The organism is Verticiella sediminum, assembly GCF_007558815.1.
GTDB lineage: Bacteria > Pseudomonadota > Gammaproteobacteria > Burkholderiales > Burkholderiaceae_B > Verticiella > Verticiella sediminum.
On the sequence record NZ_VLTJ01000029.1, the window covers coordinates 281,513 to 337,989 of the forward strand.

The 56,477-nt window shown below is 67.8% G+C and carries 51 protein-coding genes and 1 pseudogene (2 of these 52 running past the window's edge); 29 read left to right on the top strand and 23 right to left on the bottom strand.

Annotation, left to right across the window (positions count from 1 at the left end; genetic code table 11):
• The 3 genes from maiA to gtdA form a co-directional block, all read right to left on the bottom strand.
• Positions 1–335 carry the 5' portion of a maleylacetoacetate isomerase gene (maiA, locus tag FOZ76_RS15810; RefSeq protein ID WP_143949225.1) on the bottom strand. The gene continues 307 nt to the left of window position 1, outside the view, so 335 of the gene's 642 nt are visible here — the first part of the coding sequence; the start codon lies at positions 333–335; its stop codon lies off the left edge, out of view.
• Between the two features lie 5 nt (positions 336–340).
• Positions 341–1,039 carry a fumarylacetoacetate hydrolase family protein gene (locus FOZ76_RS15815; RefSeq protein WP_143949226.1) on the bottom strand — a complete coding sequence of 233 codons (699 nt, stop codon included), beginning with the start codon at positions 1,037–1,039 and terminating at the stop codon, positions 341–343.
• A gap of 127 nt (positions 1,040–1,166) precedes the next feature.
• Positions 1,167–2,213 carry a gentisate 1,2-dioxygenase gene (gene gtdA, locus FOZ76_RS15820; RefSeq protein WP_143949227.1) on the bottom strand — a complete coding sequence of 349 codons (1,047 nt, stop codon included), beginning with the start codon at positions 2,211–2,213 and terminating at the stop codon, positions 1,167–1,169.
• 179 nt (positions 2,214–2,392) lie between these two features.
• Between gtdA and FOZ76_RS15825 the strand changes: the two genes are divergently transcribed.
• The 3 genes from FOZ76_RS15825 to FOZ76_RS15835 all read left to right on the top strand — a co-directional run bounded on the left by FOZ76_RS15825 (position 2,393) and on the right by FOZ76_RS15835 (position 6,208).
• The gene (locus tag FOZ76_RS15825) at positions 2,393–3,328 is read left to right on the top strand and encodes a LysR family transcriptional regulator (RefSeq protein ID WP_143949228.1); all 936 of its coding nucleotides are present in this window, start codon (positions 2,393–2,395) and stop codon (positions 3,326–3,328) included.
• A gap of 124 nt (positions 3,329–3,452) precedes the next feature.
• Positions 3,453–5,012, top strand: a complete 1,560-nt coding sequence (locus FOZ76_RS15830) for an acetolactate synthase large subunit (RefSeq protein WP_143949229.1) — start codon at positions 3,453–3,455, stop codon at positions 5,010–5,012.
• A gap of 17 nt (positions 5,013–5,029) precedes the next feature.
• Positions 5,030–6,208, top strand: a complete 1,179-nt coding sequence (locus FOZ76_RS15835) for a hypothetical protein (RefSeq protein ID WP_143949230.1) — start codon at positions 5,030–5,032, stop codon at positions 6,206–6,208.
• Positions 6,209–6,307: 99 nt separating this feature from the next.
• Here the strand turns inward: FOZ76_RS15835 and FOZ76_RS15840 are convergent, their stop codons facing one another.
• Positions 6,308–7,300, bottom strand: a complete 993-nt coding sequence (locus FOZ76_RS15840) for a Bug family tripartite tricarboxylate transporter substrate binding protein (RefSeq protein ID WP_143949231.1) — start codon at positions 7,298–7,300, stop codon at positions 6,308–6,310.
• Between the two features lie 182 nt (positions 7,301–7,482).
• Here FOZ76_RS15840 and arsC point away from each other — a divergent pair.
• Positions 7,483–7,836: pseudogene (gene arsC / locus FOZ76_RS15845) on the top strand (arsenate reductase (glutaredoxin)); the annotation flags it as partial.
• Positions 7,837–7,859: 23 nt separating this feature from the next.
• Here the strand turns inward: arsC and FOZ76_RS15850 are convergent.
• From FOZ76_RS15850 to FOZ76_RS15860, 3 genes are read right to left on the bottom strand one after another with little or no spacing between them, the layout of a single operon-like run.
• A complete protein-coding gene (locus FOZ76_RS15850; RefSeq protein ID WP_170235484.1) occupies positions 7,860–9,803 on the bottom strand; it encodes a hybrid sensor histidine kinase/response regulator in 1,944 nt (647 codons plus the stop codon).
• A gap of 60 nt (positions 9,804–9,863) precedes the next feature.
• Positions 9,864–11,201, bottom strand: a complete 1,338-nt coding sequence (locus FOZ76_RS15855) for a sensor histidine kinase (RefSeq protein ID WP_143949233.1) — start codon at positions 11,199–11,201, stop codon at positions 9,864–9,866.
• A gap of 15 nt (positions 11,202–11,216) precedes the next feature.
• Positions 11,217–12,074, bottom strand: a complete 858-nt coding sequence (locus tag FOZ76_RS15860; protein WP_143949234.1) for a sulfurtransferase — start codon at positions 12,072–12,074, stop codon at positions 11,217–11,219.
• A 103-nt stretch (positions 12,075–12,177) separates the two neighbouring features.
• On the opposite strand from FOZ76_RS15860, the gene FOZ76_RS15865 reads away from it, so the two are divergent.
• The 4 genes from FOZ76_RS15865 (at position 12,178) to FOZ76_RS15880 (ending at position 16,483) form a co-directional block, all read left to right on the top strand.
• On the top strand, positions 12,178–12,972 hold the full coding sequence (locus FOZ76_RS15865; protein WP_143949235.1) for a thymidylate synthase: 795 nt from the start codon (positions 12,178–12,180) through the stop codon (positions 12,970–12,972).
• 72 nt (positions 12,973–13,044) lie between these two features.
• On the top strand, positions 13,045–13,530 hold the full coding sequence (locus tag FOZ76_RS15870; RefSeq protein ID WP_143949236.1) for a MarR family winged helix-turn-helix transcriptional regulator: 486 nt from the start codon (positions 13,045–13,047) through the stop codon (positions 13,528–13,530).
• A 92-nt stretch (positions 13,531–13,622) separates the two neighbouring features.
• A complete protein-coding gene (locus FOZ76_RS15875) occupies positions 13,623–14,900 on the top strand; it encodes an HlyD/EmrA/EmrK family protein (RefSeq protein ID WP_143949237.1) in 1,278 nt (425 codons plus the stop codon).
• Positions 14,901–14,923: 23 nt separating this feature from the next.
• Positions 14,924–16,483 carry a DHA2 family efflux MFS transporter permease subunit gene (locus tag FOZ76_RS15880; protein ID WP_143949238.1) on the top strand — a complete coding sequence of 520 codons (1,560 nt, stop codon included), beginning with the start codon at positions 14,924–14,926 and terminating at the stop codon, positions 16,481–16,483.
• Between the two features lie 5 nt (positions 16,484–16,488).
• Here the strand turns inward: FOZ76_RS15880 and FOZ76_RS15885 are convergent, their stop codons facing one another.
• Positions 16,489–17,628, bottom strand: a complete 1,140-nt coding sequence (locus tag FOZ76_RS15885) for a calcium:cation antiporter (protein WP_143949239.1) — start codon at positions 17,626–17,628, stop codon at positions 16,489–16,491.
• A 103-nt stretch (positions 17,629–17,731) separates the two neighbouring features.
• On the opposite strand from FOZ76_RS15885, the gene FOZ76_RS15890 reads away from it, so the two are divergent.
• Positions 17,732–18,208 carry a dihydrofolate reductase gene (locus tag FOZ76_RS15890; protein WP_143949240.1) on the top strand — a complete coding sequence of 159 codons (477 nt, stop codon included), beginning with the start codon at positions 17,732–17,734 and terminating at the stop codon, positions 18,206–18,208.
• Between the two features lie 58 nt (positions 18,209–18,266).
• Here the strand turns inward: FOZ76_RS15890 and FOZ76_RS15895 are convergent, their stop codons facing one another.
• Both FOZ76_RS15895 and FOZ76_RS15900 read right to left on the bottom strand, forming a co-directional pair.
• On the bottom strand, positions 18,267–19,892 hold the full coding sequence (locus FOZ76_RS15895; RefSeq protein ID WP_143949241.1) for a GMC family oxidoreductase: 1,626 nt from the start codon (positions 19,890–19,892) through the stop codon (positions 18,267–18,269).
• 6 nt (positions 19,893–19,898) lie between these two features.
• Positions 19,899–20,207, bottom strand: coding sequence for a YciI family protein (locus FOZ76_RS15900; protein WP_143949242.1), 309 nt, complete (start codon positions 20,205–20,207; stop codon positions 19,899–19,901).
• A gap of 365 nt (positions 20,208–20,572) precedes the next feature.
• Here FOZ76_RS15900 and FOZ76_RS15905 point away from each other — a divergent pair, with 365 nt between their 5' ends.
• The 3 genes from FOZ76_RS15905 (at position 20,573) to FOZ76_RS15915 (ending at position 23,484) form a co-directional block, all read left to right on the top strand.
• Complete coding sequence (locus tag FOZ76_RS15905; protein ID WP_143949243.1) at positions 20,573–21,571, top strand: Bug family tripartite tricarboxylate transporter substrate binding protein; 999 nt, start codon at positions 20,573–20,575, stop codon at positions 21,569–21,571.
• Between the two features lie 55 nt (positions 21,572–21,626).
• On the top strand, positions 21,627–23,120 hold the full coding sequence (locus tag FOZ76_RS15910) for an aldehyde dehydrogenase family protein (protein WP_143949244.1): 1,494 nt from the start codon (positions 21,627–21,629) through the stop codon (positions 23,118–23,120).
• Between the two features lie 67 nt (positions 23,121–23,187).
• A complete protein-coding gene (locus FOZ76_RS15915) occupies positions 23,188–23,484 on the top strand; it encodes a carboxymuconolactone decarboxylase family protein (protein WP_246129553.1) in 297 nt (98 codons plus the stop codon).
• A gap of 36 nt (positions 23,485–23,520) precedes the next feature.
• Here the strand turns inward: FOZ76_RS15915 and rraA are convergent, their stop codons facing one another.
• The 3 genes from rraA to FOZ76_RS15930 form a co-directional block, all read right to left on the bottom strand.
• Entirely contained in the window at positions 23,521–24,006 is a 486-nt protein-coding gene (gene rraA / locus FOZ76_RS15920; protein WP_143949246.1) for a ribonuclease E activity regulator RraA, read from the bottom strand.
• 74 nt (positions 24,007–24,080) lie between these two features.
• Positions 24,081–25,238, bottom strand: a complete 1,158-nt coding sequence (locus tag FOZ76_RS15925; protein ID WP_143949247.1) for a YncE family protein — start codon at positions 25,236–25,238, stop codon at positions 24,081–24,083.
• Positions 25,239–25,566: 328 nt separating this feature from the next.
• Positions 25,567–27,642, bottom strand: coding sequence for a PhoX family protein (locus tag FOZ76_RS15930; protein WP_143949248.1), 2,076 nt, complete (start codon positions 27,640–27,642; stop codon positions 25,567–25,569).
• A 173-nt stretch (positions 27,643–27,815) separates the two neighbouring features.
• Between FOZ76_RS15930 and FOZ76_RS15935 the strand changes: the two genes are divergently transcribed.
• From FOZ76_RS15935 to FOZ76_RS15975, 9 genes are all read left to right on the top strand, one after another.
• Entirely contained in the window at positions 27,816–29,012 is a 1,197-nt protein-coding gene (locus tag FOZ76_RS15935) for an FAD-dependent monooxygenase (RefSeq protein ID WP_143949249.1), read from the top strand.
• Positions 29,013–29,047: 35 nt separating this feature from the next.
• Positions 29,048–29,776 carry a DsbC family protein gene (locus tag FOZ76_RS15940; protein WP_143949250.1) on the top strand — a complete coding sequence of 243 codons (729 nt, stop codon included), beginning with the start codon at positions 29,048–29,050 and terminating at the stop codon, positions 29,774–29,776.
• A gap of 100 nt (positions 29,777–29,876) precedes the next feature.
• Positions 29,877–30,494 (top strand): glutathione S-transferase, encoded by a 618-nt coding sequence (locus FOZ76_RS15945; protein ID WP_143949490.1) that lies wholly within the window; start codon positions 29,877–29,879, stop codon positions 30,492–30,494.
• A 143-nt stretch (positions 30,495–30,637) separates the two neighbouring features.
• Positions 30,638–32,062 (top strand): sensor histidine kinase efflux regulator BaeS, encoded by a 1,425-nt coding sequence (gene baeS / locus FOZ76_RS15950; RefSeq protein ID WP_143949491.1) that lies wholly within the window; start codon positions 30,638–30,640, stop codon positions 32,060–32,062.
• A gap of 49 nt (positions 32,063–32,111) precedes the next feature.
• Positions 32,112–32,783 carry a response regulator gene (locus FOZ76_RS15955; RefSeq protein WP_143949251.1) on the top strand — a complete coding sequence of 224 codons (672 nt, stop codon included), beginning with the start codon at positions 32,112–32,114 and terminating at the stop codon, positions 32,781–32,783.
• 130 nt (positions 32,784–32,913) lie between these two features.
• A complete protein-coding gene (locus FOZ76_RS15960; protein ID WP_143949252.1) occupies positions 32,914–33,534 on the top strand; it encodes a Spy/CpxP family protein refolding chaperone in 621 nt (206 codons plus the stop codon).
• A 136-nt stretch (positions 33,535–33,670) separates the two neighbouring features.
• Complete coding sequence (locus FOZ76_RS15965; protein ID WP_143949253.1) at positions 33,671–34,891, top strand: efflux RND transporter periplasmic adaptor subunit; 1,221 nt, start codon at positions 33,671–33,673, stop codon at positions 34,889–34,891.
• A 2-nt stretch (positions 34,892–34,893) separates the two neighbouring features.
• Positions 34,894–36,852 (top strand): MacB family efflux pump subunit, encoded by a 1,959-nt coding sequence (locus FOZ76_RS15970; protein ID WP_143949254.1) that lies wholly within the window; start codon positions 34,894–34,896, stop codon positions 36,850–36,852.
• Between the two features lie 133 nt (positions 36,853–36,985).
• A complete protein-coding gene (locus FOZ76_RS15975) occupies positions 36,986–38,431 on the top strand; it encodes an efflux transporter outer membrane subunit (protein WP_143949255.1) in 1,446 nt (481 codons plus the stop codon).
• A 29-nt stretch (positions 38,432–38,460) separates the two neighbouring features.
• Here FOZ76_RS15975 and FOZ76_RS15980 read toward each other — a convergent pair whose 3' ends face one another.
• Positions 38,461–38,853: a hypothetical protein gene (locus FOZ76_RS15980; RefSeq protein ID WP_143949256.1), complete on the bottom strand. Its 393-nt coding sequence runs from the start codon at positions 38,851–38,853 to the stop codon at positions 38,461–38,463.
• Between the two features lie 404 nt (positions 38,854–39,257).
• On the opposite strand from FOZ76_RS15980, the gene FOZ76_RS15985 reads away from it, so the two are divergent.
• From FOZ76_RS15985 to FOZ76_RS16015, 7 genes are all read left to right on the top strand, one after another.
• On the top strand, positions 39,258–39,941 hold the full coding sequence (locus tag FOZ76_RS15985) for a GntR family transcriptional regulator (RefSeq protein WP_170235485.1): 684 nt from the start codon (positions 39,258–39,260) through the stop codon (positions 39,939–39,941).
• Between the two features lie 90 nt (positions 39,942–40,031).
• The gene (locus tag FOZ76_RS15990; protein WP_170235486.1) at positions 40,032–41,027 is read left to right on the top strand and encodes a tripartite tricarboxylate transporter substrate binding protein; all 996 of its coding nucleotides are present in this window, start codon (positions 40,032–40,034) and stop codon (positions 41,025–41,027) included.
• A gap of 36 nt (positions 41,028–41,063) precedes the next feature.
• The gene (locus FOZ76_RS15995) at positions 41,064–42,029 is read left to right on the top strand and encodes a Bug family tripartite tricarboxylate transporter substrate binding protein (protein WP_143949259.1); all 966 of its coding nucleotides are present in this window, start codon (positions 41,064–41,066) and stop codon (positions 42,027–42,029) included.
• Positions 42,026–44,020, top strand: a complete 1,995-nt coding sequence (locus tag FOZ76_RS16000; protein WP_143949260.1) for an oxidoreductase — start codon at positions 42,026–42,028, stop codon at positions 44,018–44,020. The genes FOZ76_RS15995 and FOZ76_RS16000 overlap by 4 nt, the downstream gene beginning before the upstream one ends.
• A gap of 50 nt (positions 44,021–44,070) precedes the next feature.
• Complete coding sequence (locus FOZ76_RS16005; protein ID WP_246129554.1) at positions 44,071–44,655, top strand: cysteine hydrolase family protein; 585 nt, start codon at positions 44,071–44,073, stop codon at positions 44,653–44,655.
• Between the two features lie 402 nt (positions 44,656–45,057).
• Positions 45,058–45,837: an SDR family oxidoreductase gene (locus FOZ76_RS16010; protein ID WP_143949262.1), complete on the top strand. Its 780-nt coding sequence runs from the start codon at positions 45,058–45,060 to the stop codon at positions 45,835–45,837.
• A 110-nt stretch (positions 45,838–45,947) separates the two neighbouring features.
• The gene (locus tag FOZ76_RS16015) at positions 45,948–46,829 is read left to right on the top strand and encodes a Bug family tripartite tricarboxylate transporter substrate binding protein (protein ID WP_143949263.1); all 882 of its coding nucleotides are present in this window, start codon (positions 45,948–45,950) and stop codon (positions 46,827–46,829) included.
• A gap of 96 nt (positions 46,830–46,925) precedes the next feature.
• Here the strand turns inward: FOZ76_RS16015 and FOZ76_RS16020 are convergent, their stop codons facing one another.
• Both FOZ76_RS16020 and FOZ76_RS16025 read right to left on the bottom strand, forming a co-directional pair.
• Positions 46,926–47,864, bottom strand: coding sequence for a 3-hydroxyacyl-CoA dehydrogenase (locus tag FOZ76_RS16020; RefSeq protein WP_143949264.1), 939 nt, complete (start codon positions 47,862–47,864; stop codon positions 46,926–46,928).
• Between the two features lie 37 nt (positions 47,865–47,901).
• On the bottom strand, positions 47,902–48,681 hold the full coding sequence (locus tag FOZ76_RS16025; RefSeq protein ID WP_143949265.1) for an enoyl-CoA hydratase-related protein: 780 nt from the start codon (positions 48,679–48,681) through the stop codon (positions 47,902–47,904).
• Positions 48,682–49,077: 396 nt separating this feature from the next.
• Here FOZ76_RS16025 and FOZ76_RS16030 point away from each other — a divergent pair, with 396 nt between their 5' ends.
• Positions 49,078–50,220, top strand: coding sequence for an acyl-CoA dehydrogenase family protein (locus tag FOZ76_RS16030; protein ID WP_143949266.1), 1,143 nt, complete (start codon positions 49,078–49,080; stop codon positions 50,218–50,220).
• 92 nt (positions 50,221–50,312) lie between these two features.
• Here the strand turns inward: FOZ76_RS16030 and FOZ76_RS16035 are convergent, their stop codons facing one another.
• The 7 genes from FOZ76_RS16035 to FOZ76_RS16065 form a co-directional block, all read right to left on the bottom strand.
• Positions 50,313–51,269: a Bug family tripartite tricarboxylate transporter substrate binding protein gene (locus FOZ76_RS16035; protein WP_143949267.1), complete on the bottom strand. Its 957-nt coding sequence runs from the start codon at positions 51,267–51,269 to the stop codon at positions 50,313–50,315.
• Positions 51,266–52,522 (bottom strand): CaiB/BaiF CoA transferase family protein, encoded by a 1,257-nt coding sequence (locus FOZ76_RS16040; RefSeq protein ID WP_143949268.1) that lies wholly within the window; start codon positions 52,520–52,522, stop codon positions 51,266–51,268. Before FOZ76_RS16040 ends, FOZ76_RS16035 begins: the two co-directional genes overlap by 4 nt.
• 172 nt (positions 52,523–52,694) lie before the next feature.
• Positions 52,695–53,675, bottom strand: a complete 981-nt coding sequence (locus FOZ76_RS16045; RefSeq protein ID WP_143949269.1) for a Bug family tripartite tricarboxylate transporter substrate binding protein — start codon at positions 53,673–53,675, stop codon at positions 52,695–52,697.
• Positions 53,676–53,785: 110 nt separating this feature from the next.
• Positions 53,786–54,745 carry a Bug family tripartite tricarboxylate transporter substrate binding protein gene (locus tag FOZ76_RS16050; protein WP_143949270.1) on the bottom strand — a complete coding sequence of 320 codons (960 nt, stop codon included), beginning with the start codon at positions 54,743–54,745 and terminating at the stop codon, positions 53,786–53,788.
• Positions 54,746–54,757: 12 nt separating this feature from the next.
• Positions 54,758–55,228, bottom strand: a complete 471-nt coding sequence (locus FOZ76_RS16055) for a MaoC/PaaZ C-terminal domain-containing protein (protein ID WP_143949271.1) — start codon at positions 55,226–55,228, stop codon at positions 54,758–54,760.
• 51 nt (positions 55,229–55,279) lie between these two features.
• Positions 55,280–56,464, bottom strand: coding sequence for a thiolase C-terminal domain-containing protein (locus FOZ76_RS16060; RefSeq protein ID WP_246129555.1), 1,185 nt, complete (start codon positions 56,462–56,464; stop codon positions 55,280–55,282).
• A 5-nt stretch (positions 56,465–56,469) separates the two neighbouring features.
• On the bottom strand, positions 56,470–56,477 hold the final stretch of the coding sequence (locus FOZ76_RS16065; RefSeq protein WP_143949272.1) for a Zn-ribbon domain-containing OB-fold protein. 403 nt of this gene lie beyond the right edge of the window; only the last 8 of its 411 coding nucleotides appear in the window; the start codon falls outside the window, past its right edge — the gene reads right to left on this strand; the stop codon is at positions 56,470–56,472.

Here is a 56,477-nt window from a genome sequence, read left to right on the forward strand (position 1 = left end):
ACGCGCAGGTTGTTGACCGGATGGATGTCGCAGGCGATGGCGGCCGACAGCTCCAGCACCCGTGCCCGCGCCAGCGCGTCGGCAGGCACCAGGCGCGGCCCCTGCGGATACGTGGCATCGAGGTAGTCGATGATGGCGAGCGACTGGCCCAGGCGCACCTCGCCATCCTCGAGCAGCGGCACGTTGGCCGACGGGTTCAGATCGACATACGCCGGCGCCTGGTGCTCCAGACGGCGGATGTTGACCGGCACGTACTCGTAGTCCAGGCCCTTGAGCGCCAGCGCGATGCGCACGCGGTACGAGGTCGAGCTGTTGAAGAAGCTGTGCAGCCGCATCGCCGTCACACCATCTTGACCGAGAGCGTGCCCGCGCCGGCCACCGCGCCTTCCATCAGGTCGCCCTTGACGACCGCGCCCACACCTTCGGGGGTGCCGGTGTAGATCAGATCGCCCGGCTCCAGGCGGAAGAACTGCGACAGGTAGGCGATGGTCTCGGGCACCGACCAGATCAGCGTGTTGATGTTGCTGCGCTGGCGGTCCTGGCCGTTCACCTTGAGGTAGATCTCGGCCTGGTCGATGTCGCCCGCCTGCGCGGCCGGATAGATCGGGCCGATCGGCGCGCTCTTGTCGAAGGCCTTGCCCAGTTCCCAGGGCCGGCCGGCTTCGCGCATCTTGATCTGCAGGTCGCGGCGGGTCATGTCCAGGCCGACGGCGTAGCCGTACACGTGCTCGAGCGCCTGTTCCTTGGCGATCTCGAAGCCGCCCTTGCCGATCGCGACGACCAGTTCGATCTCGTAGTGCAGGTTGGCGGTCTGCGGCGGATACGGCAGCTCCAGCGTCTGGCCTTCGGCGACCGGCACCACGGCGTCACCCGGCTTGCAGAAAAAGAACGGCGGCTCGCGATCGGGATCGAAGCCCATCTCGCGCGCGTGGGCGGCATAGTTGCGGCCGACGCAGTAGACGCGGCGCACCGGAAAGCTCGCGTCCTGACCGACGACGGGTACGCCGACGGGGGCAGCGGGTTCGAATACGTAGCTCATGAATGATCCTGGAGAAAAGTTGAAGCACGTCCGGCCGGCGGCGAAATCGCCGCGCGACGGGGATGAGGCGACAGCAGCGCCAGCCTGCGAGCTTGCCTGGCTCGGCCCCGTCCGGCAAGGGCGCCGCTCATAGGCGTTCTTCGCGCAGCAGGTTCAGCGCAGCTTGCACGGGGCGGTCGGAATAGCTGAAGAGCACGGCCTCGTCCTGCGCCGCCAGTTCGACCGGCTGCCACGGCGGCGCGACGAAGATGTCGCGTGGACCATAGGCGAACGACTGCTCGCCGATGCGCACGGTGCCGCGTCCTTCGACCACGCAGAACACGGTGGCGTCCGTCGTGCGGTAGGCGCGGCCCTGGAAGCCCGCCGGCAGCAACTGCATGAAAGTGGCCATCGTCGGCATGGGCCAGCCGCCGGTGCTCGGGTCCACGTAGCGCAGCTTGACGCCGTCCCAGGCGTCGAGCTCGCCGTGGCGGGCCAGCTTGTCGAGCGCCTCGCGGCTGCGCTCGTAGGGATAGTTGAAGATCGGGCTGCTGCCGCGGCGCGGCTGATAGCGCACCGGCACCATGTTGTGGCCGAAGCGCGCATAGCTGTCGCCCTCGGGACGCACCACGGGCTGCTCGGCCTGCGGATAGTTTTCGGCAAAACCGGCATCCAGCGCGCGGATCAGCGGAATGTCCAGGCCGTCCAGCCAGACCACGGGCTCGCCGCCGTCTTCGAGGCGGGTATTGCCGTGGTCGTGCCAGGTCCAGGACGGCGTGATGATGAAGTCGCCCGGGTGCATGGTGGTGCGCTCGCCGTCCACCGCCGTGTACGCGCCCTTGCCCTCGACGATGAAGCGCAGGGCGGACTGCGTGTGGCGGTGGCTGGGCGCGACTTCGCCCGGCAGGATGAGCTGCAGGCCGGCGTACAGCGTCTGGGTGATGCTGGCCTGGCCGGGCAGGCCGGGGTTCTCGAGGATCAGCACGCGCCGCACGGCCTCCTCGGCGGTGATCAGCGAGCCCGAGCGCATCACGTCCTCGCGCAGCGCGTCGTAGCGCCAGAGGGCCGGCACGCAGCGCGGCGCCGGCTGCGGCGGCACCAGCGCGTGCAGCGACTCCCAGAGCGGGGCGAGGTTCTTGGCGGCGATGCCGGCGTAGTACGCGGCCCGCTCGTCGGACTTGGGCTTGGCGCTCATGGCGACCCTCCTTGGTTCGGCACACTGCGCCCGGCGCGGCGCCGGGGCGGGGCCCGCGCGCCTGTCTCCGAAGGCGCGCGGCTGTCTGCTGTCTATGCTCGCATTCTGCGCGTGGGACATACCAAATAAAAATGATCTAATCGTATTATCCATACAAGAATACATATACCAGGAGCGAGATGGACTGGACCCACCGATTGCGCCTGCGCAACCTGCGCATGCTGCTGAGCCTGGCGCAGACCCAGAACATCAGCCACTCGGCGGCCGCGCTCAACACGACCCAGCCCGGGCTGTCGAAATGGCTCAAGGAGCTCGAGGACGACATCGGCCTGCCGCTGTTCGAGCGCCACGCCCGAGGCCTGCGCCCGACGGCCTATGGCGAGACGCTGATCGCGCACGCCCGGCGCCTGGAGGCCCAGCTCGACCGGGCGGCCGCCGACATGGCGGCGCTGCGCGCCGGCGGCACCGGCCGGGTCATCATCGGCGCCTCGGGAGCCTCGGCCTCCGACACCGTGCCCCTGGCGGTGCTGCGCCTGCTGCAGCAGAGCCCCGAGGTGCGCGTCAAGTTGGTCGAAGGCACGATGGACACGCTGATGGTGCAGCTCTCGCGCGGCGACCTGGACATCGTCGTGGGCCGCTCGGCCGACGACCAGATCGACGCCGACGTCCGCCACGAAACCTTGTACATGGAACCGCTGCACATGGTGGCCCGGCCGCGCCACCCGCTCGCCGCCCGCGCTTCGGTGCAGTGGCAGGACCTGCTGGGCTACCGCTGGCTGCTCTGGCCGCGCGGCACGCCGATCCGGCAATCGCTGGAGAAGGCCCTGGCCGGCGCCGGCCTGTCGGTGCCGGCCGACCACATCGAATCCAACTCGGTCACCATCAACCTGACCCTGCTCAACGCCACCGACATGATCAGCGTGGCCTCGCACCGCTCGGCGCTGCGGCTCTCGCAGATGAACACCATGCGCATCCTGCCGATCCGCCTGCCCGGCTTCGGGTCGGTGGCCATGTACTGGCGCGCCGACCCGTTCCGCGACGCGGCCGTCGACGAGGCCCTCGACTGCCTGCGCGCGGTCGCCGCCGCCGGAACGCGCGGCGAGCGCGACACCTGAGCAAGACGCCCCGCATGCCGCGGCGCAAGGGCTTGCGGCTTTCGGCACGAGCCACGCACCAGGCGGTACACGCTTTATCATCGTCCCGAGAGCCATCCAACCAGCACCCTAGAACGGAGTCCCCATGAACGGAGCAGACAGTCTTTGCGAAACCCTGTTGGCCAACGACGTCGACGTATGTTTTGCCAACCCCGGCACCTCGGAGATGCACTTCGTGGCCGCCCTGGACCGCCAGCCGCGCATGCGCTGCATCCTCGGGGTCTTCGAGGGGGTGGTGACCGGCGCGGCCGACGGCTACGCGCGGATGGCGGGCAAGCCCGCCGTCACCCTGCTGCACACCGGGCCCGGCCTGGCGAACGGCCTGGCCAACCTGCACAACGCACGCCGGGCCTTCAGCCCCATGGTCAACGTCGTCGGCGATCACGCCAGCCATCACCTGGCCCACGATGCGCCGCTCACCAGCGACATCGACAGCCTGGCGCGTCCGATGTCGCAGTGGCTGCGCCGCGCCGCGTCGCCGGACACGGTCGGCCGCGACACGGCCGCCGCGATCCAGGCCGCTCGCACCAACAAGGTCGCGACCCTGATCCTGCCCGCCGATTCGGCCTGGGGCGAGCTGGGCTCGGGCACGGTGCCCGCTGTGCCCGCGCGCGCCTCGGCGGCCCAGGTGCCGGACGCCCGCGCCATGGCGCGCGCCGTGCAGGCGCTGCGCGCCCCGCGCCGCACCGCCCTGCTGCTGGGCACGGGAGCCCTCACCGAGGGGGGGCTCGCCGCCGCCGGCCGGATCGCCCAGGCCACCGGCGTGCGCCTGCTCGCACAGACATCCAACCCGCGCATGGCGCGCGGCGTCGGGCGCATACCGGTGTCGCGCATCCCCTATCCGGTGGACATGGCGCTGGCCGCCCTGCGCGAATTCGAGCAACTCATCCTGGTCGGCGCCAAGGCCCCCGTCAGCTTCTTCGGCTATCCGGGCAAGCCGAGCGAGATGACGCCCCCGGGTTGCGAGATCGTCGAACTCGCCGAGTCCGGCGGCAACGCCCTGGAGCAGACGCTGCTCGAACTCGCCGACGCCCTGGGTGTGGGCCGGGATGCGAAGGACGGCGCAATCGTCACGCGGGCCGAGCGTGCCCAGCCCGCGGCCGGCAAGCTCACCGTCGAGGCGGTGAACGCGATCACCGCGCGCCTGCTGCCCGAGAACGCCATCGTGTGCGACGAATCCGTGACCTCGGGCGCGAGCTTCTACGCCATGACGCACGATGCGCCCGCGCACGACTACCTGCAGCTCACCGGCGGCGCGATCGGTGTCGGCCTGCCCATGGCCACCGGCGCGGCGGTCGCCTGCCCGGATCGCAAGGTCGTCTCGCTGCAGGCCGACGGCAGCGGCCTCTACACCGTGCAAGCGCTCTGGACCCAGGCCCGCGAAGCGCTCGACATCGTCACCATCGTGTATTCCAACCGCTCCTACGCCATCCTGCGCGGCGAAATGGCCCAGGTCGGCGCGGCCGAACCCGGCGAGAACGCCCAGCGCCTGCTCTCGCTGGACGATCCCGCGGTGGATTGGGTGAGCGTGGCGCGCGGCTTCGGCGTGCAGGCCGAGCGCGTCGACACCACCGAGCGTTTTGCCGACGTGCTCAAGTCCGCGCTCGCCGGCAAGGGGCCGTTCCTGATCGAAGCGCTGGTGTGAACCGGGCCTGCGAACCGATGACGACTTGCCGACGCCCGCCCCTGCGCCACCGCACCCTGCTGGCCTTCGCCACCGGGCTCGCCGTGGCGCTGGCCACAGCCGCCCACGCCGATCCGCGCAGTCTCGGCCACGGGGTCTCGACCGCCCGGGCCGACGACGGCGCGCGACTGGTGTTCTTCAGCGCGGGCGAACCGCCGGGCAGCGACGGCGGCTGGAGCCACGACGTCTTCGTCGCGCGCTGGGACCCGGCCACGGGCGAGCAGGCCGCGCCGCAGCGCTTCATCAGCCGCGACGAGGCGCAGGAGCCGGTGGCGGTCGCGCAGGCCCGCGACGGCAACATCCTCGTCACCTTCGAGGACGGCCACGACGCGCGCGGCAGCGTCACCCAGCGCTATGGCGTGTACGACGCCGGGTTGAAGCCGGTGCTGGCCTACCCCAACGAGGTGCATCCGGGCGGCCATTCCGGGCACGCGGCCGCGGTGGGCGAGCGCTTCGTCGTGTTCTACTCGGACGAATGGGTGCATGGCGGCGGCGTGGACGACCTGGGCAGCGGCTACGGCGTGTACGCCAAGGTCTATGACACCCGGGGACGGGAGCAGCACGCGGTCGCCGTGGCCCACGAGCGCCGCGAGTGGTGGCCGACGATCGCCGGGGGCGACACGCGGGCCATGCTGCTCTGGCAGCAGTATGTGGAGGGCAGCCAGAGGGCGCGCCTGAACGTCGCCCCGCTCGACCCGGTCTCGGGCGAACTCGGCACTGTGCGCCATGTCATGAGCGACGTCGTCTACTACGTCTACAACATCGCCTGGATGCCGCAGATCCGGCGCTTCCTGATGGTGGCGACCAGCGGCGAACACGGCGCCGCGCGCCTGCTCGACGAGAACGGCGAGGTCACGGCAAGTCTGGACGGGCTGCCGGCGACCGTGCGCGAAGCCGGCATCGCCGTCGCCCCCACCGGCGACGTGGCCTACACGCCGGCGGCCGACGGCCGCCTGATACAGATCCGCGCCACCCCCGACAGCCTGCAGTTCGCCGGCACGGTGCGAACTGCCGACGGCCGCGACGTGGCCTGGAGGCCCAACGGCAGCACGGGGCTGTTCACGGACGACGGCCTGCTCGACTGGTTCACGCTCGAGGACGGCGAACTGGTCAAGTACCGCTTCGATCCCGCGGCGAACGAAACGACGGGCCGGTAGGAGCACGGCGGGGAGGCGTACGTGGCATCGGCTCCTTGACCCGGGCAGCCCCAGGGCCAGGCCGGGCTCGATCCGTGCCCCACCCCGGCAACCGGCGCCTCAGTTCGCCTTGATGTCGCGATCGCGGATCAGCTTGCCGTAGCGGTCCGAATCTTCCTTCGCCTTCTGCGCGAACTCCTGCGGCGACATGGGCGCGGCCTCGCCGCCGATGTCGACGATGCGCTGCTGCACGGCCGGCTGGGCGAGGACGCGGTTCACCTCGGCGTTCAGGCGCTCGATGATACCGGGATCGGTGCCGGCAGGCGCGTAGAAGCCGAACCAGGTGTCGGCGTTGAAACCCTCGATGCCGGCCTCCGCGAGCGTGGGCGTGTCGGGGAACAGCGGCGAGCGCGTGGGACTGCCCACGGCCAGCAGGCGCAGCTTGCCCTCCTTGGCGTGCTCCAGGCCCACGCCCGGATCGAACATGTAGTCCACCTGGCCGGCCAGCAGATCGACCATGGCCGGCGCCGCGCCGCGATACGGTACGTGCACCGACTCGATGCCGGTGGCGGCGTTCAGCATTTCGCTCGCCAGGTGGGGCGAACTGCCGTTGCCCGGCGACGCGTAGGTGAGCTTGCCCGGGTTCGCCCTGGCATGGGCGATGAAGGCGGTGACGTCCTTGGCGGGAATATCCGGCCGCGTCATCAGGTAGACCAGCACGCGGGCGGCGGCGGCCACCGGCGTCAGGTCCTTGGCCGGGTCGAACGGCATGTTCGGGTAGATGTGCGGATTGACCGAGGCCACGCCGCCCGAACTGAAGAGAAAGGTATAGCCGTCGGCGTCGGCCTTGGCGACGGCGTCGCCGCCGATGTTGCCGTTGGCTCCCGCGCGGTTCTCGATCACGAAGGGTTGGCCCAGGGTCTGCGCGATCGACTGGCTGATCAGGCGCGCGAGCACGTCGGCCACGCCGCCGGGCGGGAAGTTCACCACCACGCGCACGGGCTTGGCCGGCCAATCCTGGGCCAGCGCCGGGCCCGCGGCCAGCGCGCCCAGCGCGAGGGCGGTAGCGGCAACGAGCGCGCGCACGCCGGCAAAGGGTCGGAAAATCGCCATGTCTGTCTCCTGTGGCGCCGCGCCCTCGCGCTGGGACGCGGGCCTCCGGCATTAATAGTTTGATATCCAACAGTATGGCCGAGGATGTTTTCTTCGCCGAGTCGGTAGAAACCCCGATGCCCGAGCAGTGCTATCGTCTGGGGTTCTTCACCTCAGCTCCCGCGCGGGCGCGCCACCATCGCATGTCAGAGATCACGCTCTATCACAACCCCAAGTGCAGCACCTCGCGCAAGGTGCTGGAGATGCTGCGCGAGCGCGGCCACGAACCCCGCATCATCGAGTACCTGAAGACGCCGCCCGACCGGGCCACGCTCCAGGCGATCGTGGCGGCCACCGGCGAGCCGGTACGCGCGCTGGTGCGCGAGAAGGCCGAGCCGTACCAGACGCTAGGCCTGGCCGATCGGAAGTGGACGGATGACGAACTCATCGACTTCATGCTGCAGGAGCCGGTGCTCATCAACCGGCCGATCCTGGTGACCGACCGCGGCGCGCGCCTGTGCCGGCCGGTCGAGCGCATGGATGAAGTCCTGCCGCGCTGAGCAAACCGCGGGCGCCCGGCCTAGGCCCGGGTGAACGGGTCGCCCGGCGCAGGCTGGCGCGGCGCCTGCGCGCCCGGCCGGGGCGCGGGCAGCGTGGCGATGAGCTTGCGCAGCAGGTCGAAATCGGCGGGCTTGACCACATGGTGGTCGAAACCCGCCTGGGCCGCGCGTTCGCGATCGTAGGCCGAACCATAGCCCGTCAGCGCGACCAGCACGGTGGCATCGCCCCCCGGCTGTGCCCGCAGCGCGCGGGCCACGTCGTAGCCGTCGCGCCCGGGCAGGCCGATGTCGAGCAGGACGAGGTCCGGCCGGTGTGCGGCCGCCAGGCTCAGCGCCTCTTCGCCGCTGGCCGCCATGTGCACCGTGTGTCCGTTGGCCTGCAGCACCAGCGTCAGCGCCTCCAGCGCATCCGGATTGTCGTCCACCACCAGCAGCGTACGGCCCGTCGGTGCGTGCAGCGGCGCGCCCTGCTGCGCCATCGGCGGCGCCGGTGCCTCGAGCGCCGGCAGCTCGACCACGAAACGGCTGCCGCGCCCCTGGACGCCCGGCTCGAGCCGGACGCTGCCGCCGTGCATCTCGGCCAGCCGCCGCACCAGCGCCAGACCGATGCCCAGGCCGCCCTGGGAGCGGTCCAGGCCGGCCTCCTCCTGGATGAAGATGTCGAAGATGCGCGGCGCGAGCTCGGGGCGCACGCCTTCGCCATCGTCCAGCACCCAGGCACGCACCGCGCCGTCCGCGCAGCGATAGCCAACCTCGATATGGCCGCCCGGCCGGGTGAACTTGATCGCGTTGCTGAGCAAATTGCCGAACAACTGCAGCAGCCGGGTCGGATCGCCGTCGACCCAGGCGGACGCTTCGGGCAGGTTCAGGGTCAGCGCGTGGCCCCTGGCCCGGGCCTCGCCTTCGGCCGCGTCGAGCGCAGCGTTCAGCACACCGTCCAGACGCACGCGCTTGATGCGCAGCCGGATCTTGCCGTGGTTGATGCGCGAGACATCCAGCAGATCATCGACCAGTTCGGCCAGATGACCCACCTGCCGGCTCACGATGGCCAGCGCACGCGCATCCGGCGGCGCGCTCTGCGCGAGATTGGCCTTGAGCAGCTCGACCGCGCTGCGCACGGGAGCGAGCGGGCTGCGCAGCTCGTGCGAAAGCATGGCGAGGAATTCGTCCTTGTGCCGGTCGGCCTGCCTGAGCCGCAGCTCGGCCTGCTTGCGCACGGTCGTGTCCTGCGACACGCCGGCAAAGCGCCGCGACGCGCCCTCGTCCAGCGCCAGCACACGCTCGCAAACCCAGCGCGGCTCGTCGCCGGCCGTGTGCATGCGGTATTCGGCCTCGTAGCCGGCGCCATCGCCCAGGCGCGTGAAATGTGCCTTCAAAATGTCACGGTCGTCCGGATGAACGTGCGCGAACCAGGCTGCCGCATCCTGATAGAGCGAGGCCGCATCGCAGCCCCAATGTCGTTCGTAGGCCGGGCTGACGTATTCGAATCTGCCCTCGCCGGCGTGGTACACCCAGAATACGTCCGCCAGCGCGCCCGCCATCTCGCGCAGGCGGCTCTCGCTCTCGTCGCGCGCGCGCTCGGCCCGCTGCAGCCGCAGCAGGGCGCGCACGTTGGCCACCAGCTCCTCCGGCTCTATCGGTTCGACCAGAAACCCGTCGGCGCCGGCATCGAAGGCGCGCACCCGGCTGTCCGAGTCGATCAAGGCCGCCGAGGTCTGCAACACGACGATACCGGCCGTGGCCGGATCGGCCTTGAGCCGCCGGCACACGTCGCGCCCGTCCATGTCGGGCAGTTTGACGTCGAGCAGCACCAGATCCGGACGCTGCCGGGCGATGGCGTCGAAGGCCGCTCTGGCACTGGCCGCATCGATCACGCCGTAGCCGGCCTTCCTGAGGATGTGACCCTTGGCATAGCGTGCGCCATCCCCGTCGTCGACGTTGAGAATGAGGGGGGTGGGCGACACTGAATCCACAACGAGCTCCGCGATTTGCCGTGCGGCCACGGCCTGAGCCGTCGCCCGCACTCAGCCGGACTCCGCCGACCAAGCATCCTTGGGCGAGTCGTTCCCGGCCAGATAACGACGCGGTATCCTCAAAGCAAAAACCGAACCTGTCCGCGGTTCGCTCTGCACCTCGATGCGTCCGCCGATGGCCGTGGCCAGGCGCTGCGACAGTGCCAGCCCCAGTCCCAGCCCGGCGCCCAGCGGACGCACGCCGGCATCGCCGGCCAGTTGCACGTTCTCACGGAAAATCAGTTGGACATCCTCCGGGGCGATGCCGATGCCGGTGTCGGCCACCAGCAGCCGGACATGCTCGGCATCGACTGTGCAGCTCACCCGCACGGCGCCTTCCAGCGTGAACTTCAGCGCGTTCACGATCAGGTTGCGCAGAATCTGCGCCACCTTGTGCCGGTCCGAGAACACCACCAGGCCCGGCGGCACCTCGAAGGACAGCACCACGCCGGGCTTGGCGCCCAGCGCGCCGAAAGTGTCGCGCAGCCGCGTATAGAGCTCGCCCACGTCGAACTCGCCCAGGCGCAGCACCATCGTGCCGGATTCGATACGCGCCAGGTCGGCCAGGTCGTCCACGGAGGCGAGCAATTCGCCGCTCGCCTCATGGATGAGGCGCACCTGCGTCTCCTGCTCGTCGGTGAGCTCGCCGTCGGTGCGCGCCAGCAGGAGCCGCGAAATCGCGTAGATCGAGGACAACGGCCCGCGCAGCTCATGCCCCACGCTGGCGAGAAAACGGGAATTGGCCGCCGCCAGGCGGGCGAGGTCGGCCGCATGCACCCCGATCTGCGCGTGCAGCTCCGCGGCAACGCCGCCGCCCGGCGCCAGCCGGTGCTGCCATTGCTGGAGCGCCAGCATCTGCGTGAGCAGTTCATGGTTCTGCAGGCGCACCGCGGCCATGGTGACGCCGCGCACCGTCATGCCGAAATCGGCGCGCAGCCGCTCCAGGCTGCCGGCATCGAAGGCGTGGCCGGGCACCAGCCACTGATGCAGGCGGATGCGGGTGTCGTCGCCGCACTGGTCGATGGAGTGCTGGTCCACCGTACCGAAGGCCTCGAACAACCCGGGCGCGAGCGCGCGGTTGTCTTGGTTCAGCAGTTGCCCGTCGCGGCGGCGGCACGACACCTCCAGCCCCAGAGCACGGCGCTGCGGCGCGAGGGCGCCCAGCCAGAAGCGCAGGTAGGCGGGCTGACAGTCGGCGAAGACGTAGCGCGCCGCTTCGGCCGCCATGCCGGCCAGGCGTTCACCGCCGTCGGCCAGGCCCGCGGCGGCGCCCAGCAAGCGGGCGAGCTGGCGCGCGCGCACAATGTCGCCTTCGTGCTCGACCCGCAACTCAACGACTTCATCGTGCATGGGACGCGCCGGGAATCAGGCCACCGGCCGCAGGGGATCGGCGCACCATTCGCTCCAGGAGCCGGGATAGAGGCGCGAGCCCGTCAGCCCGGCATGCTCCATGGCGAGCAGATTGTGACAGGCGGTGATGCCCGAGCCGCACTGATGGACGACCTGGTGCGGGGCGCGCTCGCCCAGCAGCGCGGCGAACTCCTCGCGCAGCGCCTGCGCCGGCTTGAAGCGGCCGTCCTGGGCCAGGTTCTCCGTGTGCGGACGGTTCAGCGCGCCCGGAATGTGCCCGGCCACGGGATCGAGCGGCTCGACCTCGCCCAGGTAGCGCGCGTGGGCGCGCGCATCGAGCACCAGGAACTCGGGGCGCTCGAGATTGGCGGCGACCTCGTCCGCGCTCACCGAACCGACCAGCGGCTCGTTCAGGTGCAGCGGGCTGGCGGCGGCGCCGGACGACGCACGCTGCTCGTCCAGCGGCGCGTCGTCCACGGGCAGCCCCTGCGCCAGCCAGGCCGGCCAGCCACCGTCGAGCACCGCCGCCTGGGCGTGTCCGATCCAGCGCATCATCCACCAGAGCCGGGCCGCCATGGCACCGCCCTGCGCGTCGTAGGCGACCACCAGATCGTCCTCGCCCACGCCGGCCTCGACCATGCGCTGCCGGAAAGCGGCGCGCGCCGGCAGCGGGTGGCGGCCGTTGGTCGAGGTGCGCGCCCCGGACAAATCGGTTTCCACGTCGAGAAAGATCGCACCCGGAATCCGCGCTTCCCGGTACGCCTGGAACCCCGCCCCGGGACGGGCCAGATCGTGGCGCACGTCGAACACGCGCACGTTGTCGCGTCCGAGACGGGCAGCCAGCGTAGAGCAGTCGATGAGCGGACTTGACATGCGATAGAACCCTGAGAGAGGAAATCGGGCGGGAGCGGAGCGCTTACAATGCAAGGAACCGGCGCGCGCCTCCCGGCGCGCCACGCAAGTTCTATCCTCCAGTATGCACCAGTACGAAGATTTCATGCGCCACGTGCGCGAGAACGGCGTCGCCAAGACCGACCGCACCGGCACCGGCACGGTGTCGGTGTTCGGCTACCAGATGCGCTTCGACCTGGCGCAGGGCTTTCCCCTGGTGACCACCAAGAAGGTGCACACCAAAAGCATCATCTACGAACTGCTCTGGTTCCTGCGCGGCGAGGGCAATGTGCGCTGGCTGCAGGAGCACGGGGTCAGCATCTGGGACGAATGGGCCGCGCCCGACGGCGATCTCGGCCCGGTCTACGGGGTGCAGTGGCGCTCCTGGCCCACGCCCGACGGCGGCCACATCGACCAGATCCGCCAGATCATCGACGAGATCAAGCGCAATCCGGATTCGCGCCGGCTGATCGTCTCGGCCTGGAACGTGGCGGACATTCCGCGCATGGCGCTGCCGCCGTGCCACGCGTTCTTCCAGTTCTACGTCGCCGAGGGCCGGCTCTCGTGCCAGCTCTACCAGCGCAGCGCCGACATCTTCCTCGGCGTGCCCTTCAACATCGCGAGCTACGCGCTGCTCACCCACATGGTGGCCCAGCAGTGCGATCTGGAACCCGGCGAGTTCATCTGGACCGGCGGCGACTGCCATATCTACAGCAACCATTTCGAGCAGGTGGACCTGCAGCTCTCGCGCGAGCCCTATCCCTACCCGAGGCTCGACATCCGGCGCAAGCCCGCAAGCCTGTTCGACTACGCCTACGATGATTTCGAGATCGTGGGCTACCAGTCGCATCCGCACATCAAGGGCGACGTGGCGGTCTGAACACGGCGCGCGGCCCCGCGCTTGACTTCGCCAACGGGCGGCGTAATATCGCTGCCTAGTCAGCGAATCGTCATGTCCAGCCCTTCCCCGCAGTCCACCACCGAACCGTCCGGCCCCTACCATGGCGACAACATGGTGGGCGAGGAAACGGTCGGCTATCTCGTCAAGCAACTGAGCCAGGCGCTGCACCGCGAGGTGGACCAGCGCGTGGCCCCGCTCGACCTCACCGCCATGCAGTGGCGCCCCATCCTCCTCCTCGCCAAGGGCATGGCCGACAACCCGGTCGAGCTGGCGCGGCTGGTGGGCGTGGACACGGGCGCCATGACGCGCACGCTGGACCGCCTGGAAGCCAAGGGGCTGCTGCGCCGCCTGCGCAGCCAGACCGACCGGCGCAGGGTCAAGCTCGAGCTCACCGACGAAGGGCGCGCCCGTGCGGGGCAGTTGCCCTATGCGCTCGCGGCCGCCCAGAACCGCCTGCTGCGCGGAATCTCGACCGACGAACTGGACGCCTTCACCGGCATGATCCGCCGCATGCTGGCCAACGGCGCCGCGCCTTGACGGGCGTTTTTTTCGCCCCAATCACTGCCTAGGCAAATACCGACACAACAGCCATCCGTTTCCGCCCTTGGGCGGAGCCCAGAGATCCCATCATGTCAGCCGCCCCCGATACCGTTGCCGCCACCCCGCGTTCGCCGCGCAAGCGTCTGCTGCTCATCGCCGCCCTGGTCTTCCTGATCGCGGCCGCCGCCTACGGCGCCTGGTGGTTCCTCATCGCGCGCCACTTCCAGTCCACCGACGACGCCTACGTCCAGGGCGACCTGGTGCAGATCACGCCGCAGATTGCCGGCACCATCACCGGGCTGCACGCCGACGACACGGATTTCGTGCAAGCCGGACAGACCCTGGTCGAGCTGGACCGGGCCGATGTCGAAGTGGCGCTGGCCGAGGCCGAGTCGCAGCTTGCGCAGACCGTGCGCCAGGTGAGCACGCTGTACGTGCAGAACGATGGGTTCGATGCGCAGATCCGCGCGCGCCAGGCCGACGCCGCCAGCGCCAAGGCCGCCCTTGCCCGGGCCCAGGCCGACCTGCGCCGGCGCCAGGCGCTCGCGCAGTCGGGCGGGGTGAGCGGCGAGGAAATCCTGCACGCGCGCACCACCGTCGAAACGGCGCAGGCCGCGCTGGCGGCCGCCGAGGCCGCCGTGGCCAACGCCAAGGCGGGACTGGCGGGCAACGAGACCCTGACCGCCGGCACCGACGTGCAGGATCACCCCAACGTGCGCCTGGCGGCCGCCAGGGTGCGCCAGGCCTACCTGGACCTCGCGCGCACCGAGATCCAGGCGCCCGTATCGGGCTATGTCGCGCGCCGCAGCGGCCAGCTCGGCCAGCGCGTGGCGGCCGGCACGGCGCTGATGGCCGTCGTACCGCTCGACCAGGTGTGGGTCGATGCCAATTTCAAGGAAGTGCAGATCGGCAGCATGCGCATCGGCCAGCCCGCCACGCTGCACGCGGACATGTACGGCAGCAAGGTGGCCTATCGCGGCAAGGTGGCCGGCCTGGGCGCCGGCACCGGCAGCGCGTTCGCCCTGCTGCCCGCGCAGAACGCCAGCGGCAACTGGATCAAGGTGGTGCAGCGCGTGCCCGTGCGCATCGAACTCGACCCCGAGGAACTGCGCGAACACCCGCTGCTGCTCGGACTGTCGATGAACGTCGAGGTGGACATTTCCGACACCAGCGGGCCGGCCCTCTCGGCCGGGCGGCGCAAGGATTCGAGCTATGCCGTGAACGTTCTCAGCGACGCGCAGGCCCAGGCGCGCGGCGTCATCGAGCGCATCATCGCCACGCATCTCGGCGCCGGCGGCGCGCCCGCTCCCGCCCCCGTCGCGCAACAGCCGCATACCCGCCTGGCGGTCACCCGCAACGGCGGCTGACCGGACACGCGCAAAGATTCGCCATGGCACAGGCCGCTCCCCCGAAGGAATACCCGCCGCTGGAAGGCAGCCAGCGCACGCTCGGCACCATCGCGCTGTCGGCGGCGGTGTTCATGAACGTGCTCGACTCGTCCATCGCCAACGTATCGATCCCCGCCATCGCCGGCGACCTGGGCGTCAGTTCGAGCCAGGGTACCTGGGTGATCACGTCGTTCGCGGTCGCCAACGCCATCTCCCTGCCGCTGACGGGCTGGCTCACCCAGCGCATCGGCCAGGTCCGGCTGTTCGTCTGGTCGGTCCTGCTCTTCGTGCTCACGTCCTGGCTGTGCGGCTTCGCGCCCAGCCTGGAGATGCTCATCCTGTTCCGCGTGCTGCAGGGCGCCGTCGCGGGGCCCATGATCCCGCTGTCGCAGACGCTGATGCTGGCGAGCTACCCCAAGGCCAAGGCCGGCATGGCGCTGGCCCTGTGGTCGATGACCACGCTGGTGGCGCCGGTGGCCGGGCCGCTGCTGGGCGGCTGGATCTCGGACAACTACTCCTGGCCCTGGATCTTCTACATCAACGTGCCCGTGGGCCTGGTCGCCGCCTGGGCCGCCTGGCGCATCTACCAGCACCGCGAGTCGGCCACGCGCAACCTGCCGATCGACAAGGTCGGCCTGGCCCTGCTGGTGATCTGGGTGGCCGCGTTCCAGATCATGCTGGACAAGGGCAAGGAACTGGAATGGTTCCAGAGCGGCGAGATCATCCTGCTCGCCGTCATCGCCTTCGTCACCTTCGTGTTCTTCCTGATCTGGGAGCTCACCGACAAGCATCCCATCGTGGACCTGCGCCTGTTCGCGCTGCGCAACTTCACGATCGGCTGCATGACGCTGGCCGTGGCCTACGGCGTGTTCTTCGGCACCGTGGTCCTGCTGCCGCTGTGGCTGCAGACCACCATGGGCTACACCGCCACCTACGCGGGCCTGGTCACGGCGCCGGTGGGCATACTCGCCATCATCCTGACGCCCGTGGTGGGCAAGCTGCTCGCCACCCAGGACCCGCGGCGCCTCGTGACGGCCGCCTTCGCCGTCTTCGCCGTGGTGAGCTACCTGCGCTCGGGCTTCAACACCCAGGCGGACATCCGCACCATCGTCATCCCGACCATCATCCAGGGCGCGGCGATGGCGGCCTTCTTCGTGCCCCTGGTGTCGATCACGCTGTCCGGCCTGGCGCCGGAGCGCATCCCCAGCGCGGCCGGGCTGTCGAACTTCGTGCGCATGTCCTTCGGCGCCTTCGGCACCTCGGTGGCGACCACGGTGTGGGAGGACCGCACCACGCTGCACCACGCCCAACTGACCGAAAGCATCCACCCCGGCAACCCGGTCGCCGACCAGGCCATCCAGGGCCTGCAGGCGCGCGGGCTGTCGCTGGAGCAGGCCCTGTCGACGATCAACAACCTGATCCAGCAGCAGGCTGCGACGCTCTCGGCCACCGACATTTTCTACATTTCGACCGGCATCTTCCTCCTGCTGATCGGCCTGGTGTGGCTGGCGCGTCCCATCCGCGCGGGCGGCGCGAGCAAGGAAGCCGCGGGCGCGCACTGAGGCGGCTACAGCCCCAGGAACGACAGCATCAGGAAGGTCGCGAACAGCACGAAGTGCGTCATCCCCTCGATGGCGTTGCTCTGGCCATCGTTCAGGTTGATCGCCGCCGCGATCAGGGTGAGCATGACCATCACGGTCTGCACCGGCGTCATCGCCATCTGGAAGGGCGCGCCCAGGTAGAGCGCCCAGGCTTCCATCACCGGCACGGTCAGGATCACCGTGGAGAGCGAGGCGCCCATGGCCACGTTCACCACCGACTGCATGCGGTTGGCCAGCGCGGCGCGCAGCGCGGTCAGGATCTCGGGGCAGGCCGAGATGGTCGCCACCACCAGCGCAAGCAGGATGGGCGGCGCGCCCGCCCCCTCCAGCCCCACGTCCAGCGCGGGCGACATCAGTTCGGCGAGAAAGCCGATCAGGATCACGCCGAACACCAGCACGCCGATCGACACGCGCAGGCTGTCGCGCCCGTTGCCGGGCTTGTCCGCCGCCTCCAGGCCGCCGGCCACCGCGCCGACCGCGCGCATCCGCCCGGCCGAGCGCGGGCGTCGCTTCTCGGGATAGGCGTAGCTGAAGAAATAGCTGTGCACCCCGGTCTGCATGCGCAGGAACAGCGCGTACAGGGTCAGCATCGCCACGATGGTGAAGATCGAATAGATTTCCCAGCGGTCGCGCGGGATGAACTCGGGCACCACCATGGAGATGCCCATGGCGGTGAGGATCATCACGCCGTAGGTCCTGCCCGAGTCGTCGTTGTAGGCCTGCTCGCCGTGCTTGAGCCCGCCCATCAGCGCGGCCAGGCCGAGGATGCCGTTGATGTCCAGCATCACCGCGGCATAGATGGTGTCGCGCACCAGCGTGGGCGTGGGCTCGTGCGTCATCATGATCGCCAGCACGATCACCTCCACCAGCACGGCCGACAAGGTGAGGATCATGGTGCCGTAGGGATCGCCCACTTTCTCGGCGAGCAGCTCGGCGCGGTGCGCCACGCTGAGCGAGGTGCAGACGATGGCCGCGATCAGCGCCACGGCGGCGCCGAGCGCCGACCAGCGGCCCATGGCGACGAGACTGCCCTCGAAGGCATAGGCCAAGGCGCCGACCACAATGGCCAGCGCCAGCAAGCGCTCCTGCGCGAGAAACTTGAGCACGATGGGACGACCGTAGCGAAGAGGTGAGGCGCACTACAATGCCGAGCATTGCATACGCCCCAGCCCGAGGGCAAGAAACGCGCCCACCGGGCCCCGCCGCCCCATGACCGACCTCTCCCTCATCGTCGCCTACGCGCGCAACCGCACCATCGGCCGCGACAACGCCCTGCCCTGGCGCCTGCCCGCCGACCTGGCCCACTTCAAGCGCAGCACGCTGGGCAAGCCCATCATCATGGGCCGCAAGACCTGGGAATCGCTGGGCCGCCCGCTGCCCGGGCGGCTGAACCTCGTGGTCAGCCGCAACGCCAACTACCGTGCCGAGGGGGCCACCGTGGTCGCCTCGCTGGACGAGGCGCTGGCCGTCAGCGCCGGCGCGCCGGAGGCCTACGTCATCGGCGGCGAAATGCTGTATCGGCTCGCCCTGCCCATGGCCCGCCGCGTCGTCGCCACCGAGATCGACGCGGACATCGAGGGCGACGCCTGGTTTCCGGCGCTGCCGGCAGGCTGGCGCGAGACCGCGCGCGAGCCGCAGCCGGAAGAGAACGGTTATCGGTATGCGTTCGTGACGTACGAGCGCTGAACGGGTGGCCAGACGCGGGCGACGGGAGCGCGAACCTGCAGCTAAGTCGTCGCACCCACTACGAGCGGCAAATAAGGTCATGCGCCTTCTCGCCGATCATGATCGACGGAAGGTTCGTATTGCCGCTGATAGGCGTCGGCAACACCGATGCATCGGCAATGCGCAAGCCTTGAATGCCATGAACGCGCAGCCGCTCGTCCACGACGGCAAGATCATCATGTCCCATCCGACACGTGCCGACCGGATGGGAGCGATGGCCGGCGTGGCTCCGGATGACTTCGGCCAGTTGCTCATCCGATTGCATGGCCGGGCCCGGAAACACCTCGCCTGAGATCAGATCGCGCAGCGGACTCGTGCCGTAGATGTCCCGACACGCCCGCACGCCCCGGATCATCGTCGCCATGTCCTGCGGATCGTCGAACATATTGAAGAGGATTCGCGGCGCGTCGGTCGGCGCTCGTGAGCGTAACGTCACCCGGCCGCGGGAGAGTGGGTGCAAGTTGCCGACCCGTGCCGTAAATCCGAAGCGGGGCGGGTCGGTCAGATGCGGAAACCAGAGTTGCGCGGCATTGTCGACCGACATGCAAATGACTTGCACGTCGGGGCGATCCAATCCGGTTCGAGTACGCAGGAAAATGTTGGCGGTCGCGCCGTTGGTCGCGAACACGCCATCCCGTCTGAACATCCAGCGAGCCGCCGCGAGTGCCGCCCGGTCGAACCTCAGCCACTTGGTGAGCCCGAGGCGCTCCTTGGCCTTGAAGAACATCATCAGGTTCGGATGTTCACTCAGATTCCGGCCCACGCCTGGTAGATCGAGAATCGGTTCGACCCCGACGGATTGCAGATGGGCGGCGGGGCCAATGCCGGAGAGCATCAGGATCTTCGGCGTGTCGTAGGCACCGGCGGACAGGATGATCTCGCGCCCGGCGCGTGCGCGAACCACACGCTTTTGGTGCAGGTACTCGACCGCCGTTGCACGGCCGCCTTCGACGACGATGCGCTGTACCAGCGCCCCGGTGACGATGTCCAGGTTCGGCCGCTTGCGGGCGTCGACCAGATAGGCTCGCGCAGTGCTGGAACGACGTCCATCGCCAATCGTCGCGTCGACACGGCTGATGCCCTCCGGGCTCTCCGCATTCGGGTCCGCACATTCGGTGCATCCGGCCGCAATCGCCGCATCTCGCAACGGTTCATAGAGCAGATCCGGATGGCGCATCGACGTGATCAGCACCGGCCCATCGGCGCCATGAAACGGGCCGGCGCCTCGCCAACTGCTCTCGAGCCGTTTGAAATACGGCAGGACGTCGTCGAAACCCCACCCGGCCAGCCCGCTTTCCCGCAGTTGATCGTAATCGCGCCGGTGGCCTCTGATGCCGATCATCGCGTTGATCGAGGAACTGCCACCCAAGGTCTTGCCCCGGGGCACATCCAGGCGTCGACCGTTCAGTCCCGGCTCAGGCTCCGACCGATAGTTCCAACTGTAGTCGGGATGACCCAATACCTTGCGGAATGCCAGCGGCATGCCCAAATAGGGGTGAGCGTCGCGCCCGCCCGCTTCGAGCAGCAGTACCTTGATGCACGGATCCTGCGTCAAGCGGCTCGCCAGGGCGGCGCCTGCAGATCCTGCGCCGATGACGATGTAGTGATGGGTTCGGGTCTCTCGGGATGCCGGTCGAATCTGCATGGTGTCTCAGCCAGGCGGCCGCAGAAACGATCGGCCATCGAGAAAGGCCTTTCGCCATTGCGTCATGACGATGTCGCGGAACAACCCGCCAATGCAATACGGATCGGCCTCGATGAAGCGCCTGGCTTGCTCACGATCGTCGATGTCGACGATGTAGATGCCGCCGCCCGCGCTCGTACCATCGTCATTGAGCTTCGGCCCGCAAGCCAGAAGACGCGTCGCCTGAGATTCGAGGTAGGCGATGTGCCGGTCGCGCAGTTCGCTTCGGCGCGCGCTCATTTGCGGATGGTCCCAGGTCTCGATGTGATACGGCACGGCTAGATCCTCCTGACAGAGTGCGAATTCGTGGCGACGCAACGTCGCGAGAATTGGCCCGGGAATGCCCTTTCATGCATCCGCACAACCATTGTATTCACTCCAGTAATTCGATCCACGTCGACAGCGACACTGGAATTTGCTGAAAGCGTCAACGGCTCGTGGCGGGCTCCAACTACGCGAGTCGACGTCGATCGGCACGTCGATAACGGCTGAACAAACGGCGTTGTGCCCGAACTTGTACTCACAAAGGAGCATTGGCGCTGAAGGTCAAGCTGGCTGACGCGCAGGGCACAACGCCGACGAGCGTGAACTCATAGAATGGAAAACACCAGGTCTCATCCTTGACCGATGTGGAGCCGCTCATGCCTCTGACCTCCCTCCCCCGTTTCGTCGCTCTGAGCGTTATGGGCGCGATGATGACTTTGTCCCAACCGGCCGTACCGGCTCAATCCAGCAGTGCGTCTTCGGCCTATCCCACCCGACCGGTGACGATGGTCGTCGGCTTTGCACCAGGTGGCGGCAACGACATCCTTGCCAGGCTGATGGCGGAGCAACTGACGAAGGCGCTAGGGCAATCCTTCGTCGTGGAAAACCGTACAGGCGCAAGCGGCATGATCGCAGTCGAGGCAGTCAAGAACGCGCCGGCAGACGGCTATACGTTGCTCGTGGGCCCGAGCAGTGCCATGGCGATCAATCCCTCACTGTTTGCGAAGCTGCGGTATGACCCCGTGAAGGACTTCGCGCCCATCACGCTGATGGGCAACATCCCCATCGTTGTCGCGGTTCGGCCGGAGAACAAGGCGAGGACCTTGGGTGAGTTCGTCGAAGCGTCGAAGCGCGCACCGACGGCTCTGAACGTCGGTTCGGGATCGAGTTCCTTCCAGCTCGCGGCGGCTCTCTTCTTCGAGCAGGCCGGCATCGAGTTCCAGAACATCAACTATCGCGGCACCAGCCAGGTCGTCGCCGCCTTGATGGGTGGGGAGATCGATGCGTCCTTGCTGGACGCGGCGGGTGTTCTGCCTCAAGTGCAAGCCGGCACGCTCAGGGCACTGGCCGTCAGCGGCGGGTCGCGCTATTCGGCCTTGCCCGACGTACCGACCATCACGGAAGCGGGGGTGCCCGGTTTCGAAATGAGCTTCTGGTCGGCGCTGTTCGCTCCGGCTGGAACACCGCCTGCCGCCCTTGACCGGATTCGAGCCGTCGTCGAACAAAGCATGCAGGACCCCTCGGTCAGACAGAGAATGGCGCAACTGGGTATCGAGCCTGCAACCAGTACAGCAGCCGAATTGACGGCTTTGTTGAATCATGAGATTCCGCTCTACCGAGTGGCCGCACACAAGGCCAAGGTCGAGCCGCAGTAGTTTGCATGATCGGCACGCCTGATCGCCTTCCTTAGCGCCCTGCCGGAGTTCATTCATGCATGACGTAACCGAGCAACTACTCCCCAGTGTCGCCCGATTCATCGAGGAGCCTCACGGGTTCTTCATTGACGCAGAGTTCTCGGCAGGCGAAGCCGTGTGCAGATCCGACGTCATCGATCCCGCGCGAGGTGTGGTGATCTCGACGGCTGCCGAGGCCGGGCAGTCCGACGTCGAGCGTGCCGTCCAAGCCGCTCGCGAGGCTCTGACAAGAGGTCCGTGGTCCACGATGACACCGGCCCTGCGCTCGCGAGCGCTGAACCACCTGGCGGATCTGATCGAGTCATCGATCGAGCCCCTCGCGCAGGTCGAAACCCTGAACGCCGGCATGCTTCTCACGGACAACCGGAGCATGATGATACGGGTGGCCGCAGAGCAATTCCGATACGCGGCGGGTGCCTGCACGCGGCTGTGCGGCCAGACCATTCCATCATCACGGGCCGGGACTTGGCACGCCTACACGACACGCGACCCGGTCGGCGTGGCCGCGCTCATCGTGCCTTGGAACGCGCCGTTGATGCTGACGGCGCAGAAACTCGCGCCGGCGCTCGCAGCCGGTTGCACGGTCGTGCTCAAGCCCGCCCAGGAGACTCCGCTGAGCGCGCTGTGGCTCGGACGGCTGATACTCGATGCGGGCATCCCTCCAGGTGTGGTCAACATCGTTACCGGCGGAGCTGCCGTCGGCCAAGCACTGGCCGAACATCCCGATATCGACAAGATTTCGTTCACCGGCTCGACGCAGACCGGCCGCCTGGTGGCGCGCGCCGCGACCGGCAATCTGAAGCGCGTGACTCTCGAACTCGGTGGCAAGTCACCAGTCATCGTCTTCCCCGATGCCGATCTCGATCAAGCCGTTGCGGGTGCCTTCGGCGCGATTTTCCGCAATGCCGGACAGACCTGCGTGGCGGGCTCGCGGCTGTTCGTTCACCGGTCGGTTCACGACCAGGTGGTGGAAGATATCGTGCGCCGTACACGCGCGATCAAGCTTGGACACGGCTTCGACCCAGCAAGCCAGATGGGGCCGATGGTCTCGGCACGCCATCGGGAACGCGTGCTCGGCTACATAAGTCGCGGCCTGGACGAAGGCGCGACGCTGCTCACCGGCCGCGCGGACGAAATGTCGACCATGCCGGGATTTTTCGTCGAACCCACGATACTGGCCGACGTCAGTTCCGATATGACGGTCATGCGGGAGGAGATCTTCGGCCCTGTGCTCTGCGTATCGCGATTCGACGACGATCTGCAAGACATCGCGAAGCAGGCCAACGATTCCGCTTTCGGCTTATCCGCCAGTGTCTGGACACGCGATCTGCGCACCGCTCACACGATGACGCGTCTGCTCCAGTCCGGAATGGTTTCTGTCAATGTCCACGGCGGCATCGATCCGGCCATTCCGTTCGGCGGCGTCAAGCAATCGGGCTGGGGCCGGGAGTGCGGTGACGAGGGCGTGCTCGCCTACACCGAAGTCAAGAGCGTCTCCATCTGCCTTTGAATTCCCACTGGAAAGATCGTCCATGGCCGAATCTGAACCATCTACCCCCCTCAAGAGGCTTCGCGGCGTGAATCCACGCCTGGCCGAGCTGACCGACAAAGTCCTGTTCGGGTCGCTCTGGGAACATCCGGCGCTCTCCAAGCGAGACCGCAGTCTCGTGACGGTGACCGTCCTGGCGGTGCTCGGGCATCACGAACAGCTCCAGGTCCATTTGCGCCGCGCCCTGGACAACGGTGTCACTCGATCGGAGCTCGATGAGCTGATGGTGCATCTCGCCTTTTATGCCGGTTGGCCCGCCGGCACTTCGGCTGCCCTGGCCTGTGGGGTGGTCTACGCCACCGAGGACGACAGCAACGTAGCGTAGAAAAACACCTCTGGTAACGTCAGGCCAAGATATGCCCTACACCAGCGCCTCGGCCGCCACCAGTATCCCGTCGTCGTCGCTGTACAGCCAGGCGCCGGGGGTGAACACCACGCCGCCGAAGCTCACCGGCACGTCGGCCCTGCCGGCACCGGCCTTGGCGCTCTTGCGCGGGTTCGAGCCCAGCGCCTTGACGCCGAAATCCATCTGCGCGAGGGCCGCGGTGTCGCGCACCGGCCCGTTGATGACCGCGCCGGCCCAGCCGTTGCGCTGGCCGGCCGCGGCGATCAGGTCCCCCATCAGGGCGCTCACCATGAGGCCGCCGCCGTCGATGACGAGCACGTCGCCGTTGCCCGGGCCATTCAGGATTTCGCGCACCAGCGCGTTGTCGCCGTAGCACTGCACGGTGCGGATGCGTCCACCGAAGACGCGCCTGCCGCCGTACTGGCGGAACTGGGTCTCGCACGAGGCGCAGTTCTCGCCGTGTTCGTCATACAGGTCGGCGGTGGCAAAGCTGTCGGTCATGGTCGTGACTCCTGGCGGAACGAAGAAAGCGCGTCCAGCGCGCGCCGGTCCATGATACCCGCGCCCTCTCCCTCTTACAGATCGATGCGCACCACACCGTCCAGCGCGTCCTTGCGGAACGCCGGGTGCTTCTCGCCGTGCGGCGCCTTGACCGTGACGTACAAGGTGGTGCCGTCGGGCGTGAGCGCCAGGCTGTTCGGGTGCGCCGGCAGGTCGATCACGCGCTTGACGGCGTAAGTGCTCGCATCGAACACGGTGACCGCGCCCGTGCCCTCCGGCCGCTCGCGCGAAACGCCGCGATGGGTGGTGTAGAACTCGTTGCGCTGCGGGTTGTAGGCGATGTCCAGGGCGCCGATACCGCCCACGGGCACTTGCCGCACGACGCTGCCGTCGGCGACGTTGACAACGTAGACCTGGTTGGTGCTGGCGTCGATGGCGAACAGCCGCCCGCCCTGCGCGTCGATGGCCAGGTTGATGAAGAAGTGCTCGGGCTTCTGCCTGTCCTTGCTGTCGCCGGTGCTCAAGCGCTGCACGATGGCGCCGGTGTCCGGGTCGATGGCCAGGATTTCGTCGATGCCGCCCTGGCTCACATACAGGCGGTTGGCGGCCTCGTCGTAGGCTACGCCGGCAGTCCAGGGCTCGCCGGTCTCGACGGTGTGGCGCACCTGTCCGGTGGCGCCATCGACGATCCAGACCTTGCCGGCCCGCCCGGGGCTGGTGACGAACACGCGGTCGTGCTTCTCGTCGACCAGCACCTTGCGGGTATGGGCGACCGACTCCTTGCCGTCCTCGCCCTTTTCCGGCTGGGCGAGCTGGAACACGCCCTTGACGAAGCCGCTCGCCGCATCGACCGCGGTCAGCGAGCCGTCCAGGGTGTTGCCCACATAGAGCGTGCCGGTGGCGCGGTTCAGACCCAGCGCGAAGGCGCGGCGCGGCAGTTGGATGGCCTGCTGCACCTGCAGCGTGCGCGCGTCGAGGCGGTGGACGTAGCCGGGGTAGGCCGGCTCGAACGAGGGGGTGGAGGCGACGAAGACCGAACCGCTGGCGGGGTGGACGGCGATTTCGTACGCGCCCTTGATCGCGTCCTGGCGCAACAGGGCGGACTGGGCGATGGAAGCGGCGGGCGATGATGCGGCGGTGGGCGACGCCGCAGGCACTGTCGCGCAGGCGCTCAGCAGCAGCGCCGCGCACGCCAGAGCGGCCGCAGACAGGGACAGCTTCGTGCTCGACATGGTTGACTCGCTCTCAAGGAAACGCCGGGCCGCCCCAAGCTCGACCCGCCGCAGGGTGGGCCGGCCCTTGGGGCACTCGGCAATGCCTGGAACCTACCATGGCCCGTCGCCGGCGAGCTATGCCGTTCACTGAATGGAGCCCCCCTACGCGCTGACGCGCCCCCCCCGGGGGGGGCACTGGCGGACCGGCGAAGCCGGATCCGCTGTGCCCTGGATCGCATCGCCGCAGTTTCATGCGTTGCGGTTTGCGCGCAGCGCAATGGGCCGTTGAAATGAATGGCCGGGCAGCGCCTGCCCGGCCACCCCAAGGGCCCGCCCGGGCCCTTGGTCAGACGCCGATGGGGCCGCCGTCGGCCTTCTGGATGACCACCGTCGAGGAGCGCGGACGCACATCGCTGGACGGAACGACCGTTGCGTCGTCCGTATCGTAGGCGGGCCAGTTGGCCGGGTGCTGGATGTTCAGGAAGATCGAGGTGAAGTCCGGCGTGTACGCGAAGCCAGTGATCTCGGCTTCGTTCGGGCCGACGAAGAAGCGGCGCAGATCGGCCTGGTTGCCGGAGTCGATGACCGGGCCCACGCCCTCGATCTCGCCCACGGCGTTCGGGATCACGGCCAGCATCTGGTCGTTGGTCGACTTGGCCACGGCATTGTTGCGGCCGCCGTCGATGCCGTTGTCGGTCTGGATCCAGAGGATGCCGCGATCGTCGAAGCCCAGGCCGTCCGGGCTGGCGAGCTGGTTGAACTCGGTCAGGCCGGAGCGGTTGGTATCGGCATCGGCGCCGGCGTCCGAACCGAAGACGAAGATTTCCCAGCGGAACGTGTCCGAAGCGGCGTCATCGTGCCAGCGGACGATGTGGCCGTTGGCGTTGTTCAGGCGGGGGTTGGGCGCGTTGGTGCCGGTCTGGGCGTTGCGGCTGGTGTTGTTCGTCAGCGTCACGTAGACGTCGCCCGTGCTCGGGTGCACGACGGTCCACTCGGGCCGGTCCATCGGCGTGGCGCCCACGAAGTCGGCGGCGCCGCGGGTGTTGACGATGATCTCGGCCAGGCTGCCGAACTCGTCCTTCAGGGTGCGGCCGTCCTTGCCCACGCTGGCCTCGGTCAGCGGCAGCCAGGTGCCGGAGCCGTCGTCGTTGAAGCGCGCGACGTACAGCGTGCCCTTGTCCAGGTACTTGGCGCCCACGGCCAGGCGGTCGGTGCGCTCGGCGTCCCGGGGGTCCCACACGGCGTCGGAGACGTAGCGGTAGATGTACTCGAAGCGCGAATCGTCGCCCGAGTAGAAGCTCAGGGGCTTGCCTTCTTCCGGCAGGCTGTAGGCCGCACCTTCGTGGGCAAAACGCCCGAGCGCGGTGCGCTTGGTCGCGATGCTGCTCGGGTCGTAGGGGTCGATCTCGACCAGGTAGCCGAAGGTGTTGGCTTCGTTGCGCCAGTCCTGGGTGGCGTCGCCGCCGGTGGCGGCGATGTTGAAGCGCGCGAACTCGCCTTGCACTTCGGTGAGATCGCCGGCGGCGGTTTCCCACTGGTAGCGGCCGACCGTGTTGCCGATGCCCACGCGCTTTTGCTCGCGCGGCTGCTCGCCGGTGTTGACGAAACAGGCGGCCCAGTTCTCCTCGGCGGTCAGGTAGGTGCCCCACGGCGTGTAGCCGTTGCCGCAGTTGTTGTTGGTGCCGCGCGTCTGCGCGCCGGTGGGCGAGTACGGGGTCTTGACCCAGTCGGTGCGCGCCACGGGGCCGGCCAGGCTCATCGGCGTGGCGCTCGTGAAGCGGCGGTTGTAGCGCGAGTTCCTGACGATGTCCCAGCCGCCGTTGGCGTCCTTGCGGATGTGCATGATCGCCACACCGTGGGCGTTGACTTCCTTGCGGACTTCCTCGGCGGGGCGCTTGCCCTCGACGAAGGTCTGCCCATTCGGGTGCAGAGCGTTCTCGTCGATGTATTCGTGGTTCACCACCAGCAGGCCCTCGCTGGAGCTGCCGTCCAGCGGGAAGTAGCGCATGCCGTCATGGTGCATGCCGGTGGAGTGCAACAAGTCGTTCGAGGTGTTGTTGCCGTTCCTGTCCCAGGGGGCCGCATTGTCGTCCAGCGGCGTGCCCCAGGGGGCGAACACGCGCGCGGTGTAGCCCGGCGGCACGACACAGGCGTCGGTCATGGAGTTGGGCAGCGAGTCGAAACCCAGCTTCAGCGGTTCCGGCGTCGGCTCCGGGGTCGGCGTCGGATCGGGCACGGTGGGAGCTTCGTCGCCGCCATCGCCGCCACAGGCGGCCAGCGAGCCGGCCGTCATCGTGGCGAACGCGGCGCCCAGGCTGCCGCGCATGAAGGTACGGCGCGACAGGCTCTTTTCGAGCACCTCGCTGAACGGCGTGTTGTCGCTGGAGTTGCGAACGACTTTGTCGGTGATGTTCTTGCTCATGTCGATATATCCTGCTCGGCTGTATGACTCATGGGTGGGCCGCAGGTTATTGGGCCGACGTTACGATTTGATGTCGACCTGTCGGGACGGGAAGCTGGCGGCCCCGCCCGGCCGCCGGCGCCGGCTCTGGGCGCCAGCCTGTAAACTCGGGGAGGTCCAGCAAAGGCTGTCGTATGCAAGCTTCCCCCTCCTCCTTCGATGCCGTGGTCGTCGGCACCGGCGTCGCCGGCCTGGCCAGCGCGCTCGCGCTGGCTCGCCGGGGCGTGCACGTCGCGCTGCTCGGCCCCAAGCCGCCGCTGCCGACGCCCGCGCCGGACACCTACGATCCCCGGGTCTACGCCATCTCGCCCGCCAGCCGCGACTTCCTGCTCGGCCTGGGCGCCTGGAGCGCGATTCCCGAAGCCCGCATCGCCCCCGTCACTGCCATGGCGGTGTCGGGCGACGGTGCCACCGTGCATCTGGATGCCGGCCAGGCCAGCATGGCCGATCTCGCCGCCGTCGTCGAAGGCCAGGAGCTCGAGCGCGCGCTGCGCAACGCCCTGCAGGTGTTCGGCGTCGCCTGGACGCAGGCGCGCTTCGCCGGCCTGACCCGGCGCGCCGGCAGCCACGGCATCGAACTGTTCACCGACGAGCGCCAGATCCTGTCCACAGCCCTGGTCGTCGCCGCCGACGGCGCCGCCTCGCCGGTGCGCCAGGCGGCAGGCTTGTCCGCACAACGCCGGGACTACGACGCCATCGGCCTGGTCGTCCACCTGGATGCCGAGCTGCCGCATCGCGGTGTCGCCCGCCAGTGGTTCACCCCGCGCGGCGTGCTGGCGCTGCTGCCGATGCCCGACACGCAGGGCGCGCGGCCGCAGGTCTCGATGGTCTGGTCGATGCGCCGCAGCGAGGCCGACACCCTGCTGGCGCTGCCGGCCGAGGAGGCCAATGCCCGGCTGGGCCTGCTGCTCGCCGAAGCCACCGGCCAGCAGTTGGGCGCACTCACGCCGCGCTCGCGGCTGCTGGGTTTTCCGCTCGCGCTGCTGACCGCGCCGCGCGTCGCCGCGCCCGGCGTGGCCCTGGTGGGCGACGCCGCGCATGTCGTGCATCCGCTTGCCGGCCAGGGCCTGAACCTCGGGCTGGGCGACGCCCATGCCCTGGCCGAGGCCGTGGGCGCGCGCGAGCCGTTTCGCGGGCCGGGCGATGAACGGGTGCTGCGCCGCTACCAGCGCGCGCGCGCCGAGGCCGTCACGGCGATGCGCCTGGCCACCGATGGCCTCTATCACCTCTACGACGCACCGCTGGGGCCGCTGCGGCGCGCCGGCATGGACCTGGTCGAGCGCCTGCCGTTCGCCAAGCGCCTGCTGATCCGCCGCGCCTCCCAGTTCTGAACGCACCCGCGGCCGTGGGCCGCAAGGAACTCCGCATGTTCGAATCCCTGTCCCGATACGCCGCCTGCAGCCTGCTCGCCGCCGCGACCCTGATGGGCGCAGCCGCCGCCCACGCCGACACCGCCGCGAACGTGCGCGCGAAGTTCACGCAGATGTTTCCCAACGCCCCGGTCGAAGCCGTCAACGACACGCCCTACGGCCTGTACGAAGTGGTGATCGGCGGCGACGAGCTGGTCTACACCGACGCGAACGTCAGCTATGTGCTGCAGGGCACGCTGATCGACACGGCCAGCCGGCGCAACGTCACCGCCGAGCGCGTCGAACAGTTGTCGGCGGTCTCCTTCGACGAGCTGCCCATGCAGCTCGCCTTCAAGCAGGTGCATGGCGACGGCAGCCGCCAGCTCGCGGTCTTCGAAGACCCGTACTGCGGCTACTGCAAGCAGTTCCGCAAGACCCTGGCCAACGTCGACGACATCACCATCCACACCTTCATGTATCCCATGCTGACGCCGGACTCGCCCACCAAGGTGCGCAACGTCTGGTGCTCCGCCGACAAGGGCGCGACCTGGGACGCGTGGATGCTGCAGAACCAGGAGCCCGCCACGGCCGAATGCGACGCGCCCATCGACCAGATGCTCGAGCTGGGCCGCAAGCTGCGCGTGCGCGGCACGCCCACCATCATCTTCGCCGACGGCTCGCGCGCGAGCGGCGCGCTGCCCGAGGCCATGCTGCTCGACCGGCTGAACACCGCCGACGCGCCCTGACCCGGCCCCTGGGCGGCCCTGCGGCCGGCCAGGCGGGCGACGAGAACACCCACACCGGCAAGGCGTTCCTTGCCGTCGACCGAGGAGATTTTCCAGCATGATCAAGCTCTTCTACTCGCCCGCCTCGCCGTACGTGCGCAAGGTGATGGCCGTGGCGCACGAAGCCGGCTGCGCCGGCGACATCGAGTGCCTGCCCAGCGCGGCGCACCCCGTCAACCGGGACGCGCGCATTGCCGCCAGCAGCCCGCTCGCCAAGGTGCCGACCGCGGTCCTGGAGGACGGCCAGGTGCTGTTCGACAGCCGCGTCATCTGCGAGTACCTGGCCGAGCGCTACGGCAGCCCCGCGCTCTTTCCGAGCGGCGCCGCGCGCTGGGCCGTGCTGAGCCGCCAGGCGCTGGGCGACGGCCTGCTCGACGCCGCGCTGCTCGCGCGCTACGAGCGCGCGGCCCGTCCCGCCGAATTCCAGTGGCAGCCCTGGTACGACGGCCAGATCACCAAGGTGCAGGCCAGCGTCGACGCCATCGAGGCGATCGCCGCCGAATTGCCCACCAGCGCGCCGGACATCGGTGCGATCACCCTGGGCTGCGCCCTGGGCTACCTGGACTTCCGCTTCGCCGACCTGGACTGGCGCGCAGAGCACCCTCGCACCGCCGCCTGGTTCGCCGCCTTCGACGAACTGCCCGCGATGCGCGAGACGCGCCCGCGCGACGCGGGCTGAGCGCGCAGCGCAGCCCCTGGCGAGACGAGGATTGCCGTCGAGAGCGCGGCAATCTTGGAGATTCTGTGAAACCCGGCTCCGCCGGGTTGCGGCGGCGGAGCCGTGCGTGAAACACTTCGCCTTTGCCGTCGCCCCTACACGCCATGCGCTTTGGCATCGCCTCCAAGCTCTTTCTCGCCATTCTCGCCACCTGCATCGTGGTCGCCATCGCGATGGGGGTGGCCGTGCGCGCGAGCTTCGAGTCCGGTTTCGACAGCTATGTGCGCGAACGCGAGGCCCGGCGCGTCGAGGCGCTGAGCGGGGTCCTCGCCGACTACTACCAGGAGACCGGAAGCTGGCACGGCCTGCGCGAGCAGCCCCGCCGCTGGTGGCGCATGCTGCGCTCCATGCCAGACCCCAACGCCGGTCCGCAGCATGCCGAGGCCAGGCCCGAGCATGGGCCGGGCAAGCCCCCTGCGCCACCGCCGCCGGCGCGCTTCGTGCCGCCGCCCTACTATCTGGTGGACGTGGACGGTACGCCCGTCGCCGGCGTGCCCGACGAGCTCGACCTGAGCCAGGACACGCCGCGCTTTGCGATCGAGGTGGACGGGCGCACGGTGGGCTGGCTGGTCACCATCCCGCGCGGCCAGGGCCCCAGCGCGCTCGACGAGCGCTTTCTTGCCGAACAGCTCAAGGCCACCTGGATCATCATCGGCCTGTCGGTGCTGCTCGCTGCCCTGGTGAGCGGCCTGCTGGCGCGCGGGCTGCTCGCCCCGCTGCGCCGCCTGGGCCGGGCCACGCACCGGCTGGCCGGCGGCGACTACGGCACGCGCGTGGAAGTCATGTCGCGCGACGAGCTGGGCCAGCTCGCGCGCGACTTCAATCACCTCGCCCTCACGCTCGAGAAGAACGAGCGGCTGCGGCGCGACATGGTGGCCGACGTCTCGCACGAACTGCGCACGCCGCTCGCCATCCTGCGCGGCGAACTCGAAGCCCTGCAGGACGGCGTGCGTTCGCTGACCCCGGCGTCGCTCGAGTCGCTGCAGGCTGAAGTGGCCACCCTCAACAAGCTGATCGACGACCTGTACGAGCTCTCCCTCGCCGACGTGGGCGCCATGCGCTATCGCATGACCGACGTGGACGTGGCCGGCCTGCTGCGCGCGGCCTGCGGGCCGTATCGCGAACGCCTGGCCGCGCGCGGGCTGACCCTGGACACCCGGTTGCCGGCCAGCACGCCGCCCATGCGCGGCGATCCGCAACGCCTCACCCAGTTGTTCAACAACCTGCTCGAGAACGCCCTGCGCTATACCGACCCCGGCGGCGAAGTCCGCGTGCGCGTCGAAGCCGACGCCGGGCTCACGGTGTGCGTCGAAGACTCGCCCCCCGGCGTGCCGCGGGAACTGCTGCCGCGCATGTTCGAGCGCATGTTCCGCGTGGACCCTTCGCGCAGCCGGGAGAGCGGCGGCGCCGGCCTGGGGCTGGCGATCGCCGCGCGCATCGTCGAAGCCCACGAGGGCACGATCCATGCGGAACCCTCCCCGCTGGGCGGGGTCCGGATCGTGATCCGCTTTCCGCGTTCGGCGCTCTAGGCCTGTCGACCGGCCCAGCCGCAGCGCGCCACGCGTTCGAGGAATCTCCATGCCGACCATCTGCATCGTCGAAGACGAGCCCAAACTCGCCGCCCTGCTGACCGACTATCTCAAGGCCGCGGGCTACGACACCTTCACCATCGGCGACGGCAATGCCGCCGTGCCGGCCATCCGCGAGCGCCAGCCGGACCTGGTCGTGCTCGACCTCATGCTGCCCGGCCGCGACGGCCTGGACATCTGCCGCGAGCTGCGCCAGCAAGGCACGCTGCCCATCGTCATGCTCACCGCGCGGGTCGAGGAAATCGACCGCCTGCTCGGCCTGGAGCTGGGCGCCGACGACTACATCTGCAAGCCGTTCAGCCCGCGTGAAGTCGTGGCACGCATCAAGGCGGTGCTTCGGCGCGCGGGCAATGCCCCCGCCGCCAACGCCACGCAGACGGGGGCATTGCGGATCGACGGCGGCGCGCACCGCGCCTGGCTGGACGGCCACGAACTGGAGCTCACGCCGGTGGAATTCCGGCTGCTGCGCACCCTGGCCGGCGCGCCCGGCCAGATCTTCTCGCGCGACCAGTTGCTCGATCACCTGTACGACGATCACCGCGTCGTCACCGACCGCACGGTCGACAGCCACGTCAAGAACCTGCGCCGCAAGCTCGAGGCCGTGCGCGAAGGCGACACCATCCGCTCGATCTACGGCGTGGGCTACCGGCTCGACCTATGAGCGCCCCGGCCGGGCGTGTCTTCACACTTTCTTCGCATTTCCCCCCCAATCGCTGCAAGTTCGGAACGTAATCTGTCCATATCGGCCCAAACGACAGGCCGCTTGCACAGAAACCCACGGAGGTTGCCCCATGAAGACTCGTCACCATCTTGCCCGCCTTGCCCTGGTCGCCGGCGTCGTCGGCGCAGTCAGCGCCCCGGTGTTCGCCCAGCCCACCGCCACCCTGAACGAAGCGGGCACGCCGGCGGCCAGCGCCGAACGGCCGGACGGCCCGCGCCATGGCAAGCCGGCGCCCGGACGCCATGGCGAAGGCCCGCGCGGCCATCACCGCGGCGACGGCCCGGCGCCTTTCGCCGGCCCGCAAATGCTGCGCGGCGTCAACCTCACCGAGGCACAGCGCGACCAGATTTTCTCGATCCGCCACGCCGCCATGCCGGATGCGCGCAACGCCATGAAGGAAGTCGCGGCGGCCAAGCGCGAGCTGCGCGAACTGACGCGCGCCGGCGCCTTCGACGAAGCCAAGGCCCAGAGCGCGGCCGAACGCGAAGGCACGGCGCTCGCCAAGCTCTCGCTGCTGCGCGCCAAGACCGAGAGCCAGATCCACGCCGTGCTCACGCCCGAGCAGCAGAAGACGCTGGCCGAGCGCCGCGAAAAGGCCAAGGAGCGCTGGGAGCAGCGCCGCGAACAGCGCGCCGAAGGTCGGAGCCAGCGTGCGCCGGCGCCCGCAGCCGCACCCGCCCCCGGCGCGTGATGGCCAAGGCCGGCGCAGGCACGATCGAGTTCGCGCCGGCTCTGCCGCAGCCCGGCTATAGTGCTGCGGTGCCAGCACCACGGGGCGGCGGGGTTGTTCCCGCCGCCCCTTTCCTTCGTTTTCAGACCAGCCGAGCATGAAGCCCAAGAAGAATCGGGTCCTACGTTATGTAGCCGCCATCCTGATCGTGATCGCCGCGGCGGTGGCCATCAAGCTCCTCTTCTTCCCGGCCAGCCCCCCGCCGGCGCCGGCCACGGCCGAAGCCACCCGCGGCGATATAGAGAACTCGGTGCTGGCCACCGGCACGATCGAGGCGCTCCGGCTGGTGAGCGTGGGCGCCCAGGTGTCCGGCCAGTTGAGATCGCTCAAGGTCGAGCTGGGCGACGTGGTCAAGGAAGGCGACCTGCTCGCGGAGATCGACTCCCTGACGCAGCAGAACAGCGTGCGCAACACGCAGGCCGCGCTCGCCACCAAGCGCGCGCAGCGCCAGGCCCAGGTGGCCGCGCTCAAGCAGGCCGAGCTCACGTTCAAGCGGCAGAAGCAGTTGCTCTCCATCGACGCCGCCTCGCGCCAGGACTACGAGGCCGCGGAAGCCTCGCTGGCCACCATCCGCGCGCAGATCGCCGCGCTGGACGCCGAGATCACCCAGGCCGACATCGCCGTCGACACCGCCAAGGTCAACCTGGGCTACACGCAGATCCTCGCCCCCATGGACGGCACCGTGGTCGCCATGATCGCGCAGGAAGGGCAGACGCTGAACGCCAACCAGAGCGCACCCACCATCCTGAAGCTGGCCAAGCTCGACACCCTCACCGTCAAGGCCCAGATCTCCGAAGGCGACGTGGTGCGCGTCAAGCCCGGCCAGGAGGTGTACTTCACCATCCTCGGCGACCCGGACAAGCGCTACTACGCCAGGCTGCGCTCGGTCGAGCCGGCGCCCGAATCGATCGCCGACGCCAGCACCACAGGCAGCGGCTCGTCCTCGTCGAGCTCCAGCAGCAGCTCGGCGATCTACTACAACGGCGTGTTCGACGTCGACAACCCCGACGGCGTGCTGCGCATCTCGATGACGGCGCAGGTGCATATCGTCCTCAACAGCGCCAAGGATGCCGTGCTGGTGCCCTCGGCGGCGATCCGCCAGCCGGCCGAAGGCGGGCGCGGCCGCGTGGTGCGCGTGATGGCCGCCGACGGCACGATCGAGACCCGGCCGGTGAAGATCGGCATCGACAACAACGTGACGGCCCAGGTGCTCTCCGGCGTGGAGCCGGGCGAGCGCGTGATCGTCGGAGCGGGCAGCGCCACGCGTCCGGCAGGCGCCCCGGGCCAGCCACGCAACATGCCGCGCATGAGGCTGTGACCGTGACCCAGCCGCTACTCGAACTGCGCGGCGTACGCCGCGAGTTTCCCGCGGGCGAGGAGACCGTCGCCGTCCTGAAGGACATCGACCTCACCATCGAGGCCGGCGAGATGGTCGCCATCGTCGGGGCGTCGGGCTCGGGCAAGTCCACGCTCATGAACGTCCTGGGCTGTCTGGACCGCCCCAGCGCCGGCGTCTACAAGGTCGCCGGGCGCGAGACCGGCCGGCTCGCCCCCGACGAACTGGCGCAACTGCGCCGCGAGCATTTCGGCTTCATCTTCCAGCGCTACCACCTGCTGTCGGACCTCACTGCGACCGGCAACGTCGAGGTGCCGGCGATCTATGCCGGCACCGACGCCGACGCGCGCGACGAACGCGCCCAGCAGTTGCTCACCCGCCTGGGCCTGGCCGAGCGCGTGGACTACCGGCCCGGCCAGCTCTCCGGCGGCCAGCAGCAGCGCGTGAGCATCGCGCGCGCCCTCATGAACGGCGGCGAGGTGATCCTCGCCGACGAACCCACCGGCGCGCTCGACACGCAGAGCGGGCACGAGGTGATGAACATCCTCAAGGAGCTGCACGCCGAGGGCCACACCATCATCATCGTCACCCACGACATGAAGGTGGCCGAGAACGCGCAGCGCATCATCGAGATCAGCGACGGCAGCATCATCGGCGACCGGCGCAGCGACGCGACGCCGATCGCCCGCACGCGCCGGCGCGAAACCGGCATGAAGCGCGGCAACGCCTTCTCGGCCGGCCTGGGCCGCGTGGGCGAGGCCTTTCGCATGGCGCTGATCGCGATGGCCGCGCACCGGCTGCGCACCTTTCTCACCATGCTCGGCATCATCATCGGCATCGCCTCCGTCGTGTCGGTGGTGGCGCTGGGCACCGGCTCCAGCGAGCAGATCCTGCAGCGCATCAGCGCGATGGGCACGAACACGCTGGACATCATGTCCGGGCGCGGCTTCGGCGACGAGCGCTCGGCCCGCGTGCAGACACTGATCCCGGGAGACGCCGACGCGCTCGCGCAGCAGTCCTACGTCGACAGCGTCACGCCCAACGTCAGCAGCAACGCCAGCCTGCGCTATCGCAACGTCTCGGCCAACGGCAACATCAACGGCGTGGGCGCGGCATTCTTCCGCGTGCGCGGCTACACCATCGCCGACGGCCAGGCCTTCGACGAGGCCGCGGTGCGCCGCCAGGCGCAGGACGTGGTGATCGACCCGAACACCCGCGACACGCTCTTCGCCCCGGGCATCGACCCGGTCGGCCAGGTGATCTTCCTCGGCACCTTCCCGGCCCGCGTCATCGGCGTGACCGAGCCGGTACAGAGCGCCTTCGGCAACAGCGACGCGCTGAACGTCTGGCTGCCCTACACCACGGTGATGTACCGCATCCTCGGCCAGGCGCATCTGCGCAGCATCACCGTGCGCGTGGACGATGCGGTGCCCAGCGCCATGGCCGAGGCCAACGTCACCGAGCTGCTCACGCGGCGCCACGGCACGCAGGATTTCTTCATCATCAACACCGACTCGGTGCGCCAGACCATCGAGAGCACCACCGCCACCATGACGCTGCTGATCTCGGCCATCGCCCTGATCTCACTGGTGGTCGGCGGCATCGGCGTGATGAACATCATGCTGGTGTCGGTCACCGAGCGCACGCGCGAGATCGGCGTGCGCATGGCGGTGGGCGCGCGCCAGAGCGACATCATGACCCAGTTCCTGATCGAGGCCGTCCTGGTCTGCCTGCTCGGCGGCGTGCTCGGCATCCTGGTCGCGCTCGGCCTGGGCGAGCTGATCACCCGCCTGAGCGGCCCGGACGGCTTCTCCATGGTGTACTCGACCTCCTCGATGGTGCTCGCCTTCGCCTGCTCGACGCTGATCGGCGTGGTCTTCGGCTTCCTGCCGGCGCGCAACGCGGCGCGCCTGGACCCGGTCGACGCACTTGCCCGGGACTGACCGCATGGCGCACACCGCAACCCGCCGCCGCGTCCTGGCCGGGCCGGCGTGCCCGGCTCCCGCGCCGACCGCCAGGCCGGCGCCCACCTTGCCGCCCGGCCTGCGCGCGCAGGCCCGCTCCCGAGAATTCCGCATGACGCCTATCGCCACCGCCCGCTTCCTTCGGCTCGTCAGCCCGCTCGCCGCGGCGCTCGTGCTGGCCGGCTGCGGCTCGCTGATGCACACCACCTACACCACGCCGGCAGCCGAGCTGCCCGCGCAATGGCAGGCCGCGGCCGCGCGCGCCTACGGCGTCGAGGATGCCAGCCAGGACCCCTGGTGGCGCAGCTTCGGCGACGCGGGCCTGAACGCCCTGGTCGACGAAGTGCTGCGCGTGAACAACGACCTGGCCGCCGCGACCCTGCGCGTGCGTCGCGCCCAGTTGCAGGCCGGGCTCGCCCAGAGCAACATGCGCCCGAGCTTCAGTGCCGGCGCGGACGCCAGCGCGCGCCGCAACCTGGGCGAGAGCAGCGAGCGCTCGGAATCGTACGGCGTATCGGCCGGCGTGAGCTGGGAAGCCGACCTCTGGGGACGCCTGGGCAGCCTGCGCGACGCCGCCGCCTGGAACGCGGTGGCCACCGAGGAAGACCGCCAGGCCACCGCGCTGGCCCTGGTCGGCACCACCATGAACCTGTACTGGCAGGCCGCGCTGCTCAACGAGCGCATCACCGTGGCGCGCCAGAGCATCGACTATGCGCAGCGCACGCAGGATCTCGTGCGCGGACAGTACGCCGCGGGCGCGGTGTCCGGCCTGGAAGTCGCCGAGTCCGAGAGCACGCTGGCCAACCAGCAGGCCGCCCTGACCCAGCTCATCCAGCAGCGCGTCGAAACCCTCAACGCGCTGGCCATCCTGCTCGACGGCCCGCCCTCGCAGGACGTACCCGTGCCCGCCAGCCTGCCGGGCGCCAACCCGCCCGAGGTGCGCGCCGGCGTCCCCGCCGAACTCCTCGGCCGCCGGCCCGACGTGCGCGCAGCCGAAATGCGCCTGCGCGGCACGCTGGCCAACGCCGACGCGGTGCGCGCGAGCTACTACCCCACGCTCTCGCTCACCGGCTCGCTAGGCACCGTGAGTTCCGCGCTCTCCAGCGTGCTGCAGAACCCCGTGGCCGCCCTGGGCGCCGGCCTCGTCCTGCCCTTCCTGAACTGGAACCAGATGCAGTTGAACAACGCCGTCTCGCGCAACGAATACGAAGAGGCGGTGGTGAATTTCCGGCAGATGCTGTATCAGGCCATGGGCGACGTCGAGAACACCCTGTCGGCGCGCGGCGCGCTCGCCGATCAGACCCGCTACCTGCAGCAATCGCTCGCCTCCGCGCAGCGCGCCGAAACCCTGTACGAAGCCCAGTACCGGGCCGGCGCGGTACCGCTGCGCACCTGGCTGGACGCCCAGGAACGGCGGCGCCAGGCGGAAATCGCGGTCAGCCAGAACCGCTACAGCCAATACATCAACCAGGTGGCGCTGTATCAGGCGCTGGGCGGGGATGCGATTCCGGCGGTGGTGCCCAGCGAGACGCTGCAGGCGGTGCGGGCCCCCCGCTAACCGTCGTCCCCCGCTGCGAAGACTCGCGCTCACCCTAGCCCGGCCGGCTCGACCGGGATCTCCTCGCGTTCGGCCGCGGGAAGAAACCGGTATACCCGGCGTCCGCTCTCCTCTCGTACCGTGTCGAAACCACCCATGAAGACACCCTGCGGGCGAAAGCTGTCGGCATTTCCGATGAGCCGGACCGTCCCATCCGACAAACGCACGGAATACATGCCGAAGCGGTCCACCGTCAGCAAGGTGTCGCTGTCCATCTGATAGACATTCATGTGGCCGGCGCCCCCGGTGTCCACGCCCATCGGCGTGCTTTTTATCTTCTTGCCATCGCGAAACACGACCAGCGTCCTGTCGTACTCCGCAAGGAAGAAGTGGCGCGGTGTGCGGTCCAGCGCAATCGTGCCCGCGCCGACTTGCATCGTCATGGGGGTCCGGACAGGCACCGAGCAATACACCAGTACCTCCACGCACATCCAGAGCAGCAGGAGCCAGAGAATGCGGCGCGGCCATACCGTCGACCTGCGTCGTCGAGCCTGTGCGGGTTCGTTCATCTGCGTGCGGCCCGCATGGGGCTTCTCGTTTTTCGTTCCAGGGGATGCGAGCATACCCCGCACGGGTGGGCGCGCAGTTGCTTCCTGATGACTGCGCCGGTGGTGGCGCGCCACCGGCGCAACGCCGCTGGCAGCAGGCGCCTGTTGCGGATGGCCAGTCCTTTGGGCGCACCGGCCGGCACGCAAGGTGACGGGTTTTCCCTATGGACGACGGCCTCGTACCGCGTCATCATGATTTGTCCAACAAAACTGTTAATAGTTTTGCAAACGAAACTCGCATGCCGCAGATCTCCCGCCCCAACCGTCCCGGCACGCTCGCACACGAGCTCATAGACCGCATCCGCGAGGCCATCGTGGATGGCCGCTACGCTCCCGGCCAGCGCCTGATCGAAGCCGATCTCATGCGCGAGCTGCAGGCGAGCAGGGGCTCGGTACGCGAAGCCCTGCGCCGGCTCGGCGCTGAAGGCATCGTCGACCTGGTACCGAACCGGGGAGCGGTCGTGCGCAAGCTCAGCCGCAAGGATTTCTGCGATCTGTTCCGCATGCGCGAGGCCCTGGAAGGACTGGCGGCGCGCATGGCCGCCGAACGCGTGGCGGCGCACGGGCTGGCCGAGCCGTTCCTGGCTGCGGCCGCCGCGACGGCCGAGGCCGACGACCAGGGTGCTGCGGCTTTCAGCCGGCAGAACCGGACCCTGCACCAGCTCATCGTTGACTTCTCGGACAACGCACAGTTGGCCGAGTCGCTCGAGCAGATGCGGATCCCCCTGGCGCGCCTGCACATCCGCTCCGCGGTCGACGCAAGTTACCGCGACGACTCGCGCGACGAGCACAAGGCCGTGATCGCCGCGATCGCCGCAGGCGATGCCGACGCGGCGGAGACCGCAATGCGGCAGCACCTTCGCCAGGCGGCGAGCCGCGTCCTGGCGATCGTCGACAGCGAGCTGGCCCGGCCCGCGGCCTAGGCGGAGGAGCCGCCGCACCGGGAAGACAACGACACAGCATCCGACACACGGACGCGGTCATCGAACGGGGAAGGAGGAGACACCATGCCCGTGAGCAGAAGACGATTCCTGGGCACAGGCGCTGCCATGCTCGCCGTGCCGCCCGCCTGGGCGCAACCCGCGACGAAGCTGCCGGGCTTTCCGGGCCGGCCGCTGGAGCTGCTCGTGGCGTATCCGGCCGGCGGCGGCATGGACATCACGGCGCGCATCCTGGCAAAACACCTCGAGCCGGCCGCGGGCAACCCCGTACTGGTCGTGAACAGGGCCGGGGCGGCCGGCCTGGTCGGCCATACCTGGCTGGCGACCCAGGCGGCCCCGGACGGCCATGTGCTCGGCGTCCTCGCGAGCAACTTCTGGCAGGACAGCTTCTTCCGTTCCGAAGGCCGCTGGAGCTATCGCGACATCGTACCCATCGCCTTCCTCAACTACGACCCGGTCACCTGGATCGTCTCCAGCAAAGGGCCGTTTGCCCAGGCCGGCCTGACGGACGTCGTCGAAGCGGCCAGGAAGAATCCCGGCGGCATCAAGGTCGCCGCGTCGACCGCCACCTCGACCGCCTTCACGCTGGACCAGGTGGCCCGATACAGCGCGGTCGAGTTCCTGCCCGTCGCCTACCAGGGTGGACGGCAGGCGCTGACCGACCTGCTGGGCGGTCACATCGACGTGTCGTACGGCTATCTGGGCGAGTATCGCAGCCAGCTAGACGCGGGCGAGGTCCGCGTGCTGGCGGTCACCAGCGCACAGCGCATCCCCGCCCTGCCCGATGTACCGACATTCAATGAAGTCCTGGGGCAGGACGACGTGCTGTGGGACGCCTTCCGGTTCGTGGGGGCGCCCGCAAAGACACCCCAGGCTCGTCTGCAATGGCTGGGCGAGGCGCTGCGCCAGGCCATCGCCACGCCGGAACTCGCCCAGGAGTATGTACGGCTGGGAGCGACTCCCGACGCCACGCTCAACGAACCCGGCAGGCTGGCCGAAGAGTTCGAACGACGTGCAAGCCGCGAGCGCGACTTCTTCGTCAAGACGGGCCGGCTGCAGCCGGCCTGAATTTCCGCTCGACGTCCCACCTCCGAGGAGAGCACCATGAAGGGTCGATGTACCACAGCAGCCCTGCAGGCCTGTCTAGTCATCGCTACACCGCTGGCACACGCGGCATATCCCGCCGGCCCAGTGACGATCGTGGTGCCGTACGCGGCGGGCGGCGCGGTGGACCTGGTCGCCCGCGCCACCGCCCAGAGCATCACCGGTACGCTCGGACAGCCCGTGATCATCGAGAATCGCCCCGGCGCGGGCGGCAATGTCGCCGGCGCGGCGGTCGCCCGCGCCGCCGCCGACGGCCATACCCTGCTCATGGCCGGCCCTGCCAACGCGGCAGCGCCCTTCCTGTACGACAACCTGCAGTACGACCCGTTGCGCGATCTTGCACCGATCGTGAAGATCGGCAGCGCACCGGGCGTACTTCTCGTCGCCAACGAGTCTCCCGCCGTCTCGGTGGCGGATCTGGTCCGCCTCGCCCGCGCCAAGCCCGACGCCATGCAATACGGCCACGGCGGCACGGGAACCACCACGGAGCATCTGGCCAGCGAAATGTTCCTGTCCCAGGCAGACATACGCATGCAGGCCATTCCCTACAAGGGCGGCGCCGCGGCGATGACGGATCTCATGGCCGGGCGCCTGACCATGGTGTTCACCAACCTGCTCAACGCCGTACCCCAGATAGAGAACGACAGACTGCGGGCACTGGGTATCGCCAGCACCGAGCGCTCGCCGGTGCTGCAGGATGTGCCGACGCTCGCCGAAGCCGGCTATCCCATGCAGGTGTCGGTGTGGTGGGGCCTGATGGGCCCAGCCGGCATGCCTGCCGAAGCGGTGGAGCGCATCAACGCCGCGGTCAACGAGGCTCTGCGCGACGGCGCGTTGCGCCAGCGTCTGCTCGACATGAAGGCATCCCCGGAAGGCGGGACGCCGCAGGCTTTCGCGCAATCCTACGCGGCCGAATCCCAAGGCTGGGAGACGACCATCCGCCAAGCCGGCATCAAGGGCGAATGATGGCATCCGAAAATCCGCACTATCCGCACATGTTCGCGCCCTTCGAGCTGTCGGGCCGAAGGCTGCGCAACCGCATCGTGCATGCCTCGATCTCGACGGCGCTGGCCGAGCACTCTGCCGTGACGGACCGGCTGCTGCTCTACTACGCGAATCGTGCCAAGGGCGGGGCGGCCATGCTCGTCACCGACCCCCTGGGAGCCGCGCCGCACCAGACGGGGCCGCTGCGCGTGGGCGCCTACGAGGACCGTCACAGGGCGGGGCTGGCCCGCTGGGCGGATGCCGTCGAGAGCGAAGACTGCCGGCTGCTGGGCCAGTTGCAGGATCCCGGGCGTGGCCGCCACGTCCCCGGCCGCAATTACGAAGCGATCGGGGCCAGCGGCCTGCCGGACGACCTGAGCTGGACGATGCCACATCCACTGTCCGTTCAGGAAGTGCGCAAGCTGGTGCAGTCATTCGCCGAGACCGCCGCGCGGCTCAAGGAATGCGGCTTCAGCGGCGTGGAAATATCGGCAGGACACGGACACCTGTTCCACCAATTCATGTCGCCGTGGTCCAACCGCCGCGACGACGAATATGGCGGCACGTTCGAGAACCGCCTGCGGATCGTCGACGAACTGGTTGCGGCCATCCGGCACCACTGCGGCGACGGCTTCATCCTTGGGTTGAAGCTGCCCGGCGACGACGGCGTTCCCGGCGGGGTCGACCCCGCCCTTTCCAGACGCATCGCCGGACATCTCACCCGCAACGGGCAGGTCAGCTACGTCTGCCTGGCGCAGGGTTCACACCACCGCAGCCTGGAGATGCACGTTCCCAACGACGCCTATCCGCGGGTTCCGTACCTTCCCTTGGTGCAGGCGCTGCGTGCGGAGCTTGCCGACGTTCCGCTCATGGCGCTGGGGCGCATCACCGATCCGGCCGAGGCCGAGGGCATCCTCGCTCATGGCGATGCCGACCTCATCGGCCTGGGCCGACCGCTGGTCACAGACCCGGCCTGGCCGCTCAAGGCCGAAGCGGGCCTGGCACGCCGGATCCGGTACTGCGTCAACGCGAACAACTGCTGGAACACCATCGTCGGCCATCGCCCTATCCAGTGCGACAACAATCCGCGCGTGGCCACACCCTATGAAATCGGCGTGCCGCTGCCACGTGCCGCCAGCCGCCGCAGGGTCGTGGTGGTGGGCGCCGGCATCGCCGGTCTCGAGGCCGCCGGTGCGGCCGCGCAGCGCGGACACGATGTGATCCTGATCGGCGCGTCGCAGGAACCCGGCGGCAAGACGCGTCTGCAAGCACAGTTGCCGTCCAGCGAATCACTGAGCAGCATCTATGACTTTCAGGTCGACGCCGCCGTTCGCGCCGGCGTGGAGCTGCGGCTCGGACACACGGCCCGGGTGCAGGACGTCCTTCGTCTGGAGCCCGATACCGTCGTGCTCGCCACGGGAGCCGACATGGTCTGGCCGGACAGCCTGCCGGCAACGCTGCGCGAGCAAGGCCTGGTGCCCGACCTGCGCACGCTGGCAGTAGAGCTGCTGCGCCCCCGTCCGCGCGAACGCGGCACGGCCGTCCTTCTCGACCTGGATCATGGCCAGGGTGTCTACGCAGGCGCGGAGCTGCTGCATGCGCGCTTCGAGCGCGTCGTCCTGCTGACGCCGCGCGACAGCTTCGCACAGGACGTCCCGCTGGTAAGTCGACAGACCATTCTGCGCCGTTTTCATGCCCTGGGAATCGAGCTGCTGCCCATGACCGAGCCGTACTGGACCCAGGCGTTCGAGGACGATGGCGCGCTCGAGTACCGCCACGTCTACGGCGGCCCCGGGGGCCGCATCTGCGACGTCGCCGTCCTGACGTACGCCACCCCCAGGTCCCCTGCCCTCGAACTCTACGAGCCGTTGCGGCAAGCCGGCGTGCAGGTGGTGCGCGTCGGCGACGCCAAGGTCGCGTGCACCGTCATGGACGCCACCCGCGAGGGTCACGCGGCCGCCATGACGATCTGATGCGCGCATCGCCGCACAGCCGGAACAACACTTTGCCCGAGGAGACCGACTTGACCACGAAATCGCTATTGCTGGTGCTCGACCTGATCAACGACCTCGTGCATGCCGACGGCCCCAACGGCAGCCAGGGCATGGGCGAACAGGTCCGCACCCGGCGCGTCATCGAGAACATGCAGCGTGCGATTGCCCGCGCCCGCCAAGCGGGCGCCCTGATCGGCTATGTCCGGGTGGGCTTCTCGCCGGACTATGGCGAGTGCCCGGCGGCCTCGCCCATCTTTTCGCGGGCGCGCGAACACGGGCTTTTCAAGCTCGGCACCTGGGGGACGGAAGTGCACCCCGACATCGCGCCGCAGCCTGGGGATTTCGACATCATCAAGCACCGCGTGAGCCCGTTCTACGGCACGAACCTCGAACCCATCCTGCGGGCTCACCGGATCGAGCGTATCGTCTTCGGCGGCGTATCGACCAGCGCCGTCGTGCACGCCACGGCCCGCGAAGGCCACGATCGAGACTACCAGTGCGTCGTGCTGGAGGACTGCTGCGCGGCGGCGTCCGCCGAGGAGCACGAGCATTCCATGCAGATCCTGCCGCGCTTTGCGACTGTCAGCTCGTCCGACGACGCTGAGTTCGGCTGAGCCCTGTGCCTGGGGCGATGTCGCGTCCTTGACGATGCGCGAGGCTCAAGGTGGCACAGGCGGGCTTCCCCTGGCGTGCTAGGCGCGCCGGCCCGCAGATCTCCTGGAACATGGCGTTGCGCCAGGTCACTAGACGCTCAGGGGAACGGTCCGACTAGCTGGCCTGCACGGCGCCAGCCTTGCCCCAGCACTGTCCACCGGGAAGTCAATTCGCTGTCCTCACAGAACACAAAACAAGGCAAGGCTCCCACTGCTCCGCAGCAATCGTCGCATGCGGCACAGTGACGGCGACCCATCCGCCAAATTGGCATCCATGTTGCTTTAGACCCCTCATGTCCGGCCCCCGCAGGTACTCCATCGCAGCGGGCGGAACATTTGTTCGCAACCTTACTGGAGGCCTCTTTGTTTTCCACGGAAACTCTCAAGAATCACGTCGCATTCATCACCGGCGGCGCCGGCGACATCGGATATGAAATCGCAAGCATGTATGGGCGATTCGGTGCCAAAGTCGCCATCGTCGGACGCAATCGGGAACGCCTGGACAACGCCCTGCAGAAGCTCCGGGCGCAAGGCATCGACGCGGCCGCCTTCGTCACCGACGTCCGTGACTTCGACCAGGTCAAGCATGCGATCGAACAGACTGTCGCGCGCTTCGGCGCCCTGGACATTCTAGTCAACAATGCCGCGGGCAACTTCCATTGCCCCACTGCCGGGCTGACGCCCAACGGCTGGAAGACCGTCATCGATATCGATCTGAACGGCACATTTCATGGCTGCCTGGCCGCCTACGAGCATCTCAAGCGCTCCGAACACGGCGGAAACATCATCAGCATTATCACGATGCTTGGCGTGACGGGCTGGCCCGGCGCCGCTCATGCTGCTGCGGCGAAGGCGGGCATCCTGTCTCTCTCCCGCACCCTGGCAGTCGAATGGGGTGACGACAACATCCGCGTAAACACCATTTCCCCCGGCCCCATCGGCGACACGGAAGGCGTTCAGCGCATGTACATCGATACGGGTCGGGACGAACTCGAACGCCGCAAGACAGCCCTGAACCGCTTCGGCACGAAGGCCGACATCGCCCACGCGGCTGTCTACCTGGCTTCCGACATGGCGTGCTACGTCACGGGCGACAACCTGGTAGTCGACGGCGGCCGCTGGCTCAAGTACGTCGCCGCCTGACAACGAACCCGGACGCAGCGGGCCAATAGCACAGTCGCCGTCAGAGCGATAGAGATGCCTTGGAGACAATCGTGAGAAGAACATACCGCACCTCGCTGGCGGTCGGCCTCATGGCGGCCTTCTGCTTCAATGCAACGGCCCAGGACTACCCCGACAAACCCATACGCTTGATTGTCCCGTACGCCGCTGGCGGAGTGACCGACGTCAATTCCCGCATCGCCGCTCGCAAGATGTCCGAGCTACTGGGGCAGCCCATCGTCGCGGAGAACCGCGGCGGTGCCGACAGGAACATCGGCACCGTCGCGATCGCCCGGGCTGCGCCGGACGGCTATACCATCGGCATCGTTTCCAACGGCCCCATGGCTACGAACAAGGTGCTGTACCCGGACCTTCCCTACGATCCCGAGCAGGACTTCACGCCCATCACGCTGCTCTACAGCGTGCCGAACTTGGTGATCGCAAACCCCTCGCTCGGCGCAGGCAACATACAGGAGCTGATCGGCATCCTGAAGGCCGACCCAGGCAAGTACAGCTATGGCCACGGCGGCGTGGGAACTTCCCAGCATATTGCCGGTGCGCGCTTCGCCAGCATGGCCGGCCTGCAGGTCAGGCCCATCGGCTACAAGGGAGAGGCGCCGGCTATCGCCGATATATTGGGCGGCCACGTGCCCTTCGGCATCACTACGTACACCTCGATCGGTCCACACCTGCAGAATGGTTCGTTGCGCGTACTTGCCATCACATCCGGCAACCGCAGCCCCATCCTTCCCGACACGCCCGCTCTCGCGGAAGTCGGCCTGGACAACTTCGACGTTCAATCCTGGTTCGGTCTGGCCGGCCCTGCGGGGCATGCCGGCCGAGGTGTCGCGCAGACTCCACGACGCTGCTGTGGCCAGCCTTGCTTCGGAGGAGGTCGTCAAGGCCATAGGCAGTATCGGGGGCACCCTCGGCATCAACTCGCCAGAGGAGTTCGCCCGATTCATCAGCAGTGAGATTCCCCGCTGGGCAACCATGGGCGAGGAAACCGGCGTGAAGATCGAGTAAGAGGCAGCGGTGCGGGCGACACGATGTGCCGCCCGCCCGCAGCATCAGGCTGTCGCGTCGGGTTCTGCCTTGCGCAGGCGCCGCAGGCCCATCAGCATCTCGTCCCGCCAGCGAACACGCTCGCCCCATTGCTCCAGGGGCAGTTGCGCGCGACGCTGCGCCTCGACGGCCGCCACCAGTTCGGGGGTCCAGGGATCGTTCTGCCCGCGCTCGGCGCCCATGCGGGCATAGGCGGGCCCCATCTTGGCGGCGTGCGAAACGATGCCCCCGCGCGTATTGAGATCTACGGTCTCGAACGGGCCCATGAAGCTCCAGCGCAGGCCCAGGCCGCTGCGCATGACGGTATCGATGTCCTCCACGTCCGCCACCTGGTCGCGCACCAGGCAGTAGGCCTCGCGCAGCACGGCGCCCTGCAGGCGGTTGAAGACGAAGCCTTCCACCTCCTTGCGCACGTGCACGGGTGCGAGACCGCAGGCGCGGTACAGCACGGCGGCGCGCTGGAGCACGTCGGGGCTGGTGAAAGGCGCCGGCACCAGCTCGATGACGGGGATCAGATAGGGCGGATTGCCCGGATGCGCCACCAGGCAACGCCGGCGGGCGTCGCCCTGCGGCGCGTACTGCGAGACCGGCAGCGCGGAACTCGAACTGGCCAGTATGGCCCCGGCCGGCGCGGCCTGCGCCAGACGCTGGAAGAGTTCCTGCTTGAGATCGAGCCTTTCGGGCGCGCACTCCTGCACGAGTTCCGCGTCCCGCACCGCGCCCTCCAGGGAGCCCGTGATGCCGACGCGCGCCGCCACCGCCGCCGGCTCCTCGTCCAGAAGCTGGAAAGCCTGCAGCCCCTCCAGGCACTGCCAAAGCTCGTCGCCCGCGGCCTCGCGCCGGCCCGCGTCGGGATCGCACAGGGCGACCCGGCAGCCCGAACGGCTGAAAACCACGGCGAAAGCGACGCCGATGCTGCCCGCGCCTACGATCGAAACGTTCATTGCTTCATTCTCCTGCGTGGTGCCCCTTCCCTACGGCTCAGTGACCGAACTGCGTGCTGTCGGGCTGGCGGCGCTGCGCGAAGGACTCGGCCAGCTCCTCGTGCTCCTTAGTGCCCAGGTAGTTGCGCAGCAGCAGGTCGTGGGCCATGCGCGATAGGCCGGAGACACCGCCGTGCCGCGCATTGAACGAGGCCTTGATAGACGCCAGGGCGAACGAGCCCCGGTCGGCGATCTCCAGGGCGATCTTGCTGGTGAACTCCTGCAGTTGCGCATCGGGCACCACGTGATTGACGAGCCCCCACTCCAGCGCCTCGCGCGCGCTCAACCGAGGGTTGCGATACCACATCTCCTTCGCGCGCTTCTTGCCGATGAGGTCCTCGAGATACCAGGTGCCGTAGCCGCCGTCGAAGCTGCCCATCATCGGGCCGACCTGGCGGAACACCGCGCTCTCTTTGGCTACCGTGATGTCGCACACCACGTGCAGCACGTTGCCGCCGCCCACCGCGTAGCCGTTGACCATGGCGATCACCGGCTTCTGCAGCTTGTCGATGGCCTCGTACATCTCCAGCGTGGGCAGCACGCCGGCGTACATCAGCGTGTCTTCCATGCCCTCCTTGCGCCCGCCGATGCAGAAGAACTTGTCGCCGGCGCCGGTGAGCACGATGACCCGGGTCCGGGTCTCGCGCCGGATCTCGTTGATGCAGTCCCGGATCTCATGGCACATCGTGGGCGTGAACATGTTGCCGTCGTGCGGCCTGTTCATGGTGATGGTCCCGATGGGGCCGCTTTCTTCATAGGTGATTTCCTGGAACTTCATCCGTGTCTCCATTGGTCACCGAACGCGGCGACCGGCAGTTTGGCATAGGGCCCGGGCAGCAGCGTCGCGAAATCCAACACCGGCTGCGCATCGCCCGCTTGCAACGTCGGCATCACTATGCAAAGAGCGGGCCAGATCTTTCCAGGCCATCGTGCCACACTGCGGCACAGCGCGACGGCGACGCGAAGACCCGGTTTCGGAGTGCCTTTTCCGGCGGGTTGTCTTCGGCGAAGACAGTCGGCTGCCTTCCCCCCGAACACACCGGCGACAGCGCGGCGACGGGCCCGGCCTTCCTCCCTTCCGGCAGCCCTCGCAGCCGGCTCGTCGCTGCGAGGGAAATGGTGCAGTTCTTGCATTGAAACCGCCTGCAATCTCCAACCACCATGAGGCAATGCCATGGATTTTTCCCCGAGCGTCGAGCAGGCCATCCTGCGCACATCGGTTCAGAAGCTCGTGCAATCCCTGTGCACGAACGAGAAGGTCAGACAGTGGGATGGCGAAGGAACCTATCCGGAAGACGTGTACGCGGCGATGGTCGAGGCTGGCTTCATTTCCATGGTCGTACCTGCCGAATACGGGGGCCTGGGCAGCCCCATGTCCGATTGCATCATCCTCTATGAAGAGGTCGCCAGGCCGAGCGTGGACTTTGCGACACGCATTGCTTTGCAGGCCTGGGGTTGCTCGATTCTGGCGGATGTGGCATCAGAAGCCACCAAGAGGGAGATCCTGCCGGCCGTTGCGCAGGGCGAAGCCAAGCTGTCCTTCAGCCTGACCGAGCCGGGCTCGGGTTCGGACGCGGCAGCGTTGAGCACGCGGGCGCGCCGGCATGGCGGCGACTGGATCATCAGCGGCCAGAAAGTATTCTCCAGCGGCGCGGATGCCCCGGGCAACCGCATCATTCTTGCAGCAAGAACGGCGGCGACCAACAGAAAGCACGAAGGCATCTCGCTCTTTCTCGTGCCGAATGATCTGCAGGGCATCACGATCCGGCGTCTGGATGTGATCGGACGACGCATGCTCGGTTTGTCCGAAATATTCTTCGACGACGTGCGAGTTCCGGCCGATTCTCTTCTCGGCGAAGCAGGCAGGGGCTGGGGCTACATCGGCCGGCATCTCGAAAGAGAACGCATCACGCTCGCCGCGAACTACCTCGGCTGCGCCGCGAGCGCGCTGGACGATGCCACCCGCTATGCCCGGGAGAGACGGCAGTTCGGACGCCCCATCGGGCAGTTCCAGGCGGTCTCGCACATGCTTGCGGACATGGCAACGGAAGTCGAGTGCGGGAGATGGCTGACCAACATGGCAGCCTGGCGATACGATAACGGCCTGCCCTGCCGCAAGGAGGCCAGCATGGCGAAGCTGTACGTATCCGAGATGCTCCAGCGGGTCACGTCGTCCGGCATGCAGATACTCGGCGGGCATGCCTATACGACGGATCACGCGATGCAACGGCATTGGCGCGATGCGAGAAACGCGACTGTCGGCGGCGGGACGTCCCAGATCCAGCGCGAACTGATCGCCCGGGAACTGGCGCTCTGAAAGACGGGCCTCGCAGAACGCCATGGCGCCTTCGCATCCGCCATGCACCGCCCCAGCGCTCAAGCCGCTGGGGCGGCGCCGGATCCGCCGGATCAACTCTTTCCGCGCAAGCCCAGTTCCTCGACGATCGGCTTCCACTTGCCGATCTCATCGCGGATCAACCGATCGAACTCCGCAGGTGTACCGACCTGGATGATCATGCCTCTCTCGCTTAATTGCCTGTCGATCTCGGGGGAATGCATGGCATCGCGAATATCGGCGTTGAGCCGCTCGACCAGAGCCGGGTCCATGTCCTTGGGGCCAAGAATGCCGAACCAGGTGCTGACGTCATAGCCCGGCACCCCGGATTCGTCGATCGTGGGAACGTGCTCGATCACCGGGACTCGCGTCTTCGCCGTTACGGCAAGAGCGCGCACATTACCTGCATCGATTTGTTCCTTCGCGCCGGGCACCGTGTTGATACTGAGCGGCACGTGTCCGCCCACGACATTGGTGAGCGATTCGGCATCTCCCTTGAAGAAGATGGCCTCGATGTTGACGCCGCTCATCGACTTGAGCAACTCGCCCGACAGGTGCACCGACGTTCCCACGCCGGATGTCCCATAGGAGAGCAGGTTCGGGTTCTCCTTCGCTGCCGCCACCACATCCATGACGCTGGCGTATGGGCTGTTCTTGGGCGCCAGCAGCACGTTCGGCACGTCGACGACCTGCGCGACGGGAGTGAAATCCTCGACGGTTCGATACGGCAGTTTCTCGTGCACCAGTTCATTGATGGCGTGCCCGCTGGCCACGATCAGCAAGGTCCGACCGTCCGGGGGCGAGGTTGCGACATGCCGTGCGCCGATGGTGCCGGCCGCACCCGGCCTGTTCTCCACCATCACCGTCTCGTTCCAGGTCTGGGAAAGCTTGCTCGCCAGGCTGCGTGCGACAGTATCTGTGGCACCTCCGGCCGCGAACGGCACGATAATCCTGGTCTGTATACTCTGTGCCGCTGCGGCAAGCGGCATTATGGTTGCAGTAATCGTTGCGAGAAAGATCCGGACCTTCATGCTTGTCTCCTGCCGATGTGAGTTTCATCCCTGGACAGGTCCAGGAGTTCGCGCAGCACCTCTTCCGTATGCTGACCGCATGTCGGGGGCGCGGTGTAGCGATCCAGTGGCGTGGCGGACATGCGCATCGGCGAAGCCACCAGCGGCACGGTGCCGCCACTGACGTGCTCGACGTATCGCACGATTTCCCGCGCACCCGCCTGGGGGTCAGCCAGCGCCTCGGCCAGCGTTTTGATGGGACCAGCCACCAGCCCCGCTCGCTCCAACGTCGCCAGCCAATGGGCTTTCGTATGCATGCGCAGGCGCGTCTCGAGCGCCTGCTGGAGCGTCGCGCGATTGGTGACCCTGGCGCTGTTGGTCCGGTAGCGATCGTCGTCGGCCAACTGCGCGAGGCAGAGTACCTCGCATAGGCGGCGGAACTGCATGTCGTTTCCCGCGACGATAATGATCTCGCCGTCCGAGCAGGAGAACGCATTGGAAGGCGATACCGAAGGCGCGCCGTTGCCGAACCGCGCCGGCACCTCGCCCGACACGAGGTAGTGGCTGGCTTGATGCGACATGGCCGCCAATTGCGCGTCGAACATCGAGATGTCGATGTACTGGCCTTCCGAGTTGCGGGTATCCCTTGCATAGAGCGCAGCCAGGATCGCCATGGCGGCGTAGGTGCCGGCCATCATGTCGGACATCACCAACCCGACCTTCAGAGGGCCGCCACCGGGTTCGCCGTCGGGCAAGCCCGTGACGCTCATGAGGCCGCACATGGCTTGCATGACAGTGTCATAGCCCATCTGATGACGGCGAGGTCCGGTCTGCCCGAAGCCGCTGATCGAGCAGTAGACGATACGCGGGTTGATCGCCGCTATGCTGGAATAGTCGAGGCCGTACTTGGCGAGATTGCCCGCCTTGAAGTTCTCGACGAAGACGTCGCATGCCGCCGCAAGCTGCTGGATGGTCCTTTGTCCCTCGGGCGTGCCGATGTCCACGGCGACCGAGCGCTTGTTGCGATTGACACTGAGGTAGTAGCTGGACTCGCTGGTTAGGCCACCCTGGTCGTCCATCAGGAAAGGCGGACCCAGGCGCCGTTGGTCGTCACCTCGCCCGGGCTGCTCGATCTTGATGACGTCCGCCCCAAGGTCGCCAAGAATCTGTGTCCCCCATGGACCCGAGAACACCCGAGTCATGTCAAGCACACGAATACCCGCAAGCGGGCGATTGTCGATTTTGCCGGGATTCCTGTCGACGTCGACTGGCATTCAAACCTCTTTAACTGAAATTTAACGTATGACCCACATGCCGGTGCGCGGATCCAGGCCGAATCCAGACGTAGGGCGCAGGCTGCGCAGAGCGGGCGCCGGGAAGCCGGCGGCTCCCCATGGCCCGTACAGCCTGGATTCATTGAGTATTGCTCTCTCGGGCGCTGAAGATTCAATCGACTTTGATGCCGACCTTCGTGATGATCTCGCCCCAGCGCTCCGTCTCATCGCGAATGAGCTGCGTGGCCTGCTCCGGCGTGCTGCCCACCGCCTCCATCCCACGTGCGGCCATGGCCTTGCGGAATTCCTCGTCCCTGCCGATCTCCATGAGCGCCGAACCCAGGGTATCCACCACGTCTTGCGGGACCTTTGCCGGCGCGAGAATGGCATACCAGCCGAAGACGTTGAAGTCCTTGACTCCGGATTCCTCGACGGTGGGCACCTCGGGCAGCAGTGCATTGCGCTTGTCGTCGGCAACGGCAATCGGATGCACTTTGTTCGACTGGATCAACTGCAGCGCCCCGCCCACTGTAGCGAAGGTCGCGTTGATCCGACCTCCCAGCAGTTCAGTGAAGGCCAGCGCCTCGCCCTTATAAGGGATGTGCATGACATCCATGCCGGTGCGCTCCTTCAGCATTTCCATAGTGAGGTGCGCCGTGGACGCATTGCCGGCAGAGCCATAGTTCATCGATTCCGGGTTCCTCCTGGCGGCATCGATGAAATCGTCGAGCGTCTTGAGCGGGCTTTCCGGATTGCTGACGAGCACCAGCGAGAATTTCGCAATCGACGAAATCGCGGTGAAGTCTTTCAAGGTGTCGTAGGGGAGGTTCGAATAGAGCGTCGTGTTCACGCTCGCCAGGCCCTGGCTCGTCAATACCAGCGTATAGCCGTCCGGCTCGGCCTTGGCCACCACGTCCATGCCGATGATGCCGCCCGCGCCGGTCCTGTTGTCGACCAGGACGGATTGCCCTAGGCGCTTGGACAGCTCCTGTGCCAGTGTACGGGCAAGTATGTCGGAAAGCCCGCCGGCCGCATACGGCGTCACGAGTCGAATCGGACGCTCGGGATATCCGGCCGCGGCGGCCTGGCCGCTTGTGGTCGCGATGGTCAGCAGGCTCGCAGCCGCCAGCAATGATTTCCGAATGATGTTCATTGACTCCTCTCTTTATATGGATGGGTTGAAGATCGTTGATCGCACGACCTGTCGAACGATTGCCGCCCGGCACGGCTGCATGCCTTGCATTGCAAAGCGTTCGGCGCCTGTCACTTTCTGGTCAGGTTGTTCTTTCGCACCACTTGCAACGACAGGTCGAGTTGTTCGCGCAGGTAATCGGTGAATTCGTCGGGATTCAATGTGGTGACGGAGATGTGGTGATCAGAGAGCGCGTTGGCGACGGTTGGACTCGCCAGCACTGCGCCGATGTTTTGGCTCAGCGCCGCTCTCGTCTCGGCCGGCATCCTGGCTGGCCCGAAGAAACCTCCCCAGGGGACCAGCGGCATGCTGGCATAGCCAGAATCGACCATTGTGGGAATGTCCGGAAACTGCACCAACCGCGCCGGCGTCGTGGTCATCATCGCGCGAAGCTTTCCCTCCTTTATGAAGCCCGCCGTCGTCGTGGGCGTCGCGAACATGACGTCGATCCTGCCACCCACCAGGTCGATGACTGCCGGCGGTTCGCTGTTGTAGGGAATATGGTGGAGAGCCAGCCCGGCCATGTCGATGAGCTGGGCCATCGCGATGATGGAGGACGAACTCCCGGACGCGTATGTGAGCCTGTTCGGATTGGTGCGAGCGTATTCGAGGAACGCTTTCACGTCCTGAAACGGCAGGCTGGCGTTGGCGACCAGCAGAAAGGGGAAGTCCCCGATCTTGATGATCGGCGATAGATCGGTAAGCGGATCGTAGAACGGCTCGGGATGGAACGTATTGATGCCAGTGATGGCCGTGTTGGTGGAGAACAGCAGGACATCACCTGCCGGCTCTGCCCTCATGACCTCCTTGACCGCGAGGAGGCCTTCCGCGCCGGGCTTGTTGTCGATCACCGCCGAACGTCCCAGCGCCTTGCCCAGATTTTCGCCGATGATGCGCGCCGCGGTATCGGTTGCGGAGCCTGCCTGAAACGGAACGACGATCCTCAAAGGCCTATCGGACGATTTTGCGATGCCCGCCAGAAAGGGCGAAGCCAGCATGGCGCCCAGAAGCGCTCTTCTTTGCATTTTCATTGCGTCGTGTCCTCAGTGCCCACGGCGGCGATAGAGCAGCGTCGCGGTCATTTCCTGCACCACTGAACCGTCCTGCTTGACGCATTGCCGCTGAAAGGTCACGACGCCACGATCGCTCTTGCTGCTTGCCTTCTTTTCGATGACACGCGATTGCAGCCTGATGGTGTCGCCGTGCCTGACCGGCTCGAGCAGGCGCCACTTGTCGATCTGCAGCAGCGCCAGCAAGGTTCCGTCGTTCAGGCCGCTGGCGTACTGCAGGCCGCCCATGATGGCGTACACCAGGGGGCCGTGTGCGATGGGTTCACCAAACGGCGTGTTCTTGCAATATTCGAAGTTCGTATGCACTTCGTTGAAATCGCCGGAAAGGCAGGCGAAGTTGACGATGTCGGTCTGCGTCACCGTGCGCGCAGGACTGACGTACTCCTGCCCGATCTCGAAATCCTCGAAGAACTTGCCACGTCCGATGAAATTCGTTGCCGCCATTGCATGACTCCTGGAAGATGGTTGAACACTGTCCTGTCGAACGCCTCACACCTAACCCTTATCGTTGGCGAGAATCACAGTGCAGTGAGACGACAGGATGCCGCCCTCGTTGTGCACCAGAGCCACCTGGGCGCCCTCCACCTGGCGGGCGCCTAGCCCTCCTCGAAGCTGCCTGACGGCTTCCACAATGCCGAACAGCCCGCCCGCAGCACCGGCGTGCGCATGCGAGAGCATGCCGCCGTGAGTGTTCACGGGCAGCGCGCCGCCGATACGCGCTTTGCCGCTCTCGAAGAAATGTCCACCTTCACCGCGCTCGCAGAACCCCAGCTCCTCCAGCTCGAGGGCTGGAACGATCGTGAAGCAGTCGTAAAGCTCGGCCAGGTCGATGTCCGCAGGGCTCAAGCCTGACATTTCGTAGGCGATCCGGCCCGACTCGGTGGCGCCGAACTCGGTCAGGCTGGCGGCGCACAGCAGGTGTTCGTGCGTGTGGTATTCGCCGATGCCCTGCAGGTACACGGGCTTTGCCTTGAGATCGCGGGCGCGCTCGGCGGACGTCACGATGAACGCCCCGCCTGCGTCCGAGATCAGGCAGCAGTCCAGCATGCCCAGAGGGTCGGCAATGGGCTTGGCCGTCAGAACGTGCTCCAGCGTTAACGGCGTCTTCATGTGCGCGTTCGGATGCAGCAAGGCGTGCGCACGAGTGTTCACCGCGACGTGGGCGAGCTGTTCGCGCGTCGTGCCGTATTCGTGCATGTGGCGCTGCGCGATCATGGCGTAGAAGCCCGGGACCGACGTGCCATAGGGCTGCTCGAAATAGGGGTGGCCCACCGCAGTGAGCGCAGCGACGGCGGCATCTCTGCTCTGCCCCGTGGCCCGGTTCTCTCCGGCACAGATGAGGATGGTCTCGGCCTGGCCGCTGGCGATGGCCTGCGTCGCGTGCTTGAGCATGACGGCCGGGCTAGCCCCGCCTACGACCATCGAAGCGTTGAGCCTGGGTTTGATGCCGAGGTACTCGCAAAGCACCGAGCCCAGCATGAAATACGGCTCGGTGAACGAGTATGCCGTGAGCACGCCGTCGATATCCGACACGCTCAAGCCGGCGTCGTCCAGCGCACGCTTGGCGGCCTGGGCGTTCAGCCCGAGCCCGGTCATGTGCGGCACTTTCCCGATGTCGGATTCGCCAACACCGACGATCGCCGATTTGTTCTTCAGTGACAGCGGTTGCTTCATGCTCATGCCGATCATCCGC

What these genes read in the sequence shown, in the direction of transcription:
- FOZ76_RS15995 (WP_143949259.1), top strand. Translation starts at nt 41,064, where the DNA reads ATGAAGGGTCGATGTACCACAGCAGCCCTGCAGGCCTGTCTAGTCATC.
- FOZ76_RS15880 (WP_143949238.1), top strand. Translation starts at nt 14,924, where the DNA reads ATGGCACAGGCCGCTCCCCCGAAGGAATACCCGCCGCTGGAAGGCAGC.
- FOZ76_RS16020 (WP_143949264.1), bottom strand. Translation starts at nt 47,864, where the DNA reads ATGAACGTTTCGATCGTAGGCGCGGGCAGCATCGGCGTCGCTTTCGCC.
- FOZ76_RS15940 (WP_143949250.1), top strand. Translation starts at nt 29,048, where the DNA reads ATGTTCGAATCCCTGTCCCGATACGCCGCCTGCAGCCTGCTCGCCGCC.
- FOZ76_RS15975 (WP_143949255.1), top strand. Translation starts at nt 36,986, where the DNA reads ATGACGCCTATCGCCACCGCCCGCTTCCTTCGGCTCGTCAGCCCGCTC.
- FOZ76_RS16000 (WP_143949260.1), top strand. Translation starts at nt 42,026, where the DNA reads ATGATGGCATCCGAAAATCCGCACTATCCGCACATGTTCGCGCCCTTC.
- FOZ76_RS15935 (WP_143949249.1), top strand. Translation starts at nt 27,816, where the DNA reads ATGCAAGCTTCCCCCTCCTCCTTCGATGCCGTGGTCGTCGGCACCGGC.
- FOZ76_RS15875 (WP_143949237.1), top strand. Translation starts at nt 13,623, where the DNA reads ATGTCAGCCGCCCCCGATACCGTTGCCGCCACCCCGCGTTCGCCGCGC.
- FOZ76_RS15955 (WP_143949251.1), top strand. Translation starts at nt 32,112, where the DNA reads ATGCCGACCATCTGCATCGTCGAAGACGAGCCCAAACTCGCCGCCCTG.
- FOZ76_RS15815 (WP_143949226.1), bottom strand. Translation starts at nt 1,039, where the DNA reads ATGAGCTACGTATTCGAACCCGCTGCCCCCGTCGGCGTACCCGTCGTC.
- FOZ76_RS16035 (WP_143949267.1), bottom strand. Translation starts at nt 51,269, where the DNA reads ATGAAGGTCCGGATCTTTCTCGCAACGATTACTGCAACCATAATGCCG.
- FOZ76_RS16040 (WP_143949268.1), bottom strand. Translation starts at nt 52,522, where the DNA reads ATGCCAGTCGACGTCGACAGGAATCCCGGCAAAATCGACAATCGCCCG.
- FOZ76_RS15890 (WP_143949240.1), top strand. Translation starts at nt 17,732, where the DNA reads ATGACCGACCTCTCCCTCATCGTCGCCTACGCGCGCAACCGCACCATC.
- FOZ76_RS15965 (WP_143949253.1), top strand. Translation starts at nt 33,671, where the DNA reads ATGAAGCCCAAGAAGAATCGGGTCCTACGTTATGTAGCCGCCATCCTG.
- baeS (WP_143949491.1), top strand. Translation starts at nt 30,638, where the DNA reads ATGCGCTTTGGCATCGCCTCCAAGCTCTTTCTCGCCATTCTCGCCACC.
- FOZ76_RS15980 (WP_143949256.1), bottom strand. Translation starts at nt 38,853, where the DNA reads ATGACGATGCAAGTCGGCGCGGGCACGATTGCGCTGGACCGCACACCG.
- FOZ76_RS15825 (WP_143949228.1), top strand. Translation starts at nt 2,393, where the DNA reads ATGGACTGGACCCACCGATTGCGCCTGCGCAACCTGCGCATGCTGCTG.
- FOZ76_RS15895 (WP_143949241.1), bottom strand. Translation starts at nt 19,892, where the DNA reads ATGCAGATTCGACCGGCATCCCGAGAGACCCGAACCCATCACTACATC.
- FOZ76_RS15910 (WP_143949244.1), top strand. Translation starts at nt 21,627, where the DNA reads ATGCATGACGTAACCGAGCAACTACTCCCCAGTGTCGCCCGATTCATC.
- FOZ76_RS15870 (WP_143949236.1), top strand. Translation starts at nt 13,045, where the DNA reads ATGTCCAGCCCTTCCCCGCAGTCCACCACCGAACCGTCCGGCCCCTAC.
- FOZ76_RS15930 (WP_143949248.1), bottom strand. Translation starts at nt 27,642, where the DNA reads ATGAGCAAGAACATCACCGACAAAGTCGTTCGCAACTCCAGCGACAAC.
- FOZ76_RS15840 (WP_143949231.1), bottom strand. Translation starts at nt 7,300, where the DNA reads ATGGCGATTTTCCGACCCTTTGCCGGCGTGCGCGCGCTCGTTGCCGCT.
- FOZ76_RS15860 (WP_143949234.1), bottom strand. Translation starts at nt 12,074, where the DNA reads ATGTCAAGTCCGCTCATCGACTGCTCTACGCTGGCTGCCCGTCTCGGA.
- FOZ76_RS15855 (WP_143949233.1), bottom strand. Translation starts at nt 11,201, where the DNA reads ATGCACGATGAAGTCGTTGAGTTGCGGGTCGAGCACGAAGGCGACATT.
- FOZ76_RS16045 (WP_143949269.1), bottom strand. Translation starts at nt 53,675, where the DNA reads ATGAACATCATTCGGAAATCATTGCTGGCGGCTGCGAGCCTGCTGACC.
- FOZ76_RS15835 (WP_143949230.1), top strand. Translation starts at nt 5,030, where the DNA reads ATGACGACTTGCCGACGCCCGCCCCTGCGCCACCGCACCCTGCTGGCC.
- FOZ76_RS15865 (WP_143949235.1), top strand. Translation starts at nt 12,178, where the DNA reads ATGCACCAGTACGAAGATTTCATGCGCCACGTGCGCGAGAACGGCGTC.
- FOZ76_RS15925 (WP_143949247.1), bottom strand. Translation starts at nt 25,238, where the DNA reads ATGTCGAGCACGAAGCTGTCCCTGTCTGCGGCCGCTCTGGCGTGCGCG.
- gtdA (WP_143949227.1), bottom strand. Translation starts at nt 2,213, where the DNA reads ATGAGCGCCAAGCCCAAGTCCGACGAGCGGGCCGCGTACTACGCCGGC.
- FOZ76_RS15905 (WP_143949243.1), top strand. Translation starts at nt 20,573, where the DNA reads ATGCCTCTGACCTCCCTCCCCCGTTTCGTCGCTCTGAGCGTTATGGGC.
- FOZ76_RS16025 (WP_143949265.1), bottom strand. Translation starts at nt 48,681, where the DNA reads ATGAAGTTCCAGGAAATCACCTATGAAGAAAGCGGCCCCATCGGGACC.
- rraA (WP_143949246.1), bottom strand. Translation starts at nt 24,006, where the DNA reads ATGACCGACAGCTTTGCCACCGCCGACCTGTATGACGAACACGGCGAG.
- FOZ76_RS16050 (WP_143949270.1), bottom strand. Translation starts at nt 54,745, where the DNA reads ATGAAAATGCAAAGAAGAGCGCTTCTGGGCGCCATGCTGGCTTCGCCC.
- FOZ76_RS15985 (WP_170235485.1), top strand. Translation starts at nt 39,258, where the DNA reads ATGCCGCAGATCTCCCGCCCCAACCGTCCCGGCACGCTCGCACACGAG.
- FOZ76_RS15960 (WP_143949252.1), top strand. Translation starts at nt 32,914, where the DNA reads ATGAAGACTCGTCACCATCTTGCCCGCCTTGCCCTGGTCGCCGGCGTC.
- FOZ76_RS16015 (WP_143949263.1), top strand. Translation starts at nt 45,948, where the DNA reads ATGGCGGCCTTCTGCTTCAATGCAACGGCCCAGGACTACCCCGACAAA.
- FOZ76_RS16055 (WP_143949271.1), bottom strand. Translation starts at nt 55,228, where the DNA reads ATGGCGGCAACGAATTTCATCGGACGTGGCAAGTTCTTCGAGGATTTC.
- FOZ76_RS16030 (WP_143949266.1), top strand. Translation starts at nt 49,078, where the DNA reads ATGGATTTTTCCCCGAGCGTCGAGCAGGCCATCCTGCGCACATCGGTT.
- FOZ76_RS16060 (WP_246129555.1), bottom strand. Translation starts at nt 56,464, where the DNA reads ATGAGCATGAAGCAACCGCTGTCACTGAAGAACAAATCGGCGATCGTC.
- FOZ76_RS15830 (WP_143949229.1), top strand. Translation starts at nt 3,453, where the DNA reads ATGAACGGAGCAGACAGTCTTTGCGAAACCCTGTTGGCCAACGACGTC.